54 protein-coding genes and 1 pseudogene (1 of these 55 only partly in view) are annotated in these 55,695 nt (G+C 70.5%); 14 read left to right on the plus strand and 41 right to left on the minus strand.

Going from position 1 to position 55,695, the window contains the following annotated elements; all coding sequences use genetic code 11:
- Window positions 1–125 precede the first annotated feature (125 nt).
- Window positions 126–1,580, minus strand: coding sequence for a hypothetical protein (locus ACIP93_RS34495; RefSeq protein WP_401765677.1), 1,455 nt, complete (start codon window positions 1,578–1,580; stop codon window positions 126–128).
- Between the two features lie 587 nt (window positions 1,581–2,167).
- Between ACIP93_RS34495 and ACIP93_RS34500 the strand changes: the two genes are divergently transcribed.
- Window positions 2,168–3,043 carry a helix-turn-helix domain-containing protein gene (locus ACIP93_RS34500; RefSeq protein ID WP_401765680.1) on the plus strand — a complete coding sequence of 292 codons (876 nt, stop codon included), beginning with the start codon at window positions 2,168–2,170 and terminating at the stop codon, window positions 3,041–3,043.
- Between the two features lie 384 nt (window positions 3,044–3,427).
- On the opposite strand, the gene ACIP93_RS34505 is transcribed toward ACIP93_RS34500, so the two are convergent.
- The 3 genes from ACIP93_RS34505 to ACIP93_RS34515 all read right to left on the minus strand — a co-directional run bounded on the left by ACIP93_RS34505 (window position 3,428) and on the right by ACIP93_RS34515 (window position 6,054).
- Window positions 3,428–4,057, minus strand: a complete 630-nt coding sequence (locus ACIP93_RS34505; protein ID WP_358250774.1) for an HAD-IA family hydrolase — start codon at window positions 4,055–4,057, stop codon at window positions 3,428–3,430.
- 312 nt (window positions 4,058–4,369) lie between these two features.
- Window positions 4,370–5,605 (minus strand): MAB_1171c family putative transporter, encoded by a 1,236-nt coding sequence (locus ACIP93_RS34510; protein ID WP_401765683.1) that lies wholly within the window; start codon window positions 5,603–5,605, stop codon window positions 4,370–4,372.
- Window positions 5,602–6,054 (minus strand): hypothetical protein, encoded by a 453-nt coding sequence (locus tag ACIP93_RS34515; protein WP_401765685.1) that lies wholly within the window; start codon window positions 6,052–6,054, stop codon window positions 5,602–5,604. Before ACIP93_RS34515 ends, ACIP93_RS34510 begins: the two co-directional genes overlap by 4 nt.
- Window positions 6,055–7,043: 989 nt before the next feature.
- On the opposite strand from ACIP93_RS34515, the gene ACIP93_RS34520 reads away from it, so the two are divergent.
- Window positions 7,044–7,529, plus strand: a complete 486-nt coding sequence (locus ACIP93_RS34520) for an XRE family transcriptional regulator (RefSeq protein WP_401765687.1) — start codon at window positions 7,044–7,046, stop codon at window positions 7,527–7,529.
- Between the two features lie 22 nt (window positions 7,530–7,551).
- On the opposite strand, the gene ACIP93_RS34525 is transcribed toward ACIP93_RS34520, so the two are convergent.
- Entirely contained in the window at window positions 7,552–7,995 is a 444-nt protein-coding gene (locus tag ACIP93_RS34525; RefSeq protein WP_401765690.1) for a hypothetical protein, read from the minus strand.
- A gap of 93 nt (window positions 7,996–8,088) precedes the next feature.
- On the opposite strand from ACIP93_RS34525, the gene ACIP93_RS34530 reads away from it, so the two are divergent.
- Window positions 8,089–9,315 (plus strand): MAB_1171c family putative transporter, encoded by a 1,227-nt coding sequence (locus tag ACIP93_RS34530; protein ID WP_401765693.1) that lies wholly within the window; start codon window positions 8,089–8,091, stop codon window positions 9,313–9,315.
- A gap of 125 nt (window positions 9,316–9,440) precedes the next feature.
- The gene (locus ACIP93_RS34535) at window positions 9,441–10,910 is read left to right on the plus strand and encodes an amidase (protein ID WP_401765695.1); all 1,470 of its coding nucleotides are present in this window, start codon (window positions 9,441–9,443) and stop codon (window positions 10,908–10,910) included.
- A gap of 320 nt (window positions 10,911–11,230) precedes the next feature.
- Here ACIP93_RS34535 and ACIP93_RS34540 read toward each other — a convergent pair whose 3' ends face one another.
- From ACIP93_RS34540 to ACIP93_RS34595, 12 genes are all read right to left on the minus strand, one after another.
- Window positions 11,231–12,124 (minus strand): carbon-nitrogen hydrolase family protein, encoded by an 894-nt coding sequence (locus ACIP93_RS34540; RefSeq protein ID WP_401765697.1) that lies wholly within the window; start codon window positions 12,122–12,124, stop codon window positions 11,231–11,233.
- A gap of 3 nt (window positions 12,125–12,127) precedes the next feature.
- The gene (locus ACIP93_RS34545; protein WP_401765699.1) at window positions 12,128–12,493 is read right to left on the minus strand and encodes a MazG-like family protein; all 366 of its coding nucleotides are present in this window, start codon (window positions 12,491–12,493) and stop codon (window positions 12,128–12,130) included.
- Between the two features lie 62 nt (window positions 12,494–12,555).
- On the minus strand, window positions 12,556–13,329 hold the full coding sequence (locus tag ACIP93_RS34550) for a PIG-L deacetylase family protein (protein WP_401765701.1): 774 nt from the start codon (window positions 13,327–13,329) through the stop codon (window positions 12,556–12,558).
- A gap of 75 nt (window positions 13,330–13,404) precedes the next feature.
- Window positions 13,405–14,070 (minus strand): PolC-type DNA polymerase III, encoded by a 666-nt coding sequence (locus ACIP93_RS34555; protein WP_401765704.1) that lies wholly within the window; start codon window positions 14,068–14,070, stop codon window positions 13,405–13,407.
- Window positions 14,058–14,858, minus strand: coding sequence for a class I SAM-dependent methyltransferase (locus tag ACIP93_RS34560; protein WP_401765707.1), 801 nt, complete (start codon window positions 14,856–14,858; stop codon window positions 14,058–14,060). The genes ACIP93_RS34555 and ACIP93_RS34560 overlap by 13 nt, the downstream gene beginning before the upstream one ends.
- Window positions 14,859–15,105: 247 nt before the next feature.
- A complete protein-coding gene (locus tag ACIP93_RS34565; protein ID WP_401765710.1) occupies window positions 15,106–15,471 on the minus strand; it encodes a class I SAM-dependent methyltransferase in 366 nt (121 codons plus the stop codon).
- Window positions 15,468–16,751 (minus strand): MFS transporter, encoded by a 1,284-nt coding sequence (locus ACIP93_RS34570; RefSeq protein WP_401765712.1) that lies wholly within the window; start codon window positions 16,749–16,751, stop codon window positions 15,468–15,470. The genes ACIP93_RS34565 and ACIP93_RS34570 overlap by 4 nt, the downstream gene beginning before the upstream one ends.
- Entirely contained in the window at window positions 16,748–17,224 is a 477-nt protein-coding gene (locus ACIP93_RS34575; RefSeq protein ID WP_401765715.1) for an NUDIX domain-containing protein, read from the minus strand. Before ACIP93_RS34575 ends, ACIP93_RS34570 begins: the two co-directional genes overlap by 4 nt.
- Window positions 17,221–18,105, minus strand: coding sequence for a phosphotransferase (locus tag ACIP93_RS34580; RefSeq protein WP_401765718.1), 885 nt, complete (start codon window positions 18,103–18,105; stop codon window positions 17,221–17,223). Before ACIP93_RS34580 ends, ACIP93_RS34575 begins: the two co-directional genes overlap by 4 nt.
- Window positions 18,106–18,251: 146 nt before the next feature.
- Window positions 18,252–20,141, minus strand: coding sequence for an ATP-binding cassette domain-containing protein (locus ACIP93_RS34585; RefSeq protein WP_401765721.1), 1,890 nt, complete (start codon window positions 20,139–20,141; stop codon window positions 18,252–18,254).
- Window positions 20,142–20,593: 452 nt separating this feature from the next.
- Window positions 20,594–21,766: a methyltransferase domain-containing protein gene (locus ACIP93_RS34590; RefSeq protein WP_401765724.1), complete on the minus strand. Its 1,173-nt coding sequence runs from the start codon at window positions 21,764–21,766 to the stop codon at window positions 20,594–20,596.
- A gap of 15 nt (window positions 21,767–21,781) precedes the next feature.
- Window positions 21,782–22,678 (minus strand): radical SAM protein, encoded by an 897-nt coding sequence (locus ACIP93_RS34595; protein ID WP_401765727.1) that lies wholly within the window; start codon window positions 22,676–22,678, stop codon window positions 21,782–21,784.
- Window positions 22,679–22,899: 221 nt separating this feature from the next.
- Between ACIP93_RS34595 and ACIP93_RS34600 the strand changes: the two genes are divergently transcribed.
- Window positions 22,900–23,277, plus strand: coding sequence for an HIT domain-containing protein (locus ACIP93_RS34600; protein WP_401765729.1), 378 nt, complete (start codon window positions 22,900–22,902; stop codon window positions 23,275–23,277).
- A 7-nt stretch (window positions 23,278–23,284) separates the two neighbouring features.
- Here the strand turns inward: ACIP93_RS34600 and ACIP93_RS34605 are convergent, their stop codons facing one another.
- The 11 genes and pseudogenes from ACIP93_RS34605 to ACIP93_RS34655 form a co-directional block, all read right to left on the minus strand.
- Window positions 23,285–24,367 carry a UDP-N-acetylglucosamine--N-acetylmuramyl-(pentapeptide) pyrophosphoryl-undecaprenol N-acetylglucosamine transferase gene (locus tag ACIP93_RS34605; protein ID WP_401765732.1) on the minus strand — a complete coding sequence of 361 codons (1,083 nt, stop codon included), beginning with the start codon at window positions 24,365–24,367 and terminating at the stop codon, window positions 23,285–23,287.
- An 85-nt stretch (window positions 24,368–24,452) separates the two neighbouring features.
- Window positions 24,453–24,523 (minus strand): annotated as a pseudogene (locus ACIP93_RS34610).
- 199 nt (window positions 24,524–24,722) lie between these two features.
- Window positions 24,723–26,387, minus strand: coding sequence for a proline--tRNA ligase (locus ACIP93_RS34615; protein WP_401765735.1), 1,665 nt, complete (start codon window positions 26,385–26,387; stop codon window positions 24,723–24,725).
- Window positions 26,384–27,499, minus strand: a complete 1,116-nt coding sequence (locus ACIP93_RS34620; RefSeq protein WP_401765738.1) for a glycosyltransferase — start codon at window positions 27,497–27,499, stop codon at window positions 26,384–26,386. Before ACIP93_RS34620 ends, ACIP93_RS34615 begins: the two co-directional genes overlap by 4 nt.
- Window positions 27,496–28,227, minus strand: coding sequence for a WbqC family protein (locus ACIP93_RS34625; RefSeq protein ID WP_401765740.1), 732 nt, complete (start codon window positions 28,225–28,227; stop codon window positions 27,496–27,498). The genes ACIP93_RS34620 and ACIP93_RS34625 overlap by 4 nt, the downstream gene beginning before the upstream one ends.
- Window positions 28,224–28,952 carry a PIG-L deacetylase family protein gene (locus tag ACIP93_RS34630; protein ID WP_401765742.1) on the minus strand — a complete coding sequence of 243 codons (729 nt, stop codon included), beginning with the start codon at window positions 28,950–28,952 and terminating at the stop codon, window positions 28,224–28,226. The genes ACIP93_RS34625 and ACIP93_RS34630 overlap by 4 nt, the downstream gene beginning before the upstream one ends.
- On the minus strand, window positions 28,949–29,476 hold the full coding sequence (gene dcd / locus ACIP93_RS34635) for a dCTP deaminase (protein ID WP_401765744.1): 528 nt from the start codon (window positions 29,474–29,476) through the stop codon (window positions 28,949–28,951). The genes ACIP93_RS34630 and dcd overlap by 4 nt, the downstream gene beginning before the upstream one ends.
- On the minus strand, window positions 29,473–30,033 hold the full coding sequence (locus ACIP93_RS34640; RefSeq protein WP_401765747.1) for a dCTP deaminase domain-containing protein: 561 nt from the start codon (window positions 30,031–30,033) through the stop codon (window positions 29,473–29,475). Before ACIP93_RS34640 ends, dcd begins: the two co-directional genes overlap by 4 nt.
- Window positions 30,030–30,842, minus strand: a complete 813-nt coding sequence (locus ACIP93_RS34645) for a TauD/TfdA family dioxygenase (RefSeq protein ID WP_401765749.1) — start codon at window positions 30,840–30,842, stop codon at window positions 30,030–30,032. The genes ACIP93_RS34640 and ACIP93_RS34645 overlap by 4 nt, the downstream gene beginning before the upstream one ends.
- On the minus strand, window positions 30,839–32,014 hold the full coding sequence (locus ACIP93_RS34650) for a metallophosphoesterase (RefSeq protein ID WP_401765752.1): 1,176 nt from the start codon (window positions 32,012–32,014) through the stop codon (window positions 30,839–30,841). The genes ACIP93_RS34645 and ACIP93_RS34650 overlap by 4 nt, the downstream gene beginning before the upstream one ends.
- Window positions 32,002–32,607, minus strand: a complete 606-nt coding sequence (locus tag ACIP93_RS34655; RefSeq protein ID WP_401765755.1) for an rRNA adenine N-6-methyltransferase family protein — start codon at window positions 32,605–32,607, stop codon at window positions 32,002–32,004. Before ACIP93_RS34655 ends, ACIP93_RS34650 begins: the two co-directional genes overlap by 13 nt.
- Window positions 32,608–33,033: 426 nt before the next feature.
- Between ACIP93_RS34655 and ACIP93_RS34660 the strand changes: the two genes are divergently transcribed.
- From ACIP93_RS34660 to ACIP93_RS34675, 4 genes are all read left to right on the plus strand, one after another.
- A complete protein-coding gene (locus ACIP93_RS34660) occupies window positions 33,034–33,762 on the plus strand; it encodes an SDR family oxidoreductase (protein WP_401765758.1) in 729 nt (242 codons plus the stop codon).
- Between the two features lie 193 nt (window positions 33,763–33,955).
- On the plus strand, window positions 33,956–35,044 hold the full coding sequence (locus ACIP93_RS34665; RefSeq protein ID WP_401765761.1) for a polyprenyl synthetase family protein: 1,089 nt from the start codon (window positions 33,956–33,958) through the stop codon (window positions 35,042–35,044).
- Window positions 35,041–35,730: a polyprenyl diphosphate synthase gene (gene uppS, locus ACIP93_RS34670; RefSeq protein ID WP_401765764.1), complete on the plus strand. Its 690-nt coding sequence runs from the start codon at window positions 35,041–35,043 to the stop codon at window positions 35,728–35,730. The genes ACIP93_RS34665 and uppS overlap by 4 nt, the downstream gene beginning before the upstream one ends.
- Window positions 35,727–36,572 (plus strand): hypothetical protein, encoded by an 846-nt coding sequence (locus ACIP93_RS34675; RefSeq protein ID WP_401765766.1) that lies wholly within the window; start codon window positions 35,727–35,729, stop codon window positions 36,570–36,572. The genes uppS and ACIP93_RS34675 overlap by 4 nt, the downstream gene beginning before the upstream one ends.
- 2 nt (window positions 36,573–36,574) lie before the next feature.
- Here the strand turns inward: ACIP93_RS34675 and ACIP93_RS34680 are convergent, their stop codons facing one another.
- Window positions 36,575–37,354, minus strand: a complete 780-nt coding sequence (locus ACIP93_RS34680) for an isoprenyl transferase (RefSeq protein ID WP_401765768.1) — start codon at window positions 37,352–37,354, stop codon at window positions 36,575–36,577.
- Between the two features lie 80 nt (window positions 37,355–37,434).
- Here ACIP93_RS34680 and ACIP93_RS34685 point away from each other — a divergent pair, with 80 nt between their 5' ends.
- The 4 genes from ACIP93_RS34685 (at window position 37,435) to ACIP93_RS34700 (ending at window position 40,051) form a co-directional block, all read left to right on the plus strand.
- Entirely contained in the window at window positions 37,435–38,130 is a 696-nt protein-coding gene (locus tag ACIP93_RS34685; RefSeq protein ID WP_401765771.1) for a hypothetical protein, read from the plus strand.
- A gap of 23 nt (window positions 38,131–38,153) precedes the next feature.
- Complete coding sequence (locus ACIP93_RS34690) at window positions 38,154–38,720, plus strand: hypothetical protein (protein WP_401765774.1); 567 nt, start codon at window positions 38,154–38,156, stop codon at window positions 38,718–38,720.
- Entirely contained in the window at window positions 38,717–39,391 is a 675-nt protein-coding gene (locus ACIP93_RS34695; RefSeq protein ID WP_401765776.1) for a hypothetical protein, read from the plus strand. The genes ACIP93_RS34690 and ACIP93_RS34695 overlap by 4 nt, the downstream gene beginning before the upstream one ends.
- Before the next feature lie 108 nt (window positions 39,392–39,499).
- A complete protein-coding gene (locus tag ACIP93_RS34700) occupies window positions 39,500–40,051 on the plus strand; it encodes an NUDIX hydrolase (protein WP_401765779.1) in 552 nt (183 codons plus the stop codon).
- On the opposite strand, the gene ACIP93_RS34705 is transcribed toward ACIP93_RS34700, so the two are convergent.
- The 9 genes from ACIP93_RS34705 to ACIP93_RS34745 form a co-directional block, all read right to left on the minus strand.
- A complete protein-coding gene (locus ACIP93_RS34705; RefSeq protein WP_401765781.1) occupies window positions 40,035–41,381 on the minus strand; it encodes a hypothetical protein in 1,347 nt (448 codons plus the stop codon). The two genes, ACIP93_RS34700 and ACIP93_RS34705, sit on opposite strands and share 17 nt — an antisense overlap.
- Window positions 41,382–41,395: 14 nt before the next feature.
- Entirely contained in the window at window positions 41,396–42,235 is an 840-nt protein-coding gene (locus ACIP93_RS34710) for an inositol monophosphatase family protein (protein WP_401765783.1), read from the minus strand.
- Window positions 42,232–43,239 (minus strand): N-acetylglucosamine kinase, encoded by a 1,008-nt coding sequence (locus ACIP93_RS34715; RefSeq protein WP_401765786.1) that lies wholly within the window; start codon window positions 43,237–43,239, stop codon window positions 42,232–42,234. The genes ACIP93_RS34710 and ACIP93_RS34715 overlap by 4 nt, the downstream gene beginning before the upstream one ends.
- The gene (locus ACIP93_RS34720; RefSeq protein ID WP_401765789.1) at window positions 43,236–44,372 is read right to left on the minus strand and encodes a 3-dehydroquinate synthase family protein; all 1,137 of its coding nucleotides are present in this window, start codon (window positions 44,370–44,372) and stop codon (window positions 43,236–43,238) included. Before ACIP93_RS34720 ends, ACIP93_RS34715 begins: the two co-directional genes overlap by 4 nt.
- The gene (locus ACIP93_RS34725) at window positions 44,369–46,252 is read right to left on the minus strand and encodes a transketolase-like TK C-terminal-containing protein (protein WP_401765791.1); all 1,884 of its coding nucleotides are present in this window, start codon (window positions 46,250–46,252) and stop codon (window positions 44,369–44,371) included. Before ACIP93_RS34725 ends, ACIP93_RS34720 begins: the two co-directional genes overlap by 4 nt.
- The gene (locus ACIP93_RS34730; RefSeq protein WP_401765794.1) at window positions 46,252–47,808 is read right to left on the minus strand and encodes an amino acid adenylation domain-containing protein; all 1,557 of its coding nucleotides are present in this window, start codon (window positions 47,806–47,808) and stop codon (window positions 46,252–46,254) included. Before ACIP93_RS34730 ends, ACIP93_RS34725 begins: the two co-directional genes overlap by 1 nt.
- Window positions 47,805–48,812, minus strand: coding sequence for a sugar phosphate nucleotidyltransferase (locus ACIP93_RS34735; protein ID WP_401765797.1), 1,008 nt, complete (start codon window positions 48,810–48,812; stop codon window positions 47,805–47,807). The genes ACIP93_RS34730 and ACIP93_RS34735 overlap by 4 nt, the downstream gene beginning before the upstream one ends.
- A 77-nt stretch (window positions 48,813–48,889) precedes the next feature.
- Window positions 48,890–50,437 (minus strand): condensation domain-containing protein, encoded by a 1,548-nt coding sequence (locus tag ACIP93_RS34740; RefSeq protein WP_401765800.1) that lies wholly within the window; start codon window positions 50,435–50,437, stop codon window positions 48,890–48,892.
- Between the two features lie 185 nt (window positions 50,438–50,622).
- A complete protein-coding gene (locus ACIP93_RS34745) occupies window positions 50,623–51,579 on the minus strand; it encodes an XRE family transcriptional regulator (protein WP_401765802.1) in 957 nt (318 codons plus the stop codon).
- A 1,196-nt stretch (window positions 51,580–52,775) separates the two neighbouring features.
- Between ACIP93_RS34745 and ACIP93_RS34750 the strand changes: the two genes are divergently transcribed.
- Window positions 52,776–53,741 carry a Twin-arginine translocation pathway signal gene (locus tag ACIP93_RS34750; RefSeq protein WP_401765805.1) on the plus strand — a complete coding sequence of 322 codons (966 nt, stop codon included), beginning with the start codon at window positions 52,776–52,778 and terminating at the stop codon, window positions 53,739–53,741.
- 110 nt (window positions 53,742–53,851) lie between these two features.
- On the opposite strand, the gene ACIP93_RS34755 is transcribed toward ACIP93_RS34750, so the two are convergent.
- The 3 genes in view from ACIP93_RS34755 to ACIP93_RS34765 are tightly spaced (at most 24 nt apart) and all read right to left on the minus strand, a layout consistent with a single transcriptional unit that may run on beyond the window.
- Window positions 53,852–54,526, minus strand: a complete 675-nt coding sequence (locus tag ACIP93_RS34755) for a DUF6302 family protein (RefSeq protein ID WP_401765808.1) — start codon at window positions 54,524–54,526, stop codon at window positions 53,852–53,854.
- A complete protein-coding gene (locus ACIP93_RS34760) occupies window positions 54,523–55,419 on the minus strand; it encodes an endonuclease/exonuclease/phosphatase family protein (protein WP_401765810.1) in 897 nt (298 codons plus the stop codon). Before ACIP93_RS34760 ends, ACIP93_RS34755 begins: the two co-directional genes overlap by 4 nt.
- A 24-nt stretch (window positions 55,420–55,443) precedes the next feature.
- Window positions 55,444–55,695 carry the final stretch of an endonuclease/exonuclease/phosphatase family protein gene (locus ACIP93_RS34765; RefSeq protein ID WP_401765812.1) on the minus strand. The gene runs 663 nt beyond the window's last position, so the window shows 252 of its 915 coding nt (coding positions 664–915); its start codon lies beyond the right edge, outside the window; it ends in the stop codon at window positions 55,444–55,446.

The following is a 55,695-nucleotide window of genomic DNA, read 5'->3' on the forward strand; positions in this document are numbered from 1 at the left end:
GTCACGCGGCTTGGGGTGTGGGGGTGTTTGTGGGGGGGGGGGGGCCCCGGGGGGGGGGGGGGGGGGGGCGGGCGGGGGGGGGGGGCCCCCCCCCCCCCGGCCCCCCCCCCCCCCACCGGGGTGGATCAGGCTGCTGTGGCAGCGGGTTCGGCCTCGGCCGTCTGGCGGGCAGCGGCGCTGGCCCGGGCGGCAGCGAGGAACGCAGCCGGGTCGGCTTCCCACTCCGCGAGCGCGGGCAGGAAGTGGGCGACCTCGATGCGGTCCAGCTCGTGGGTGCCGAAGCGGTCGGTCAGCAGCGGGAAGACACGGTCGGGCCAGCCCGCGAGGCCGACGTCCTTGTGACCCAGGAGGATCTTGAAGCGGGCGAAGGCGTCGCTCTTGAGCACCGGGTGCACGACGGGGATACCGTCCGGGCCCACGGCGCGGTCGGTGTCGGCGACGCGGGCCACCGTGTCCATCAGCGGGCCGACGGTGGCGATGACCTTGCTGGCCCACGCGTTGCGGGCGAGGACCGCCTCAGCGCTGATCGGGTCGGTCATCTCGGCGGTGTAGGCGAGTGCGGGCTGGTGGCTGACGACGAAGTCGATCCACGCACGGGCCTCGTGGTGGGAGCGGTCGGACCGGATGGCGCTTCCGTCGGTCTTGCGGTAGACGCCGAGCTGGATACGGTCGGCCATCCCCAGGATCAGTTCGGCGAGGGTGCCGACCACGGCCGGGTCGGTGTCAGGGTCGACGCCCGCCGAAGCGATCATCTGGTGCGCCTGCGCGTACGTCTCCCGGATGGCGGTGGCCAGGTAGGAGCCGTGGTTGAAGCGGCCGTCGGTGTTCCAGTCCTCCCACGGCTTGGCCTCGGCGGCGTGGGCAGCCCGCTGCGTCGGGCGGCCCGGGCGCGCGCTGGCGGCCGGTGCGGTGTTGGAGCCGAAGAACTTCTTCAGCTCGTTGCGTATCTGCTGGCTCACGTCGACGTTGCCGGACGAGGCGTTGGCGGCGGGGATGATCGCTCCGCCGAAGACGGCGTAGCCGTCGGGGGCGAGGCTGCCGTCGCGGTTCTCCCGCAGCGACTCCCACTCCTCGGGGTCGGAGACCAGCTCGTCGGTGAACTCGCCGTTGACCGCGACCACGAGGTTGCGGCAGTTGCGGTTGGTGATCTCCGCGTTCGCCCGGGTCGAGTCGCCGACGATGCCGCGCAGCTCGTGAATGGGTGTGAGCGGGCTGATCATCTCGCCACTGTCGTTCTGCTTGTACCGGCGGGTCGTCTCGATGGCGACGGTGACCGGCAGGTCGTTCTTGAACGCCTCAGCCAGCAGTTCCGCTGCCTTGGAGTCGGCCTGGACCGACCCGTGGAAGTCGTGCTCCAGCCCGACGGACTCGGCGTCGAAGGTCACACGGCCGGTGCGGAAGGGGCCGTCGTCGGTCGCCTTCGTCTTCACCTTGTACGCGCTGACCTTCACACCCACGTGCTCCCGCACGTACACGCTCGGACGGGCGCGGACGGTCTGGCCGTCGGGCCCGGCGGCAGCGCGTGCCTTCTTCTCGTACGCGATGAACGGACGGCCCTTGGCCGGCGGCTCGTACGCCATGGGGTGACTCCCTCTGTAGTGGATCAACGGGCTCAGATTCCGGCCAGACGGGCCGTACAGCGAGCTCTCGCGAAAATCCGTCGGACGGTCGGCAGCGGGCTTGCGGTGCCGCGCGTCCGCGCTGGTCAGAGGAGGTCAGAACGGGGAGAAGTGTGAAGATTCGCGTCAGGGGTCCGGTATCCCGGCCCGCACGGGGCAGCAGCGACTACAGGTGGCCTCTGTGCAGTGCCCGCACTCATCTCGACCGCAGTGCTCAAAGCGACATGAAGCCAATTTCGGTAGGGCGACTGTGAGCGGGGACGTTTTGATGCAACACTCATCCGGATCTCCGTTCGGGGACTACAACCGGATCCGGTCACTCAGGTTCCTAGGCCAGAGCGTGACCGGGTCCGGTAGGCCCGTCCTCTGCAGGACAGGTAGTTCAGGCGTGGACTAGGCACGGCATAAGATCGCCTTGTGAGGCAGAGCTCTCACCACCAGGCCCGATACGGAAACGTACGCTAGATGCGTGGATCGATCAAGCCAGTTGTGGTTAAGGTTCGGGCCATCGTCCCCAGGTTCTAGACCGCCGAGTCGCAGGAGTTCATGTGCCACGTCAGTTCGACGGCAGCCGAGTACGGGTTGTCCGACGGGGCAAAGAGCTCAGCCAGAAGGAGCTGGGCGCGATGGTCGGTGTCAGTGGCCCCACTGTTGCCCGGTGGGAGAGCGGGGAGGAGTTCCCCAAGGGCGACAAGTTCCCCGCGATCGCTGCCGCGCTCGGAGAGGAACTCGACGTTCTCTTCCCCTTCGACGGACCTGTGGACCTGCAGCTCCTTCGCTGCGACGCCGGCCTCAGCGTGGCCCAGGCCGCCGCAGTCATTGACGCCAGCCGTGTACCTATCAGCAATGCGGAGTCCGGCCGGCGGCGGCTACAGGACACCTACGTTGCTCCCCTCGCCCACGCCTACGGCGTAAGCGAGGAGGAACTGCTCGCTGCGCAGGACGTGTCGTTCGGCGTACGCGGTGCCCAGCGGCCGCAAGAGGCGCAGCCGTCCGCGCCTCGCACCGTCGGGGAGAAGATCAACTACCTCCTCGAGCACGGGTATGTAGGCCAAGCACCTCCGTCTGACGAGCAGATCGCTCGGGCCGTCAACGAACACACCGGCGTCGCGAGTGTGACGGCGTCCGACATCGCCGCGCTGCGTTCGGGCACTACGACGGAAGCCTCGGATGTCGTGCGCGCCGGACTGGCTCACGCTCTGCAGGTAGACGCCACCCTCTTCCAGGACGACGCAGAGCTGAGCCCGGCGGCTGGCGAGTTCCTCGAAGCCGTCCGCTTCCTCGGATCGATCCACCGTGGTCAGATTCTCGGCCTGGCGGCCCGCGGCAACCACTCGGGGTTGTCGGCCGGCATGATGGCGAAGATCAACGAGCTCGTGGGAGAGCTGAAGCACAAGCTGCCAGACATCAAGGACGAGGGGTAGCGGGGTAGCACGCGCGGCGGCTGCACGGGCCGCTCGTCGAGGGGCGTCGACGCCGAACATCAGGCTGGGTAGGCCCGGCGGCGTCGCTGGCACGCCCTCGGTGGGACCTCGCCTCGGCGAAGTGCACCAGAGAGTGGCCGATCCGCCCCACCGAGCTTCCCAGCCGCAGACACCTGCCGGCGGGCAGCACACCGCACGGCCCCGAGTCGGGAACGCTTGGATCCGTTCACATGCCGCCGTCGTTCAATGTGCGCGAATGGTCCTGTTCCTGTTTGCAGCAGCCGCACCGGTCCGCAACCCGGCTGGCCCCTGCCTCCTCATCATGAGGAGGCAGGGGCCAGCCGGGTAACGACCGCGCCCTGGAGACCCGGGCGACGTAGAGGACTACGCAGCTGCGGTGAGATCCACGCCGAACAGGTTCGAGAGATCGACGACCGTCTGCTTGGGGTCCTTGTTGTGGACCCCTGCGAAGCCGAGCTGCTCTGCCGCCCGGACGTACCCCTCGGTGTCGTCGACGAAGACGCACTGCTCGGCCGGCAGCTCCATGAGCTTGAGCGTGGCCTCGAAGAGCGCCGCGTCGGGCTTGCGCAGCTGGTGGTGCTCGGAGATGACCACCACGTCGTAGAGCTTGTCGAGGTCGTAGCCGTCGTACAGATCCCAAGGGGCGAGGCCGACCGAGTTGGACAGGATCCCCACCTTGATGCCGGCTCGTCGAGCCGCGGCGGCCGCGTTGATCAGCAGGGGCTCAGGCTCCAGGCCGCCGAAGATGCGTCCCATGAGGTTGTCGGCAGAGACTCCCAGCTTCTTGGCCGCGAACTCGTTCCACTCGGTCTGGCTGACCACTCCACGCTCGAGGTCACTGGTGATCCGGACGCCTTCTTCGTCCTGGTACAGCGCGTTGATGCAGGCCCCCTTGGGAAGCCCTTCGCGCTGCTCGAAGGCGAGCACGACAGGCAGCAGCGGGGTGGTGAGGACGCCTCCGAAGTCGAGGACGAGGCCGGTGCGGTGAGACATGCAGGAACTCCATTACTGGTACTGAGAATTCGGGCGCCATCCGTACTGAACAGCGTCCGGCCCCGGCTGACGCGTGGCGGCGACAGTGCCTGCGCTTCGCATACCAGGGGCGGGTGGTAGCTACGGGGCGGAGTGGACGCCACCCACAGTCTGGCCCACGGTACCAGCAGCCATTCCGGGCACTTGGACGGTGTTGTCCGCGCCGAGTGAATCTGCCGTACAACTCGGGCACATTCGCACTATTCATTCCTCCAATCTCTGACTTTTCAACTGTCAGGCGGGGGTCGAGCTCTTGACCGAAGAGTTATCCACTCAAACTTCCAGCTCTGCGGATTTCTGGAGAAGCTCTTGAGCGCCTACGGGAGAGATCTGGGCGTATATGTTGCTCACCCGAATGAGCCAGGCCGCTTCGCTATTGGTATCTACGAACGGCTTCTCCCGCAGTGGCGCACTCGCGTACTGGCCAGGTTTCGCGGAGGAAGCGGCCCGGAGTGCGGCTGCGATCCAGTAGGCCTCGGCGGCCGGCTCGGGGTCGGAGTGCGATTCGGTCGCGTCCTCCGCCGCCCACAGCAGGCCCTCGGGGGCGTAGTACCTCAGTCTCTCGCAGGCATCGGCGATGTCCTGGGTCCATCGGTCGAGGCGCACGTCATCAGGTACACGCGTGTGGGTCAACTCCGCCAGGCGCGACTTCGGGGGGTAGAGACTGGTCCCCGGGAACGCCTTCACCAGGTCGTACCAGAGCGGGTGAAGGTAGTAGAGAGTCTTCAGCATCTTCCAGCGCGCGGTGGCTGCACTTGTCGTGGGGATGCTCGCGCCTACCGCCACAATCAGGAACAGCAAGTTCATCCACATTGCCGTGAGATCGATTAGCGTCTCCATGACGGAGTCGCTCAGCGGAAAAAGTACCGCCGTCCACACAATGACGATTCGGGCCGCCGTGTGGGCGAGCCCCATCCACATCGAGATTCCCATGAGCCGAAGCCCGATGCGCATACTCGTCGTCTCGGCTTTCCGTGCCCCGCGCGACCATTGGTATCCGCAGACTGCGGTGGTGACGAGTGGGAAGAAGTAGAAGACGGTCATGTACGTTGCGGCGCCCCATTCCCCGGCATGATCGCTGAGGAAGTCGTCGCTTTGTCTGGGGCGGTCCACCACGGTGAAGAACAGGATGGTGAGCAGCGTTACGCCGACGGCGCCTGCTCTGTAGGACGCGCGGGCGATCCAGCGGGAGACCGCGACGTGCCGGGGCACCACCTTCTCGGTGCTCTTGCCGTAGCTGGTCGCAACGTAGGTCAGGGACGCGATGATGGCGGCGGTGCTGGCGAAGTGCCGCATCAGTGCGCTGATGTCGACCACGGGTATGCGGTCCACCGCGAGCATCACGGCCGGCGTGTAGAGCCACAGTGCCACGGCGAATCCGGCGTAGCCGCCCCAGAGGGCTCGGCGGTGGGCGTCCCCGTAGCGGACAGCCGGGAATCGCCACACGGCGATGAGGGTCATCACCCCCGCGGTCAGGTAGCGGAAGGAGTCGAGTGCGGCGTCGCTCATCCTCGGTGGCCGCCTCGACGCGGGGGAGCCACGGGGTGGGACAGCGAGGACTCCAAGAGGCTGACCATGTCGTCGCCGGCGAACTTCATGCGGCGGGCGAGCCGCTTGATCAGAGATGCCGACATCTCGGCCTGCTGCTCCTCGGGACTGTCGTAGTTGACGCGCCCCTGGACGAGGGCCGAGGGGAAGCGTCGCAGGACTTCCTCCTGGATGTGCTCAGGAACGTACCGCTCGATCTCGTCAGGGGTCAGGGTGGACCCGTGGTCCAACCACTCGTGCGCGAGTTCGTGAAGGATGATGTGTTCGGTCTGGTTGCGGCTGGACCGGCGCCGGTAGAGCACGATCGTGAACTCCGGCGTCTTGATCCGGAGCCCGCAGGCCGTGCCCAGACCTCCGTCGGGGTCATCGAAGGGCACCAGTTGGATCCGGCGCTCTAGTACCTGCTCCATGTTCTTCACCAGCGCTTCGACACTGAACGGTGTCGGGACGGGCAGATCGGCGAGCAGCCTCTCGCACTCTTTGATGAGATCGCCTTGCGCGGGATCCCTGCGCCACCGCCGGAGGACCCTAAGCAGGCGCAGGAGCTGTCTGCTGTTCGGCAGCTCGCGGGGCCCGTAGCGTCCCGCGCCTCGCCGAGTGGCTGACCTCCGCCGATCCCACGCCGTCATCGCGTCCGTCCTCCTTGCCCCGCGCCCCGGATGCCGAACGAGCTCCTCCGAGCTCGCTTTCCGGCCGAACCAAAGGCAAACACATGTTCTATTTTTGTGTCGAGTCGCTTGCTGGCACCCTGCTTCTGACGACGGGCGCCTTGCCGTCCCCTTCATCGGGGCGGGGTGGCGGAGAGCGGTGACCCTACGCAGCAAGCGGGTCTGTGCGGAGCCCGCAGCCGGCGCACCTTGCGGTCTGCCTTCTTTCGCGATGCGCCGTGGGCCATGCCTGCCGACCGGCTGGAGCCGTCGTTGCGCGACATTCCGCTACTTCCCCCTTGATCATCGAGACGGGTCTCGAACGCTGCGACGCCATCGCGGCGTCGGCGGGCCGGACAGGCCCTCCCTGAGGCCGGCCCGGCGGGACGCAGACCAATCCGGCGCGCCCTTGTCTGCCGCGGTGGACACCTGCGGCGGTCGTGCCGATGAGCCCCGTCTCCCACCGGCACAGCAACCGCCGCTGACTGGATCGTTGGCACGCGCAAATATGAGCTGTCTCCGACTGGCGGTGGCAGCTCAATTCGCCCTGCAGGATGGAGGGTTGACTACGCAATGCCCATCCACGTCGGCAGGCAGCGCACGAAAGGGCCCTGCGTCACGGTACGCGGCGTAAGACCCCCACAGCGCCAGCCCCTCGATCCATCCCAGTTGATCTGGCCGGTATGAACGTATGCGTATGTCCGTGGCATAGTCAACTGAGATGGATCGCCCTCGAAGTCGAGAAGGACTGCATGACACCCGCGAACCCACGGCCTCAGCCCGAAGAGCCGAGAGCGGCGAATGACCCTTGTGACGCAGGTCTCTCGCTAGCCGACAAGCTGAACCAGCTCTTCGAAGTCGTACATCCGAAGGGCCGTGGCCCTTACACCAATGACGAGGTCGCCGAAGCTCTGAAAGAACAGGGCGGTTCCACGATATCCGGAACCTACCTTTGGCAGCTGCGGACCGGCAGGCGCGATAACCCGACGCGACGTCACTATGAGGCCATCGCGACCTTCTTCAAGGTGCCTCCGGCCTACTTTTTTGACGATGATCTTGCACGCCGATACGGCGAACAGTTGAAGCGTCTACAAAAACTGCAGCAGGCGGGCGTGGAACGCGTCGCCCTGCGCGCCGTCGGTCTCTCACCGAAGAGCATGGACACGCTGATGGCCATGATCGACAGGGTGCGAGAACTTGAGGGGCTGCCCGATGAGCCCGAAGAGACGACTCTCTAGTGTGTCTGACCGGCACCTATCGTCAGCCCGGGAGGATCAGTTGAATCAGGAACAGAGGCGAGCCAGTGAGGGCTTCGTCCGGGGCCTCCACCTCCCGCCCGTCGACAGCATCCGCGACCTGGTGCCCGAGATCGAGTGGCGCACCGGGCGCAAGGTCGAACTTCAGCCTGCCGAGCTCGACTGGTCCGCGCCGTGCGGCATGTGGGTTGCCATGAAGAGCCGGCACCTCGTCTTCTTTGATCCGCGGACTACGTTGGCGCACCAGGACCACATCATCGCTCACGAATTCGCGCACATGCTGAGGCGTCACAAAGGCGGCGTGACCATTGGTGGTGAGACTGTCGGTGGACTTCTTCCGGATCTCGATCCCGATCTGATTCAAATGGTGCTCGGTCGAACTCAGTACGACGAGAAGGATGAGATGGAAGCCGAACTCGACGGCTCCTACCTCCAAGCCCACGTTCACGCATCCCAGTATCGCGTCGTTTCACAGCGCGGAAGTTCGGACGTGGACCGACGAGTTGAGCGCACATTCTTGCGCGGAAGAAAGTAAGGCCGCGTGAAGGACATACTTCACCCCATCTGCCTGATAATCGCAGGCCTGGGGTTTCTCCTCCTGCTCCGGGACCTCAAGAAGAACAGCCGAGATGCCGCTCTCATTCTCCTGAGCCTGGTCTACCTGTCATCTGCCCTGAGCTTTGCCATATCCATCACCCCTATCTGGATACGCATCGACAGCACCCTCGGGGTCACCAACATTGCTGTCCCGCTCGCGCAAAGCTGCGTGATCCTGGTCCTGGTGTTCCAGACCAGCGTGCTGGCTCACTGGGCTCTGCCGGCCCAGGAGGCGCGTCGACGGACGCGGCTCTTCGGGCTCGCCGGTCTCGCGGTCATCGTGGGCATGTTCGTCCTGTTCGCCTTCCTGACGCCAGCCGTCCAGCGAACCTCCGACTTCGCCACCTACTACGTCCACGACCCCGCCTACAAGGCCTACCTCGCGCTCTACATGGCGGCGTACACCGCCGCCGAGATCTACCTCGGGGTCGTCTGCTGGCGGCACGCGCGCCACGCCGGCAACGTCTGGGTCGTCCGCGGCCTGCGGACCATCACCATCGGCGCGGTCGTGATCATGGGCTACTGCGCCATCCGGATCGGGGGAATCCTCGGGGACTCGTTCGGCTTCAGCGTCGCCCGATTCAAGGACATCGCCTGGTTCTGCGGAGATGTCGGCGCCCTGCTCACCTTGATCGGATATTTCCTCCCCACCCTGATGGAACGGGTCGAGGGTGTTCGAAGCTGGACGCGCAGCCATTACGCCTTGTGGCGCCTGGAACCGCTCTGGCGGGCGCTCCATGCAGTCGCGCCCACGATCGCCCTGATGCCCCCTCCGTCACAGTTGCAGGAGCTTGTGCGGTTCCGTTCGGTGAGCTTCTTGCTATACCGACGAGTAACTGAGATTCGCGACGGGATGATCGAACTTCGCCCTTACCTGGACCCGCAAGTTCGAGCCATAGCCGAAACCCGACTTACAGGGCAGGGACTCCAAGATCCCGAACTTGCGGCCGCGGTGACTGCAGAGCAAATCAGCCAGGCCATTTCCAGCCTCACGCATGGCCAGGACTTCCCCGAGCCGGCCGAGTACGCCGACGCCCGGATTTCGATCGCTACGACCGAAGAGGACATGCAGGCCCAACTGCGCATCGCCGCGCATTTCACTCCGCCTGCCGTATCAACTCCAACAGCACAGCACCCGGCACGCTCCGCCAGCCGGGCGGGAGACGAATAGTGATCAGACGCACCTTCCTCACCGGCACCGCAGCAGCCGTGGCTGTGAACGCCTCAGTGGCCAGCGTGGCCCATGCAGGCACTCCGCCCCGCCCCTCAGCCAAGGACAATCGAAGGACCGCCCCCATGACCACCGCTCCCCACCTGCGCCCCGCCCACGAGCAGGTGACAGCCCTCACGAGTCGGAAGATTTCCAGCCGGCAGCTCCTGGAGCTGCAGCTGAAGCACATCGAAGCGACCAACCCGGGGATCAACGCGATCGTCACCCTGGATGTCGAGCGGGCCAGGAAGGAAGCCGACAACGCGGACCGGCACATGGCACGCACGGGCAAACCGCTCGGACCCCTGCACGGTCTTCCCCTCACGGTGAAGGACGCGCTTGAGACCGACGGCATGCGCACCACGTGCGGCAGCCCCGACCTGAAGGACCACATTCCCGACCAGGACGCGGACGCCGTCGCCCGGCTTCGTGAAGCGGGCGCGATCATCATCGGGAAGACCAACACTCCGGCGTACTGCCAGGACATCCAGACCTCCAACGCCCTCTTCGGCACCACCAAGAACCCGCACGCGTCCGGCCGGACCGCAGGCGGTTCCTCCGGCGGCCCCGCAGCCGCCGTCGCCGCAGGTCTCACGAGCGCCGAGGTCGGCAGCGATCTCGCCGGATCGCTGCGGCTCCCTGCGGCCTACTGCGGGGTCTACGCCCTGCGGCCGAGCTATGGGCTGATCTCCGCCCGCGGCCACATCCCCCGGCTGCCGGGTTGGCTCACTTCGAGTGACATGACCACGCTCGGCCCAATCGCGCGTACGCCGGCAGACCTCGCTCTCCTCCTGGACGCCCTCGTCGGACCGTCGCCGGCAGACGCCCCGGCCTGGAGGGTAGAGCTGCCCGGTCCCCGCTTGTCCCGGCTGCGGGACTACCGGGTCGGCATCTGGGCCGACGACGACTACTGCCGCGTCGATGCCGCCACCCGGGACCTGATGGACACCGTCACGGGACTCGTCCGCTCCTCCGGGGCGCAGGTCGACGCCACCACCCGGCCCGTCAGCATGCCGGAGTCCGACCGGGCCTTCACGAACCTGATGTACGCCACGTCGACTGCCACCACCACAGACTCCGTGTTCCAGGGCGAGGTGGACCAGGCGGACAAGCTCGCCCCCGAGGACACGTCACCTGGAGCCTTCTACCTGCGGGCACGCACCCAGCGCCACCGCGACTGGCTGATCGCCAACGAGGCCCGCGAGAAGCTGCGCCAGCGCTGGGCTCAGTACTTCACCCGGCACGACATCCTGATCACGCCGGCCGCACCGACAGCGGCTGTCGAAGACCAGACGTCCATCCCGGTGCAGCAGCGGTCCATCACCGTCGACGGGACGAAGCGCAGCTACTACGACCAGACGACCTGGCTGAACCTGACCAGCCAGGTACGTCTCCCGTCAGCGATCGTCCCCGCCGGGCGCACAACCGACGGACTGCCACTGAGCATTCAGGTCGTCGGACCGTACCTCGCCGACCGCACCGTCCTCGCTGTGGCAGCACATCTGGCACAGCTGCTGCCGAAGCCACTGGGCCCTGCTGCGCTGCGAAAGCGATAGCGCCAAGCACAGGCACCTCAGCCGAGGCCTGGTCCGTACATTCCCCCGTGTGCGCAGGGCGCACACGGCCTCGCCTGAGTGTTGCCGACCGGGGCTACTGCTAGCACAGATGCGGGCGATGCCGCGGCCTCGGTCATCACCACAGGTCCAGTGCTTCCAGGGCCTGCGCGACCGTGGGCAGCGGCGTAGTGGGGATGGTGGTGAGGAGACTGTCGGGGATGGCGGTTTTGGTGTCGAGCTTGATCTGCGCACGGGCATCCGTTGCCGGATGACCACGGAGTCTAGTGAGCAGGGGCAGGGGGTGAGAGGTGGATGGGCTCTCAGAAGGTCGTGCGGATATCGCTGCGCGGGTCCCCGACAACCAGTCGATCCTCGTAGAGCCCGTCCTGCGCCCGGCGGCGCCAAGGCCGGGCGTACCGAAGGGCCACCTCGATGTCCGGATCGGTCGAACCGAGGTCGATGTCCGCGACCGCCAGAGCGGGTTGCCCGTCGGTAGGGCATTGTGCGATCCACCGGCCGCCGGGCGCCACGATCCCGGACGGCACTGTCGCGCTGAATTGCGCCGGCACGGCGTAGCCCACCCAGTAGCAGTACAGCGTCCCGTAGGCCTGGGCGATGCGCGCCCTCGGAGCATCGTCCACCATCACGGAGATCAGGACGCAGTCGACGCCCAGGCGCTCGTACTCGTCGAAGAGTGGTGGGAAGTTCGCCTCGACGCACAGCGCGCAGCCGATCCGGATGCCATCCACCTCAAAGACGACCGGCTCGCGCCCTGGGGTGTACAGGTAGGAGACCTCGGTATGCGACAGGAACCGCTTGTCGTACCTGGCAACCAGCTCGCCACGGTCGGAGACGATGAAGAGGCTGTTGTGGGGCCTGTTCGGCGGCGTGAGCGGGTGGAGCGACCCGAACGCCGTCCACAGTCGTAGTTCCCCAGCCAGCGCGGCGATCGACTCGGCCTCCTCGCGCATGACGTCCCAGGCGGCACGGCTCCAGTCGGCCGGGACCAAGCTTCCGTCCGGTCCGGCCGCCATCACGTGCTTGCTCGGATAGACGATCGCCCCCTCGGGGAACTGCACCAGTTGCGCACCCGCCCCGGCGGCCTCGGTCATCAGGGCCCGGATCTCCTGCCCGGCCGCCCGCAGCGTGCCGTGGTCTGTCGGGTCCTCCGGCACGGTGCTCTGCGCGACAGCCAGCCGCAATGTCTTAGCCATGGCTCACACCTCCTCGATGCGACTGCTCTGGGGGAGGAACTTCGCGGACTTCTGGGCAAGAACGTCGGCCAGGAACGCAGGTGCATCGTCGCCAAGCATCCGATGCAACGTGACCAGGCTGGTGATCGCGGTGTCGGCCACCTCTTCCTGAACGTGTCGCCACGTGTGGCTTTGCCCCTTCCGGGGGTTGGTGCCCCAGGCGCCGACCACGGCCTGCGCGGACTCGCCGACCTCCTCGGTGAGCTTGAGGACCTGCAGCGTCCACTGCTGCTCTGGGGTCATCCCGCGTTCTGAGTCCAGGCCGGTGAAGAGGGCGGCGAGCCGGCCGATCACTTCCCACAGCGGCGGGTTCGACGGGTGTGCTGTCAACGGGCGCTCCTTGAGAGGGGGCGAAGGGGGTGAGTGTCGGTGTTGTCGGACAACGGAGGGAGTCAGGGCGTCAGATTCCGCTGCGGCCCGGGTGCGGGTTTGGTGTCCAGGCGCGTGTACCACTCGGTGGCGAGGATCCGGTGCCGGTCGTCGACGGTGAGGCGGGACAGAAGGGCCGGCAGAGGGCGCCGGCTCTCGACCTGGCTGCGGTGCGCAAGGATCGCGCGCCACTTCGTCTGAGCCCAGGGGCCCACATCGACGGTCGCGGTCACCTGTTCATCGGGGGCGCTGTGGACCGTCTTGCCGACACGTTGGAGAAGGCTGCCAAGTTCGTCGACGCCCGACTCCGGGTGCGTGGCCACGTACAGGCCGCCGGGCTGCCAAGGGGCGCCGGCGTGCGGGTAGAGGTGGTGGAGCCCGGCGGCGTGTACGGCGAGCAGGGTCACGCGGTGGGTGTGGATGTGGTCGGGGTGCCCGGTGAGCTGCCCGTACGCGTCGTGCGTGACGACGATGTCCGGCCGAAGCTCGCGAATGTGTCCCACGAGCACCTCGACCACGTCATCGAGAGTGGCGTCGCACAGACGGGACTTGCCGGGAGCGGAGTGGGGGATCCGGGCGTCGGCGTATCCGAGCATCCGGGGCTTGCCGGCCCCCAGGACCGCGAGCGCGTCCGTGAGCTCGGCGGCTCGGTGGGTGTTGGGGGCCCAGGTGGCCGTGACCACGGCGGTCGCGGCGCCTGCGGCGGCGTGCTGCGCGAGGACGCCGCCAGCCAGGAGGGATTCGTCGTCCGGGTGCGCAAACACCCCCAGCAGTGAAGGCAGGTGTGGGACGTTCATGGTGAAGAGGTCTCCTTACGGGTGTGGTTCCGGGTGGAGTTCGCCGCGCGACGTCCTCCTGGGGCGGTCCGCCGGTTAGAACAGGGAGCCCTGTTCCGCGTCCTGAGCCGGGGGTGGCTGGGTGGGCTGCAATCCGGCGGCCATGTCCAGCTCGAGCAGCGTGCTCCACCGGCCGCCCGCGCACCCGTCGTCTAGGAGTCGGGTCAGCACCTGGGCGGTGACCTCGACATCCGGCATCGCACGGTGCCGTCCGGCGGGCCTGGGGATGCCGTAGTGGCCGAGCAGGCTGTCCAGTCCGTAGGAGCCGAGACCGGGCACGACGGCCTTGGCCAGGCGCAATGTGTCCAGCAGCGGCGTCGCGGCGAGTACGGGACAGTGCTCGGCTTGGCGGGCGATGATTCCGGCTTCTGTGGAGGCGTGATGGGCGACCAGCCGGTACGGCGGCGTAGTCAGGCGCGCGTCGAGCTGCGCCATCACATCGGCAGCGGGGGTCGCAGAGGTGAGCATTCGCTGGGTGATGCCCTTGAGCTGGACATCCCGCGCGGTCACGGGCACGTCGGCAGGCGGTCGCATCAGCTCCTCGAATCGGCCGGTTTCCACCAGTCGGCCATCCAGCGGGCGCAGCGCCAACGTCGCAACCTCGATCGGCTCGGCGGGTCGTCCTTGCGGGGTGAGGCCCTCGAAGTCGATCACCACGAACGTCGTCACGGCGAAGCGAGGATCGTCCGTCAGCGCGGCCACGATGTGGCCTCCCCGGCAACCGTGGTCGGCTTCCGATCGACGGTTCTTCCGTCGTTCTGGGGGACTGGATCGACGTGACTGCCGCGTGCCGGGCTGGGCACCCGCTGCGGGCGCCGGGCTGTGTACAGCCGGTAGGAGACGTGGTTGCCCGGGTTCGGGGAGCCGATCACGGTGACCGCCTCCATGGTGAGGCCGTGCTGGACCAAGAGGTCCTCCCACAGCTGCGCGGTCAGGACCCACATGTCGACGGGGTAGTCGTCGGTGGTGCCGGGCAGCCGCAGGATCTCGGACCGCGGGGCGACCTCGTTCGACGGTCCGGTGCCGCCCGAGTTGGTGTGCAACGCGGAGAAGAGCAGGCGGCCGCCCGGCTTCAGGCCGTTGGCCAGGACGGGCAGCAGTCGGTCGGGGTCCAGGTAGGGGACGGAGCAGACGGAGTAGATCAGGTCGTACGGGTCGGCGTCGCGCAGGTGGGATACGGCGTCGGCGCACACCAGGCGCAGGCCCGGGATGCTGGGGTAGCGGGTGGCGGCGCGCTGGTGCTGGGCGGCGGAGGCGTCGACGGCGGTGACGTCGGTGCCCCGGGCGGCAAGGTGGGCAGCGTGCCGGCCGAGGCCGCTGCCGAGGTCGAGGACGCGCAGCCCGGCCACGTCGCCGAAGACCTCGATGCCGGGGCCGGTGCCAGGGATGCCCCAGTCCCACCGGTCCAGCTCAGGTAGCTCGAGTCCTCGCGCGAGTTGGTGGTTGCCGTAGGTGTTCCAGGTCGCGACGGTGTCCTGCTCGGTGGTCACCGGTCCTCCATCAGATCGCGGGGTGGGGTCAGGGGCGCAGGGCGTAGCAGCGCAGGACGTCGAGGTCGTCGGTGTGGACGGCGGACCAGCGCGTGGTCAGGAGTTCGGCCTGGGCCGGGGTGATGCCGAGGCCCTGCAAGGGGTCGGTGGCGGGGCGGCGTCCGGCAATCTCGGCGACGACCCAGAAGGTCCCGCCCGGGGCGAGGAGGCGGCGGACGCGGTCGAGGAAGGCCGCCTTGCCGTCGATTCACCGGTAGACGAGGCGGCAGGTGATGACCGCAAACGCCGGCTCCGGCAGGGTGCCGAGGTCGTCGGTGGTGAAGTCCATGCACTGCCAGACCGGCACGCGGCCGTGCCCGAACTCCTGGGTGGCGGCGAGCGCGATGGCGCTGGGGGAACAGTCGATGCCGGTCGTGCGGAAGCCGAGTTGGGCGAGGCGCCGGGTGAGCGTGCCGTCGCCGCAGCCGATGTCGAGGGCCGGGCGGTCGCGCCCGGCGCCGAGATGCTTCTCGAGCAGCCGGTTCTCGGTGTCGTCGGGCTGCCGGTAGCGGCGGCCCTGGGACCAGAGCGGTTCCCAGTAGGTCGCGGCCGCGGTGGACACGGTGGTGGTCATGAAGGGGCTCCTTCGCGGGCGGGTGGCACGGCCGTACGGGCGGGGATCGTCCGAAGGGCGCGGATGGGGGAGGCCAGCAGCAGGACGATGGGTACGACCTGGAGGAGCGCGCCGATGGCGAGGGTGGCCCGAACGTCGAGGAGGAGGACCAAGCCGCCAGCGGTGGCGGCGGCGAGCGGGCGGGCACCGGCAGTGAGCGTGGTGCTCGCGGACTGCATCCGGCCCTGGAAGTCGGGGTCGCACAAGGCTTGGCGCAGGGACCGCTGGCTGGTCCCCGACGCCGTCGCCCAGAACAGCTGCACCGCCAGCGTGGCGGCCAGGACGATCTGCCACCGCAGGCTGGGCCCGGCGCACAGCAGGGGCATCTGGGCGAGGGGGCTGACCGCGAAGCCCACGATGATCGTGGGCCCGATGCCGATCCGGGCGGCGATCCTCGGCGCGAGCAGCGCACCGGCCACACCGCCGGCGCCCCCGACGCCCATGATCACCCCGAACACGGGCGGTGAAGCTCCGAGCCGGTCCAGGAGGTAGTACGCCCAGTAGGTGTTCATGACCGCCAGGCCAAAGGAGAGGGTCGAGAGGGCGGCGATCACGGTGCGGATCGTGGGCTGCCGGGCCACGTAGCGCACGCCGTCGGCGATGTCCCGTGCCAGACTCGTACGGGTGCGCGGCGCGGTGGCGGCCTCGGGGATGCGCATGCGCGAGATGAGGACTGCGGAGACGACGAAGGACAGGGCGTCGGCAAGGACGGAGCGGGCGGGACCGACGGCGCCGACTAGGACGGCACCGGCGTTCGTGCCGGCACTGTCGGCTACCGAGGACGCGGCGCCGAGCTTCGCGTTGGCGTCGTGGAGCTGGTCCGGATCGACGAGGGCCGGCAGGAGGCTGATCGCAGCGGCGTCGCGCAGCACCTTGGCCGCACCGAGCACGACCGCGACCGCGCACAGCTGCCAGATGGTGAGCGCGCCGACGAGGGCGGCGGCCGGGATGGTCACCAGCGCGCCGGCCGCCGCCAGGTCCGAGGCGATCATCTGGGGTCGTTTGGGGTGCCGGTCGGACAGGGCCCCGGCCCACAGCGTGACCGCGCTCGGAAGCTGTCCAAGGAACGCGAGCGCGGCGACCTCGGTGGTGGATGCGCGCAGCTCCACCACGGCCAGCGCGGGCAGGGCGACGGTGCTCACCGCCGACCCGGACAGGGTCACGGCTTCGCTGCTGAGCAGGAATCGGAAGGCGGGTCTCGACCACGCGGTGGCCTTCGTGGCCCGGGCGGCGACCGTCATTGTGACTCACCCCCGTCGGTCAGCTCCGGGGCGGCGACGTTGGCGTACCGGACTCCGGCAGCGAAGTGGCGCAGGACCTCGTGGGTGAAGGGGTGGCAGTCGGCGGGTGGGCTGGCGGGATTGGCCCAGACCAGCTCGCTGTGGGTGCCCGGCTCCCGGTTGTATGGCTCGCCCTCCCACTCCCGGGCCAGGAACACCACGCCGGTGACCCGTTCCCCGTCCGCGGCGTGCAGGTGGACGAGCTGACAGAACTCGAGCCGGGCCGGGGTGATGAGGATGCCGGTCTCCTCGGCGAGTTCGCGTGCGGCGCCCTCGTCGAAGAACTCGCCGGCTTCGAGCCGGCCGCCGACGAGGGTGAGCAGCCCGGGGGAGTGCCACGACCGCGGCTGGTGCCGGACAGTGAGAACCCGGCCGCCGGCTGGACGTTGAAGCAGGACCATGACGTGCGTGATGCTGCGGTGGACGTCGCTCACGGTCGGTCCTCCTTCATGAGCCGGTCCAGGGTTCGCCGGCCTCGGGCGGTGACCTCGGGATGGTCGTTGTCCGGGCCCCAGGCCAGGCAGTTGACCGCGTCTAGCGCGGTCAGGCAGCGCAGCGCGTGTTGTTCGGCGCCGGTGAGCTCTCGCCCGTACGCCTGGAGGAATGCCTGCTCGCGGTCGGGGTGGTCGAGCCACTCGGTGACGGCGAGGATGACGAGGTCCTGCACGCGGGCGGCCGGGCGGGTGCGCTCGAAGTCGACGAGCGCGAGCCTCTGCGTAGACCACAGCCAGTTCCTCGGCTGGTTGTCGCCGTGGATGTAGCCAAGCGGCACCGGTCCGACGCGGCGGAGCTGGGCCGCGTAGTCGCGGACCAGTTGCTGCTCGTCCCCGGTGAGCCGGTCCCCGGCGCGGCCCAGGTACTTCTCCGCACCGTCGGCCGCGGCCACCAACGACGCCGCGGCTTCCGTCCGGTCGTGGGCGTCGAGTGCACCGGCGTCGTGGAGGCGGGCGCACAGCATGCCGGCCTGCGCATGCACGGCCCGCCACGCGGCGGCGGTCAGGCTCAGGCCTGGGGCTGGAGTCCCGGGGGCCACGGTGAGCAGCAAGGCCAGGTCGTCGGCGCTGCTGTCGAGGAGATGGGGCGCCCGGTTGTGCCCGAGCGCGGGAACGACGCTCCGGTAGGCCCTGGTCTCACGGGTGAAGAACTTCACCGAGGGCGAGACCTTCACGTACCAGCGGGCCCCGCCCTCGCCGGTCAGCTCCCACACCCGAGAGCGGTGCCAGTCGTGCGAGGCGTCGCGTACGGCGACGACCGGCCCGGTTCGCTGCTCGGCCCAACGTTGCGCGGCGGTGGGTAGGGGTTTCGTCTTCCTCACGCCGTGCACCTCGCGCTCGGGCGCGAAGCGTACGAGGAGTGGGCGAAGGCGGCGGCAACGGCGAGGGATGGTGGCACGGGTCCTCCTTGGCGGGGGCCCGCCTCGTCTCGCCCCGCCGGCGCGGGGTGGGACGAGGGCGAGGCGGATCAGCGGTCCTGCGACAGTTCCAGGAGTTCGGCGAAGGTCCCGCCGGCGTGGACAAGGTCGTCGTACCGGCCCTGTTCGGTGATCCGGCCGTCCTCCATCACGATGATGTGGTCGGCGATCTTGGTGTTCTCCAGACGGTGCGTGACCACGATCGTGATGCGGTCCGCGGCGATGTCCTTGATCTGCTCGAACATCTGGTGCTCGCCACGCGGGTCCATCTGGGAGGTGGGCTCGTCCAGGATCAGCAGCCCCGGGCGCCGGTACAGGGCCCTCGAACACGCCACGCGCTGCCACAGTCCGCCGGAGAGCTCCGAGCCTCCGAAGACGTCCCGGGCCAGAAGAGTGTCCAGACCCGCGGGGAGATCCTCCACGGCCTCGCGCAGACCGACCGCGTCGACGGCCTCCCACACGGGGGCGTCGTCGTGGGTGCGGGGCTGGCCGAGGGTGACGTTCTCCCGGACCCGCAGGGGCCACTGTGCGAAGATCTGCGGCACCAGGCCGGTGTCCGCCCACACCGTGGCGGGGTCCACCTCAGCCAGGTCAGTGCCGTTCCAGGTGACCTTGCCTTTGTCGGGCAGGTAGATCCCGGTCAGCAGCCGGGTGAGCGTGGACTTCCCCGAGCCGTTCGCGCCGACGATCGCGAGGATCTGGCCGCGCTGCAGCGTAAGGGAGACGCCGTCCACGGCGGGCTTCTCCTTGCCGGGGTACTGGTAGACGACCTCGTCGAGCCGGATCTCCTCCGTCGGCGCAGTGTGCACGTGGGAACCGCGCTTGGGGGCGCGGGCGGCGGCGTCGTCGAGAAATGCCTGCATGTCGCTGAGGTACAGGCTGGTGTGGAAGACCGCGGCGCCGTTGATGACCACCTGGGACAGTGCGGAAAGCGTGGTCTGCACGGCGATGACCGCCGTCGCCGCGACCGCGAGTTCGATTCGCCCGGACACCGCCAGCCAGGCCAGCGCGCCCCAGGTCGCGACGAGGAAGACGCCGCCGGCCAGTGCAGAGAACAGGGAGATCCGCAGGGTACGCGGGGCTGCGGCTAGGGTGCGGCGGTCGCACCGGTCGGACAGGGCTCGGTACCAGTAGACGAGGTAGTCGGTCATCGAGTTGGCGCGGACCTCGTCGCCGTACTTCGACTCAGTCGCCCACCAGCGCATCATGCCGCGCACGTTGCGGTCGGCGATGTTGGCGTAGTGGATCTCGTAGTCGACCCGGGCGGTCAACACGGCACCGACACCGGCCGGCAGCACCGCGAGCAGGAGCGGCGGCAGCATCCACGGGTTGAGCACCGACAGAACCCCGCCCGCGGTGACCATCCGGATCAGCGCGGACAGGAACCGCTGGGCGTCAGTGACCATGACGTGTGTGCGGATCACCCCCATCTCGGCAGCCTCGTGCCGGTCCGAGAAGCCGTCCTCGGCGTATGCGGAGGCCTCGACCCGGCACACCGCCTCGACCAGGGCGGTGTCCGTCTCCGTGGTCAACCGCGGAGTGATCCGCCGCTCGGCGTACGTGGCGGCCGCCCCCGCCACGCGTGCCAGTGCGGCGCCGAGCGCCACTACGACCAGAGCCGGCAGTGCGCCGCGCAACCGCTCGGCAGCAGTGCCGTCCCCCAGGACTGGTTCCATGGCGCGAGCGGTGGCGGCCAGCAATACGGCGCCCGCTACGCCGGCGATTACCTGGCAGCCGAGGAGAAGCTGCACGGCCCGCCGGTCGGTTCGCCATGACAGACGTCCGATTCGGCCCAGGACGGCAGGGATCTGCGCGCACATGCGCCGGAAGGAGACCTCGGCGAGCGGGTTAACGGAGTACTGCCCGCTGTACGTGATCTCTGCCGGCGGGGGCGGAGGAGGCGCTGAGTTCTGCTGCTCGTTCGTTGCGGCCGAGGTCAACGTGGTCCCCCTAGACGGTCGTCCGGCGTGGTCGTGAGGCTCAACGACCACGCCGGGCATATCGAACTGGTGTATTTGAGTCGCTTCGGATTTCCCGACATAGAGCGGGTGCGAGCGCATGGAGAATGCATGCATCCAGCCCCCGCAACAGGTCTGTGCAGTAGAGCGGTTGGCCGAATCGCCGACGGTGGCATCCTCTGGGACAGATCGCTGTTGCGCGGCACCCGACAGCAGTGCGGCCGTGGGGCGTCGAGGTGACGCGCCACAGCCAGCGACGTACTACTGCTGAAGCGGGATGAGCTGCCGGAGCCAGGTGTCGCCCGTCGTCGAGGTGAGCAAGCCACCGAGGGCGAAGGCCACGGCAGCGGACAGGCCTTCGCGGACGGGGGTGACCGCTCGCCTAGACGGAGTACGGCATGGCGGTCGCCAGGCTCGAACCGGCTGGCAAGCTCTCACCCGACCGTGGCCGTCCATCCCTTCCGCGAGAGGGTGACCATCCCGTTGGCGGTGATGGTCACCGCAGCGCCCCGGACGGGGAGCTCTCCGTCTACGACGAGCCAGGTGCGAATGCGGTCCAGCTCGTCCCACAGGCGGGTCGGGCCACCCTGGTGCACGGTCGGCAGCTCGTGGCGCGTTGACGCCGTCGCCCGGGCCCAGGAGCCGTCCTGGTGCAGCATGTACACGGTGCGGCTGCCGTTGTCCGCCGTGTGCTGACGGTGCTCGATGCCGGGCAGCAGGAGTTCGAGGGTGGACCGCAGGTCCCAGGTGTCCGGCACGTACGTCAGTGGGTAGCGGCCCGTGCTGGTCTCGCCTTCGGCGTGCCGGGCGTGCTGCCATCCGGGCGCGTCGTCCGTGAGGATGGCGTCGTAGTCCTCGCCGTGGCGTGCACTCATGAAGCCGGCCGACTCGGGCGCGACGTACCCGGTCGCTCCGCCGTCGCTGTTCTTGTCCGCGACGATGATCAGTCCGGTCCGGGCGAGGGTGGTCACCAGCCGTCCGCCGGGGGCGAGTGCCTCCAGCCACGGGGCGGGTACGGCGGGCACCGACACAGTGGAGATGATCCGGTCGTAGCTGCCGTCGGGAAGCGCCTTGGTCAGGTCGCAGACCTCAAGCCGCGGGTGGTGGCCGACGTCGGCGAGGCGCTGTCGGGCTGCCGAGACGAGGTAGGGGTCGACGTCGACGCTTGTGATCTGGTCGTCGCCGAGCCGGGCGCAGGCCAGGGCGGTTCCGTAGCCGCTTCCGGTGGTCACCAGCACGCGGGAGGTGTCGGTGATGCATCCGGAGCGGTACATCAGCAGCACCAGTGAGGGCAGCGTGGAAGACGACGTTTGGTACCTGTCGGACCTGCGGACAAGGGACTGGCCCGGGTCGGCGTGGTCGGCGTGATGGTGGCCGACCCGGGTGACGAGCGTGCTGTCGCTGTAGGCAGTCCGCAGCCACTGCTCGGGGTCAGCGGCACCGTCCCGCAGCACCCAGACAGGCTTGCCGTCGTGCGCGGTGTCCCGGGCCCACCAGCGCTGTACGAACCGGTGGCGCTGCGTGGTGGCAACCGGTGCGTACCACCGGGACTCCGGTCGGACGGCAGTGCTGGCGGCGAGCCGGCGTGCTGCTGATTCCCAGTCCATCGAGGTTCTCCCCGTTCAGTCCGCGGTGGTCGGAGTGAGGCCGGAGGCGGGGTCGCAGGTGCCGCCGCCCTTGCAGCTGTCGTCGTTGGGCCCGCAGTCGGGGCCGCAGGGGTCGTGCCGGCTGGCAGGAATGCTCGCGGCGACCTGCCGCCAGGACGAGGAGGCGAACACCCCCTGCAGCGTATTGCCCTGGACGTGGCCTGCGGGCAGGAATCGGCCCAGGACGCACGGGGTGACCGTCCCGTCCGACAGGACCGCGGCGATGCCGTTGGCGCACCGGCCGCACAGCGCGGAGGTGGACGGCAGGGCCGTGCCCTTGGCGGCGTTGCCGACGGCGCGGACACGGTCGGTGTGGATGTCCGTGATGCCGAGGCTCTGGAGGTCCGCGCGGGCCTCGGCGACGCGCTGTCCCTCCAGGACGTCGACGATCCCGACCCGGACGTGGATGCCGCGGCGGTGCGCCTCGGCGATGTTCGCTCGGGTGGCGGCGTGGGATCCGGTGCGGCCGGTGACCCGGTCGTGGCCGTCATCTGTGTCCGCGTAGTAGGAGGTGGCGAGGCTGACGCCGGGCCGCGTGAAGTGCTTCCAGTGCGCGGCGCGCACGTGGTAGAGGTTCGAGTAGACGAGCACCTCGAGCCCGCTCGACAGGGCGTGTTCGACGAGCTCGGCGAAGTCGGGGTGCAGCGTGGGCTCGCCGCCGATCAGCTGGATCCGCTCCGTGCCGAGGGCTGCGGCTTCGCTGATGATCCGCTTCCACTCGTCGGTGGTCATGGATCCGTGCCCCTGCGTCGGGCCGGCCTCGGCGTAGCAGTGCGATCGGCAGGTCAACTGGCAGCGCCGGGTGATCTCCAGTTCGAGGAGCCCAGGCGCGGTCGGCGGCTTCGCCACCGTGGGTTCGAGCGTGACGGTCATGAACGTGGTCCCTTCTCGACGGTCCAGGATCGGTTCGTGCCTCCCGTGCGGGAGAGTTCCGCGGAGCGCTGCGCATGCTCGACGAACACCCGTTCGTAGAGCCGGTGTTGAGCTGATTCGGCTGTCGGTTGGCTGATCGCTACGCTGGCGTCGGCGCCTGCCTGGCGAACACGCGCGGCGGGCGCTCGTCCGACATTCCTGCCCAACGAAGGTGCGCACCTGTGACCAGTACCGAGACCGTCTCCGACTTCTACTGCCACCAGGCGCTCACCGGCGCGGTCCCCATCGAGAAGGTGGCGGAGACTGATCGGGTGCTGGCCTTCCACCACACCAACCCGTCGTACCCAGTGCACATCGTGGTGATCCCCAAGGAGCACGTCCCCTCGCTCACCGACCTCGGGAACTCTGACGAGAGCCTTCTGCACGAGGTTGTCGCGGTGGTGCGGGAGGTGGCCGCCGGAGTGGAGAAGGAGTACGGATCGTGCTCGGTGAACACGAACCTGGGGCTGTACCAGGAGTCCAAGCACATGCACTGGCACCTCACCTACCGGGGTGAGAGCGAGGCGGAGATCCGCAACATGTACGGCAACCACGACTGACCTCCCGCTACCTGTGTCGGCCGGCCGCCCGCAGGACGAGGTCGGCGACGCGTTCGGCCGCGGCTTCCGGGCGCGGCCGGGCGCCCTGTCCGCCGCGGGGGGCAGCGGACAGGGCGGCGCAGGCATGGACGAGGGCGCCGGGGTCGTCAGTCAGCTGCTCGTCGGCGACGACGCGGCAGCGCTGCGGGTGCTGGGCGGCGTAGGCGCGCGCGTTGTCGAGCTGGTCCCCGCGGCTGACGGAGGCGGGCAGCGGTACCAGGACGGCGGGCAGCTCCAGGGCGGCGAGTTCGGCGAGGGTGGTGGCCCCGGCCCGGCCGATGACGAGGTTGGCCAGGGCCAGGGCGTGCGGCATGTCGTCGTGGAGGTACTCCAGCTGCCAGTACCCGGCCCGCCCGGTGAGCTGAGGTTCGAGGTTGCCCGTGCCGACGACATGCAGGACGCTGTACCGCTCGCACAGGACGTCGAGTTGGGCGCGGATGGCGGTGTTGATGCGCTGCGATCCGCTGCTTCCGCAGAAGATCAGCAGCACCGGCTTGTCGGCGGGGACGCCGAGGCGCTCGCGCAGCGCTTCGGGCTTGGCGTCGGCAAGGTCCGCGCGCAGCGGCAGCCCGGTCACCTGAGTCTTGTTGCGCATCCAGCGGGGCGTGGGGCCGGAAGCCGGGACGCTCAGGCAGATGGTGGTGGCTACGCGCCCCAGAATCTTGTTCGCCAGGCCAAGGGAGTGGTCGCTCTCGTGGATGACGACGGGGACGCGGGCGAGGGCGGCGCCGATGCCGACAGGCACGGAGACGTACGAGCCCTTGGAGAACAGGGCGTCGGGCCGTTCGCGCCGCAGCGCCGTGAAGGCGGCGAGGATGCCCCGGGCGACGGTGAAGGGCATCAGCAGGTTGCCGGCGGAGCGGTGGCGGCGCAGCCCGGCCGAGGGGACGTGGCGGAAGGGGATTCCGGCGCGCTGGGCGTAGTCGTGCTCGATCGTGTTCTCGCGTCCGAGGTAGACCAGTTCAGCACCACGGTCGCGGAGCTGGCCTGCGACAGCGAGGGCCGGAACGACGTGGCCGGCGCTGGCGCCGCCCGTGATGGCAATTTTCATCTGCACCATTCTGTGATCGTGGCGGTCCCGGCGACGCGTCGAATTCGGTAATGCTTTGACGCATTGTGTTCGGTTTCTCGTTGAGTCGGGTCGGCTGGATTCGAACCAGCTCCTCGGTCACGCTTTGACCGTGCTCCGCCCTTGAGCTACGACCCGTTCGCTTCGGCGATGTTCCTCAAGCTAGAGGCCCCTGGATAGGTCGTCAACCGGGTCGAGAGATTCCAGCCAGAGCTTTTCCGGGCTGATCATCTGGATTTCTTGTGCGGATTTCCATATTTCGGCAGCGCTAATAGCGTCGCCTGTTTTCGCGGACTGCGGCGACGCTATTCGCTGTCTTCTGTGGGTGGATGTGCTGCTATCGGGCGGAGGTGATCTGGTGGATCTGGCTGGATTCGGCGGTGGTGGTGCGGCCGGTCCAGCGGTCGAGGAGTTCGAGCTCGTCCGCCGGGCGGTGGGGGGAGAGGACGACGGTGTGGGGGAGACCGAGGAGGCGGGCGTAGCGCAGCTTGTCTCCGGTCGGCAGCGGCCGGTCGTCGACGAGGACGCTCAGGCCCTGGGTGTGCAGCTGCTGGGTGAGCTTGTCGCCTCGTTCGCGCATCTCGGGCTGGTCGGCGCGCAGGACGGTGAGGTGGATGTCGGCGGGCCCGGTGCCGGGCTTCCATCGCAGGCCGTGGTGGTCACGGTGGAGTTCGGCGGAGGTCTGCAGGCAGCGGGTGATGCCGATTCCGGAGCAGGCCATCCACGGCGTGGCCGGCTGGCCGCTGGCGTCGGTGAAGGTGAGGTTCATGGGCTGGGAGTACTGGGTGCCCAGCTCGAAGACGTGGGCGACTTCGACGGCCTTGGTCTCGCGGTAGCGGCCTTCGCGGCAGCGGGCGCAGCGGCTGCGGTCGGTGGCGTGATGGAGGTCGTCGCCGTGCGGGGACAGGTCGGGCAGGCCGGATGTTCCACTCCACTGGACGTTCGTGCGCAGTCCGTCGCGACCGTCGGAGATCGAGAACCGCTCGAGGTCGGCTGCGGATTGGTCGTAGAGCGGCAGGACGGTGTCCGCGGTGGCGGCGTCCCACGGGGTGAGCGTGCCGGCCTTCTTGCCGAGGAGCGGGGGGAGGGCGTCCTCGTCGAGGAGGCGGACGTGGACGGCTCCGGTGGCGGCGGCGACCTTACGGAGGCTGACCTGGAGGTCGGCGCGGATGGAGACGGTTGCCGCGCGGCTCGTGCCGTCGGGGAGGGTGAGCGCGAGGGCGATGACGTTGACGATGGGATCCCGGGGGGACGGCGGGGGTTGGGAGGCGATGACGGCGCCGTCGCCCCGGTTGCCGCAGTGGTCGCAGACGACGATCGTGCTCTGACCGGTGTCGGACAGCACCAGGTGCTCGGTGCTGGGGCCGGAGGAGATGCTGCCGCCGTCGGCGGATGCCTGGAAGACGCCGCTCAGACCCATGCCCGTCAGGGCGGCGGTGACGGAGGCGTTGAGGAATCCGACCGATTCGAGCATCCCTTCTCGGGAGGCGTCGAAGGTGTAGGCGTCGGCCATCACGAACTCGCGTCCGCGCATCAGCCCGCCCCGCGGGGCGATCTCGTCGCGGAACTTCCTCGTGCTGAGCGAGAGACGGACCGGCAGGTCACGGAAGGACTGCAGATGCTCGCGGATGACGGAGGTCGCGATCTCCTCCGAGGTGGGCGCGAGGCACATCTCCTCCCCTCCGGCGGAGGTGACGGTCAGCAGGGCGCCTTCCGCGCGGTAGGCGTCCCACCGGCCGGTCTCCTGCCACAGCTCCCGGCTCTGCAGCGTCGGCGCGGAGAAGGTGAGGGCGCCGCGCTCCTCGAACGCGCGCCGGGCGATGGCCGTCAGGCGATCGTGCACGCGCAGGCCCAGCGGCAGGAGGGTGTGCACCCCTGTGGCTCCGGTGCGGGCGACCAGGCCCAGGTCGCGCAGCAGATCGATGGTGGTGGCGGTCGCTTCACCGGTCCGGGGGCGTACCGGCGGCCACAGTCGGCTCGCGTACAGCGGCGTCTCGGTCACCGAAGACCCTCCAGAACGGACCGTGACATCGCGGCCAGACCATCGGCTGTGCCCGCGATGTCGTGTCGGCGCGCGTTGGCGATCGCGTCGGTGCGCAGGGTCTGCCGCCGAGCCGGGTCGGCGGCCAGGTCGTCGATCAGGGCCGCCAGCGCGGCGGCGTCACCGGGCGGGTAGCTCAGTGCGCCGGGGCCGAGGATGTCCTTCAGGCCCGGGAGGTCTCCGTACAGGACGGGCACACCGTGGGCCTGGGCCTCGACGGCGACCAGTCCGTACGCCTCCAACTGGCGGGTGGTGAACAGCTTGAGGTCGAAGTCCGGGAGGCGGGACCACAGCTCGTCTCGCGGGAGGAACGCCTCGAACCGCACATGGTCGCCAAGGTCGAGTTCGGCGGCCCGATGCTGGAGGGCCGCGAGTTCGCTGCCGCTTCCGATGACGGTGAGCTGGTGCGGTTCTGCGGTCAGGGCGAGGGCTTCGATCGCGGTCCGGGTGGACTTGTTGGCGTCCAGGCGGCCGGCGTGCACCAGCCGCAGTCGCCGGCCCCCACCGGGGCGTGCGAGGGGGGCTTCGGGCAGCGGGATGCCCCACGGCACCACGTTCACGCGTCCGGTGTAGCGGCCGTCGGTGAGCCGGTCGACCTCCGCGGCCATCGCCAGGGTGGGGACAACGATGCGTTGGCTGGCGGCGGCGATCTCCCGAAGGGCGCTGAGCGCCTGGTCGTTTTCGGCGGCGGCGATGACGTCGGTGCCGTGGGCTACCGAGATGATCGGGATCCGCCGGCGTTCGTCCCCGGCCGCCCGGGCGAAGGCGAGGGACAGGCCGAAGCCCAGGTGCTGGGCGTGGATGAGATCGGGGCGGTGTGCGTCGAGGAGGTCGGCGACCTCCTCCGTCAGGCGGGTGGTGTAGGCCTCGAAGGCGGGGCCGTAGGGCTGCTTCGTGGCGCCGAGCAGGACGGTGTCGGTGAAGCCGTGCTTCCAGGTGCCGCTGCCGGGAAGGCCCACGAAGACCGTGCGGAAGCCGTCGAGGCGGGAGTAGACGTCGCTGCACCAGATGGTGGAGCCGCAGAACGGCTCCAGGGGCAGGTCGATGCCGGTGAGGATCAGAGGGCGGGTCACGCGGCGGCTCCCTTCTGGGCGTGGGGGAGGTAGGTGTCGAGGGAGGTGCGGAGCAGGGCGGCGGTGCCGGCCCAGCCCAGGGCGCAGACGGCGTCGATCACGGACATCCGGGGGAGGAAGCCCTGCCGCGGCCACGCCTGGCGGTAGAGAGGGTGCCGGTCGGAGAACTCGTTCCAGATCACCTCGACGCCGTGGGCGTCGAGGGCGGTGGTGTCGAGGTACTGCCGGGTGCCGGAGCCCGCCCAGAGCACTGTCTCCCGGGCGTGGGAGCAGATGGCCGCCAGCCGCTCGGTCCTGTCCTCGCAGTCGATCTTCATCTCGGAGGTGAGCATGATCCGGGCCTTGGCGCCGAGGGCCGTGGCGATCTGGTTGATGAGGTCGATGTTGAGGTCGACCAGCCACGCGTGGCCGGCGCCCAGGACGGGGCGCAGGACGTGCAGGGCCTCGTCGACGTAGGGGCTGCGGGCGTAGGCCAGGCGGATCTGGCGGAGCAGTACATCCGGGTCGAAGGCGGGCGCGATGCGGATGTCGCGGATGAGCGGGCCCGCCGAGCGGGTCACGGGCACGGTGATCAGCTGAGGGCCGCCGGCGGTCTTGATCGTGTTGCGGTTCTGGTAGCCGCCGTCGGTGTACTGGACGGAGTCGTACAGGGCGACGGTGTCGCAGCCGATGAGGGCCTCGCAGAAACCGAGCCACGGAGCGAACGGCGGTTGCTCGATGTAGATCACGAGCGGGGCTCCTTTCCTGCGGGGGTGAAGGTGAGGGTGAGCACGCTCGTCTCGAAGGTCTCGAAGACCCGGCCGTCGGTCGCCGCGGTGGGCCGCAGCCGCCAAGCGGCCTGCGCGGCCTGGTGCCGGGTGTACTCCTCGCCCAGGTACCAGCGGCCGGCCTGGCTCTGGTGGGCCTTGAGGGCGAGGACCTTGTCGTCGAGGAAGGAGGTGATGTCGACCAGCACGGTGGGGGTGAAGCCGGAGCGGGGAGCGTGGGGTTCGCCGTGCAGCACGGTGTGGCAGGACGGGACGCGGGTGGCCGCGTTCGCGGCGGCCGTGCCGACGGCGAGGTGGTCCTGGTGATCGTTGGCCGCCCGCAGGCTGTGCGTGATGAGTACCGTGCACCGCCGGGCGGCGAGTTCGCGTTCCACGGCGGAGATCAGGTCTCGGTCCGGCGCCAGGGCGCCGTCGGGCAGGCCGAGGAACACGGTGTCGACGCCGGTCCCGGCCCAGGCCGCACGGACTTCGGCGGCCCGGTCGTCCTCATCGAGCCGGCGGCCGGCGTCTGCGTCGGCCACGGAGACGCCGTTGGCCCCATGGGTGACGACCACGACGGTGGCCGCCGCGCCGGCGAGCCGGGCCTGGCGCAGGGTTCCGTAGCAGAGCAGCTCTGCGTCGTCCGGGTGGGCGATCACAGCGACGACGTGCTCGCTGGGCCCGGCCAGCCGCTGGGCGGCGGTCACCGGTCCGCCTCGAAGTCCCGGTGGATCTGCGACGGGCGGGGACCGTCGGAGCCCTGGTACTTGCCGTCGTACAGCGTGATCTCGCCCTCGGGGGTCCAGAAGGTCACCTGGCCGATCAGCATCCCGGGGTAGACGCGGACGGGCTGGACGGCGTGCAGCTGGAGGGTGAGCTGTCCGTACGAGCCGATGTCGATCAGGTCGGCCGTGACGTGCACGAACAGGCCGAGCCGGGCGACGGACGACTTCGCGCGGATGATCGGGGCGTAGTGGTCGCTGCCGATCCGCTCGACGGTGGATCCCAGGTAGATGCGGTCCGGCAGGAGAACCATGCCGTCGTCCGGCAAGGGGTGCTCCTCGAACGGGTTCTCCCGCGCGCAGTCGAGGACGTCGTCGGTGTACCAGCCGATCCGCTCGCTGAGGTGGAAGTCGTAGGAGTTCGGCTGGAGCAGGGTGGGGTCGAAGGGGTCGATGCGGATGCCGCCGTCGTTGACGCGCTTTCCGATCTGCGGGCCGGTGAGGATCACGCGGCCACCTCCTGCCCGGTCAGCGCCGCGTGCGCGACCGCACCGGGCAAGGAGTTCGGGGCCCAAGGCGCCGGGTCGCTGATCCGGCCGTAGTGCCCCTGGTAGGGCATCCGGTCACCGGTGGGGCGCCAGAAGGACACCTGCCCGATTCGCATGCCGGGGTAGACCCTGAGGGGCTGGACGACGGTGATCTCCAGGGTCCAGCAGTGCTCGGCACCGAGCTGCCCGAGGTCGGCGGAGATCTGCAGGAAGCAGCCGAGCCGGCCGACCGAGGAGCGCCCGATCAGGCTGGACACTCGCTCGTTGCTGCCGATGCGCTCCACGGTGTTCCCGAGGTAGACCACCCCGGGCCGCAGGACGTAGCCCTCCGGCGGGAGGACGAGGGTGGTCGTCTCGGGCTCGCGGCGGGGGTCGGCCGGGGAGCTGGTGAGCGCCTTCAGGGTGTGGCCGAGGCGGTAGTTGTAGCTGTTGGGGTTCAGCAGCTCGGGGTCGAAGGGGTCGATGGTGATATCGCCGGCCTCGACGGCCTCGCGGATGGCGGTCTTGGTGAGGATCACAGGGCACCCCCGAGCGGCGCGGCGCCGACGTACGTCTGCTTCAGCAGCCGCCGCACGTCCGCGGACAGGTCCCCCTGGCCCTCACCGAGCGGCATCCGGCCGTGGGCGTAGCGGTGCTGGTCGAAGACGAGCAGCTGCCCGGGCTGCAGGCGGCACGTCGTGCGCGCCGCGTACACGGCGTCGACGAACCGACCGAACGCGGTGGCCACCGGTACGGGGTCGTCGTCCTCGGTGAGTTCGCCGCGCTCCAGGTGCGGCTGCATCTTGGCGGTGAACCGGACCGGCGTCGTGCCGTCGAGCCGGTCGGGCAGCACGGCGAAGGTCTTCAGGCTCTCGCCGACGCCGTGGACGTCCCGGTCGGCGAAGTACGAGAAGACGGAGCGGCCCAGAAGCCGGCGGTCGTCCTCGCCCAGGGCGTCGGCGGCCTGCCACAGGTCGGCCAGTGCGGAGGCTCCTCCTCCACGGGGGTCCTGCCGCACGCAGTACAGCGCGATGTAGCGGGGGAGGCCGTCGCGGTCGACGAGGTCGACGTGGAGGCGGTTCTCCCCGACGCCGTGCGTACGGCCGGGGTCGGCGTCCTCGCGGACGGACAGGTCGCTCCAGCAGCCGTCGCCGGGGTAGACGGTCAGGATGGGGCCGAGGCTGGAGAGCAGGCTGAGGCTGAGCTCGAGGTTCCGCTCGTGCTCGGCGCCGGCGAAGGTGACCAGGGCGCGGCCGGCGCCGGGGCCGGTGAGGGCCTCGGCGAAGTGGCGCGGGGCGGACGGGCCGTGAGTCAGGTCGCGGCCGTCCAAGGTCAGCAGGTTGGTCATCGGGACTCCTGAGCGAGGTCGATGAGGAGGTCGTGCAGGGAGCACGGCGGGTCGAGGGGGCGGAAGGCCACGGCAAGGCGCCCGGCCAGGTAGCGGGTCGTGGCGATGCTGTGCGGGCCGGCGGGCGTCGTAGCGGACGCGGTGACGTCCTCGCCCAGTTCTCGGGCTCGGAGGATCAGGTCCTCGACCTGGTGGCCGGCGTCGAGGATGACCAGTTCGCTGTCGAACGGTGCGCAGCGGAAGAGATCTCGTCGGGTCACGGTGCCCGGCAGTCCGCCGCGCAGGGTGTACGTGTTGAGCAGGAAACTGCCGGTGCCGGCTGCGGCGAGGCCCCGGCCGACGAGCCTGCGGGCCACGCTGTCCCGGTCGGGCAGGGGTTCGTGCAGGGCAGCGAGCCGTTCCGCGCCCCAGGCGGAGAAGCCGGCGAGGTCCTCGTCCAGACGGTCGTCGAAGTCCCGCGCGCCGTCTGCGTTCAGGTGCTGGCTGATGCTCTCCAACCCGTTCCCGCCGATCCGCAGGCGAAGCAGCCCCTTGCCGGAGGCGGGCGGCTTCGCCACGTGACGCGATCCGTCTGCCCAGTGCGACCACGGGGAGTGGCAGTGGGCGGCGATCACCGTGTCGAGCGGCCAGCCGGCTTCCTGGTCGGCGACGTCGTCGAGGAAGCCGCTGTGGCTCACTCCGATGACGATCTCGGCACCCTCGCGGCGCAGCGCTTCCGCTTCGGCGGCGATCAGGTCCGCAGTGGGAGGGCGGAAGTCGAAGCCATCACGCTCCTCCTTCGGGATCGCCTCGAAGGCCTGTGCACCGAGATAGCCCACGATCCCCACCACGCGGGTGCTGCCCCGGAGCGTCAACCCGCTGACCCACCTGCCCCGAAAGGCGGCGGGCGGGCGCAGGTTGGCGCACACGACCGGCGGGAAGCCGAGCGGATCGGTCAGGCGCATCAGATCGGCCAGGTCGTGGTTGCCGGGCACGACGACGTCGTACAGCTCCGCCAGGAGCCGCTGCTCGACCCTTCCTTCGGAGAAGGCGTAGAACGCGCTGCCGGAGAAGAAGTCGCCCGCGTCGATCACCAGGGCGCCGTCCGCCTTCGCGCGGCGGACAGCGCCCAGTGTGGCCCGGCCGTCGGGGAGGGCGGAGTGGAAGCAGCCGGTGGCGATCAGCTCCTGCACGGCAGGACCTTCTCGATGGTCACCACACGCAGGACCGTCGAGGCCTCCGGCCAGAAGTCGGACCGGGAGATCCCGTCCACTTCCTCGACCTCCAGCTGATGGCCGGTCTCGGACGCCAGGCGGTCGGCGGCGGCGCACGGCAGGACCACGAGACCGCGGGTCACGGCGGGGAAGCTGAGCACGTGCTTGGTCAGGGCCACCGACAGCTCCGGGTCGAAGGGCATGATCGACACCAGAACGCCGCGCTCGCCGACGCCGTGCTCCAGGTCGACGTGGCGGACGTCCCCGATGGTGAGCCGGGCCCTGCTGCCGAACTCGGCCAGTTGGCCCGTCAGCTGCTGCCGGAGACGTTCGTCCTTCTCGATGGCCCAGAGGCGGTAGCCGGCCAGCGCGATCGTCCTGGACAGCGTGCCCAGCCCCGCGCCCACCTCGATCACGTGAGCATCGGCGGGGATGTCTATGGCGCCCAGGAGGCGGCGGGCGGCTTCCGACGAGCGGAGGAAGTGCTGACCCAGTTCCGTGCGCGTCAGGAAGCCGCGCGCGGCGATCTCGTCGGCCTCCACGACCGGCGGGAGGGTCGATGTCTGCTGCATCTGCGGAGTCCCTTCAGGATGCTCCAGGCGGCGCCGACGTAGGTACCGCAAGGGGCGAAAGAAGCCCTCAACCGCCAGCACGGAGAGAGCGTGGCGGGAACCGGGGTGCGGGACAGTCGATCCGAGGCGGCCGTTGCGCCGCTAGGTCCTCACGCGTTGCGGTATCCGCGCAACGGCCGTGCGCTGTCGCGACGAGGGTCTGCTGACAGCCGTCTCGCCGACAGAAGTCGACTGGAACCCCGAGAAGTTGGGCTCTCTCGGGACCGGCCTCGCGTTCGTTGCCTGCTCCGAGGTGGCTGCTCGGGCACCTCGTACGGCGTCGTGACCTCGACGGTGTTGCGCCTGTACCGCAACACCGCCCGGTGCAGACGGAGGGTGTGGCCAGACCGTAGGGTGCGGCTCTGCGCGTCGGAGAAGGGGGAGTAGGTGAGCCGTCTGGCGGGCGTATCCGTCCTGATCACCGGGGCCACGAGCGGGATCGGCCGCGCGGCGGCACTTGAGCTTTCCGCGCTCGGGGCCCAAGTCGCCTTGATGGCCAGGAGCAGGGCAGCGCTGCGGGCCACCGGCCTTGCCGTGGCCGAGCGAGGGGGCATCGCCATCGAGATCGTCGGAGACGTCACCGACCCGGCCTCCGCTCGCGACGCGGTCGAGCACGCTGCCGCCGAGTTCGGCAGCCTGGACATCCTGGTGAACTCGGCCGGCACCGCTGCCCTGGGCCCGTTCGCCGACGGGGCCGCCTATCAGTGGCAGGCCATGGTCGAGACGAACCTCCTCGGCTCCCTCTACACCGCTGGAGCGGCCGTCGAACACCTCAAAGCAGCCGCTGCCGGGCCGCGCCGAACCGCAGACCTGATCACGATCGGGTCCGTCGCGAGGCACGCGGCCAAGGCGGGAACGGCGGTGTACGCAGCCACGAAGAGCGCCGTCGCCTCCTGGAGCGAGGGCCTGCGACAGGAACTGGAACCGCACGGAGTGAGGGTGGCCGTCATCGAGCCCGGTCTCGTCGACACCGCGCTGACCGCCGGCCTGCTGCGCGGGGACCGTGCGGCGCTCACCGCGCAGGATGTCGCCGACGCCATCTCCTACATGGTCACCCGGCCCCCGCACCTTGCCGTCACCCAGGCAGTTCTCCGGCCGATGGGCAAGCGCCGCTGAACCCTCCGGGGGCACCCTCGGCTGTTGCGCGACAACCGCGACACCGCCACCTCTACCGGCGCAACACCCGGCCGGGATGCACTGGCCGTGGCCGCAGGGCGCATATGCCTGCACGGCCACATTCCGTCCTGATCAGCGGTTCCACCGAGTACGGAATCGCCGGCTGGTGTGCACAGAAGGGCTCTTCCCGCACATGAACGCCACTGTGGTCACCCACGAGATGGGGCGCCGCATCTCCGGTCACCGCGACCGGTTCCAGGCTCTGTTCGAGGCCTACTTCCGCTCGCTGCGCAGTCGTTGGGATGCGCCGCAGCTCAGCCGTTTCGCTCCCGAGGCCTTGGACCGCGTCGAGGAACTGGCGCTACGCGGAGGCAAACGGCAGCGCGTCGCCTTCGTGCACGAGGCGATGAACCTGGTGCCCGGCACGGGTCGTCAGGATGCGGTCGACACGGCCGCGCTGAGCATCGAGCTGCTCCAGGCCCACCTCCTCATCCACGACGACATCATCGACGACGCCCCCACGCGCCGCGGCGGCCCGTCCACCTACTACGCCTACCGCGACGCGATCCCGGACCGGCCCCAGCACGCTCTCGGGCTCGCCATGCTCGCGGGCGACCTCGCCCTGACGCTGTCCCTTCAGGTGATCGCCGACGCCGCCCTTCCCGCGTGGATGGCCCAGTCCATGACGCAACTGCAGCTCGAGGCGGCCACCTCCACGTTCCTCGGTCAGATCTTCGACCTTGAGCGCGACTTCCTCGGCGTTCCGGACGAGGACCTGCTGCATTCCGTCTGCGACTACAAGGCCGCCCGATCCTCCGCGCTCGCCCCGCTCCAGCTCGGTCTGCTCGCAGCGGAGCAGGATCCCCGCGAGCACGACGAGAGCCTTCGCCGCTACGCCTGGGCCTTCGGCGTCTCGGGGCAGATGCGGGACGACTACCTGAGCCTGTTCGGCGACGAGATGGTCACCGGGAAGCCGGCCACCGCTGATGTCCGCGACGGCCGGGTCACCTACCCGATCCGCATGGTGCTGCTGGCCGCCTCGCCCAGCGAACGGAAGGTGCTGGAGTCGGTCCTGGGCCGGCCGAATGCCTCGGAGACGGATGTGGACAACGTTCGGCAGATCATCCGCGACCACCGCGTCGACCGGGCGCTGCTGACCGCCATGCGCCGCTACGCCGACCTCGCCGGCCGGGAAGCGGCCACCTGGGCCGGCTGGGGCGAGGCCGAATCCGTGGCGTTTTTCCGGGACGTCCCCGTCTGGGGCATCGAGCGTCTGCTGTGAGTACCGTCCCGAGCCACGTCGGCATCGTCCTCGACGGCAACCGGCGATGGGCGCGGCGGCACAGGCTGTCGCCCTCCGACGGTCACCGGATCGGCTTCGGCAAGATTCCGCAACTCCTGTCCTGGTGCGAGGAGGCGGGCATCTCCTTCGTGACCCTGTGGATGCTCTCCACCGACAACCTGCGCCGCGACAGGGAGGAGGTGGACGCCCTGATGGAGATCATCACGGCCGCGGCGCTCCAGCTGGCGTGGTCGCAGCGGTGGCGCATCCATCATCTGGGTGACGCCGAGCTCCTTCCTCCGCATGTCGCGGCCGCCGTGCGACACGCTGAGACGACCACTGCCGAGGTGTCGAACAGGCTGACCGTGAACCTGGCCATCGCCTACGGAGGCCGCAGCGAGATCACCGGCGGCATCCGCCGCCTGCTCGCAGACTGGGCCGGCGAGGGGATCTCGCCGGGTGAGGCGGCCAAACGGATCACGCCAGAAGACCTCCACCAGCTCATCAGCCGCGGCCAGCCGGACCCCGAGCTCCTCATACGGACCTCCGGTGAACAACGAGGCAGCGGATTCCTGCTCTGGACCGCCGCCAACGCGCGGCTGTGGTTCACCCGCACCCACTGGCCGGACTTCAGCCGGGACGACCTGGCCCGGGCCCTGGCCGAACACCGGAAGGCATACCTATGACCCCTGGATCCGCCATCTCGTTCCTGGGCGTGGACGGCTCGGGCAAGTCCACCATCGCCCGGGCCCTGCGCGAGGAACTGGCAGCGGCCGGCACGAAGGTGCGCATCCTGTCGCGACGCGACTACCTGCGTGACCAGCCCCAAGGGCACGTCGCCGACGTCAACCGGGCGCTCTACGACGCGGGGCTGCGCTCGCTGTACTCCTTCGCCCTCACCGACGAGGGACAGGCGCTCGGAGAGCTGCTCCCCGGCCCGTCGGGAGACCTCCGCGACAGCGCGTTGGAGCAGAAGCTGAACGCGGCCCGCATCAGCGCCAACGACCCGCAGGCCATCACCGCCGCCGCCCTGAGCGAGATCGCCGGCAGCCTCGTCTACTACACCAGCGTCGTCCGGCCCGAGCTGGACCGCGGCACCGCGGTGATCGAGGAGACCCACCCGCTGAAGATGGTCACCAAGCTGTGCCTGATCGCCTCCCAGATCGCGTCCGACGAACGCCACGGGCGCGCAGCCGTCACCGCGCTCCGGTCGGCCACCATGGTCCTGGCCCCCGACCCCTTCCGGGACGTGCCGGTTCTCGTGCGGTGCGACCCGCAGCGGGCGTACGACCGGCTCATCACCGCGCGCGGCGGCCTGGGCGTGCTGGAGCACCATGGGCTAGCCGGCCGCGGCACCGGCCGGGAGGCGTACATGGACCTGATGGTCCGGGTCCAGGAAGCCTTCGAGGACGTGGCGCAGAGCTGGCGGTGCGTCGTGGTCGACAGCGACGACGAGGACCAGGACCGCTCAGTGAAGCGCGCGATCGAGACGATCCTCGCCGATCCGCGCACCGCGCATCTGGCCTGATGTCAACGGCCGTACCGGCGCTCGCGGGCCGCATACGACCGCAGGGCGCGCAGCAGGTCGATCTGCCGGAAGGCGGGCCACAGCACCTCAACGAAGTGGACCTCGGCGTAGGTGGACTGCCACAGCAGGAAGCCGGACAGCCGCTGCTCACCGGAGGTGCGGATGATGAAGTCGGTCGTGTCGCGCCCGGCCGAGGAGTACAGGTGCTCGGAGATGTGCTCGATGTCGAACTTCTCCACCAGCTCCATCGGGTCTCCGCCCGCGGCGGTGTGCTTTTCGAACGCTGTCTTGACCGCGTCCACGATCTCCCGGCGGCCGCCGTAGCCGACGGCGACATCGACGCGCATCCCGCCCCGGCCGGTGGTCTGCGCGGCAGCGGCCTTCAGCTTCTGCGCGCTGTCCCCGGGCAGCAGGTCCAGGGCTCCGATGATCTCGATCTCCCACGGACCTGGGACCGCGCAGATGTTCTGGACGGTCTCCTCGATGACCTCGAGCAGGGGGCCGAGCTGCTCGGCGGGCCGGTTGAGGTTGTCGTCAGAGAGCATCCACAGGGTCACGTGCTCGAGGTCGGCTTCGACGCACCAGCGCAGGAAGTCGCTGACCTTGGCTCCGCCCATGCGGTAGCCCTCACGCGGGTCGGAGTGCCCCTGTCCGCGGGCCCAGCGGCGGTTGCCGTCGAGCATGATCCCGACGTGCGCGGGCCGGGGCGCGCCCTTCAGCTTGCCGGCCAGGCGCCTGACGTACACCTTCTCCAACGCCGACCGGACGGCCCTGAGCGTCACGCCGCTCCCCTTCGCTGTTCACCCGCACTGCCAGATCAGCGTCACCGTATCGCCATCCTCACCGGCCCGAAGCAGGTTCGATGCTGACAACCACAATTCTCGCCACCGCGCTCGACGCGATCGACTGGAACCGGCCGCGCGCCTGCGCGAAGGCCAGCGAGGAGGTCCTGGGCGCCCTGGCCGAGGACCGTGCCCTGCTGACCGAGCTGGTGTGCTCCCTCCAGGACGACCCCGCCCGGCGGCGGAGGTGCGAGACCAACCCGCTGGTCGACCGGCTCGTCCTGGCCGAGGATGCCACCGGGGCCGACCGGTGGCAGCTGCGTCTGCACGCGTTCCCCAAGGGTGAGCTGGAACTGATCCCCCACGACCACAAGTACCCCTTCGCCGTCCGCGTCCTCCACGGCGGCTACCTCCACACGTGGAACCGGCGCACCGGCCAGACCCAGACAGGGCCGTTCACCTCCGCCGACCTCGCGGCCGGCACCGTGACCGTCGAAGGGCCGGGCAGCGGATACCTCCTCTTGCACTCCCTGGTCCACCAGACGGCCGTCCTCCCGGGCTCGGTCACCTTCTTCCTGCGCGGCCCGGCGCGCCAGAGCCGGTGGCACTCGGCAACCGACCTGCACGACCTGCACCAGGACGAGCAGGGACGCCCGGTCCGTGACGACACCCGCTACCGGCGCTCCATACCCATGTCCCCCGCCCAGCTCCAGAACCGCGTCGCGGATCTGGCACGCCTCGGCGTCATCACCACAGAAAGGCCCGCCCGCACGTGACCCGCCTTGCCCTGCTTGCGCCTGTGACCGCGCTGCTCGACCAGAGCAGCGCTCCCTCCGACGTCCCGGACAGCCCCGACATCCTCCACGGCGGCTGGCTGCCGTACGCGGCCCGCCAGGCCCTCACCCTGATCACCGGCGCGGGCGCCGCCAACGCCGCGGGCTCGTTCACCGGGAACGGCCACGCCCACCTCCTCCTGCACCACGAGGACGACGTGGCCCTCTACCTCCGGACCCACGCCGACGGCACGCCCGCTCCCGCCGAGGCGGCCGAGAAGACCGTCACCCTCACCCTGGCCGGCACCCACTATCTGGAGTGCTTCCGCCATCGCGGCGACGCCGAGGCCGATCACCCCTGGTACCTGCGCACCTTCCAGCCCGAGAGCACCTACGCCTGCCACCCGGGGACCCTGCGTACGACGGAGACCAGTCCGGACGGAGTCCAGCTGGTCGTCGCCCGCGCCCCTCTGGCGCCGCAAGGGCCGTCTCTCGACCCCGATGCCTACCTGCAGAGGCTCACGGCCGCCCAGGCCCTGATCACGCCCGCGCTGACCGGGCGCCAGGCGGCCACGGAGGTGAGCGCGCGATGACGACCGCCGCCCCGAGCTGGCTCGACGCCCTGCCGGCCATCGACGACACGGACCTGCGGGCCAGCCACCGCGTCCGTAGCGAGATCCTCGAACGCCTCGGCGCCGACCAGACGCTGCTGACCCGCCTCGTCCACGAGATCGAGCACGACCCGCACCGCCTGGCCGAGAGCGAGATCCACCCGCTGATCAACCGGCTCGTCCTCTATCAGGACGACGCCCGCGGGCTGCAGATCCGCCTGCACATGTCGCCCGGCAGCCGCGAGTTGGTGCCGCACGACCACAAGTACTCCTTCACGGTGAAGATCCTCAAGGGCGCCTACATCCACGTGTGGCGGCGCCGCACCGGCACCAGCGAAGGAGAGTTCACCGCCGCCGACATCGAACCGGGCGTCATCACGATCGAGCGCCCCGGCTCGGCGTACACCCTCGGGCACCCGATGATCCACCAGACGGTCATGCTGCCCGGGACGGTCACCCTGTTCATCCGGGGGCCGCGCGCCAAGGGCCGGTCCCATGCCGCGCTGGACATGCTGCCCGCCGCCGACGACTGGCCGGAGGCCTCGCAGGCGGGCAAGCCCAAGCACGCGCGCGGGCAGCGCCCGGTCACGATGGACGAGTACCGCGCCATGCGGCAGCAGCTCGTCGACCAGGGCGTCATCACGGCGGCCTGAGCCTGGGCGCAGTCCAGGCCGGGGGGTGTTGCGGAGCCTGCGCAACACCCCCGGCCTCCTTCTTCGCCCACAACAACGTCACTCTTCGAGCCGAATAGGATACGTATCGTGACTGAGCGAGATGCATTGGAATGGGACCTGGTCGGCGAACGGCCGGAGCCGGCCGGCTTCCTGAAGATCGGATGCCGCACCTACCGCTACCCCGACGGCCGCGAGGGCGACTGGGACATCCTCAACGGCCCGCGGACCGTGGCGCTGGTGGCGCTCACGGACGACGGCCGCGGCGTGCTGGTGCGCCAGTTCCGCCCCGGCCCGGGCAAGGTCCTCAAGGAGCTGCCCGGCGGCCTGGTCGGGCCGGACGAGCGCGTCGAGGACGCCGCGGCCCGCGAACTGCTGGAGGAGACCGGCTTCGAGGCCCAGTCGCTCACCGTCGTCATGCAGACCTACCTGGCCTCGTACGCCACCCACGTCCGCTACGCGGTCCTCGCCCAGGGCTGCCGCAAGGTCGCCGAGCCCCGGCCCGACGGCGACGAGTTCGTGGAGCCGCTCACGGTGCCGCTGGAGGAGTACGTGGCCCATGTCCTGGGCGGTCAGCTGACCGACGCGGACATGGGCCTGGCCGGGCTGGTGGCCGCCGGCCTGCTCAAGCAGACAGTTTGAACGCCGGCCCGCCGAGTGTCCGGGTGAGCAGCTCGGCCGTCTCGGCGGGGGCTTCGATGTAGAGGCGGGTGCCCGGTTCGGTGCCGGAGGCGCGCACGGCGATGTGGCCGTGCGCGCCGTCGTCGTAGTGGGCGACCTCACCGGCGATGTCGGCGCGCCAGGTGGGCAGCAGCCCGGGAAGAGCGCGCAGCACGTCGGTGAGCGGGGAAGGCGTGGTGTGGACGAGCTGGGTGTGCGGGTGGGCCTGGCGGACGTCCTGGATCGCGTCGTCCAGGTCCTCCAGGGAGGCGAAGGTACGCAGGAGGATGGTCAAGGCGGTGAGGGCGTCCCGCTCGAAGTAGCCGTCCGGGCCGGTGACGTGGACGAGCGCGCCATTGGGCTCCAGCGCCAGTGCCGGGACGGGCTGTTCGCGCCATGCCCCCACGAGGTGCTTGAAGCCGACGCTGGTCTCGGTGACTTTCAGGCCGGGCTGCGCCCGCCTCGCAGCGCGCAGCGCCATGCGCGGGGCGACCTGGGTGGTGATCAGCCGTCGCACCGGCAGACCCGCGTACAGCAGCGCGGCGGCCTGTTCGGCGCTGGGGATGTAGCCGGAGCGATGGGTGAACAGTACGAGCCGGTCCCCGTCGCCGTCGGTCATCGCCAGCAGGGCCCGCTCGCGGTGGGCGAGTTGGTCCAGGAGGGCGCGGCCGGTGTGTTCGGCGTGGACGCGGGGGACGGGGTCGGGGCTCTGCCCGGCGAAGAACGGCAGCGGACGCCCGCGCAGGACCCGGACGCCGGTCAGGCGCCCCGCGAGGACGCCGACCGCGCCGTGGGCGGCGTCGAGGAGGACGTCACCGTCGAAGGTTCCGGCGGCCGTGCTGAGCGGGTCGCCGACGGCACCGACGTAGGGGCTGAGGACATCGGTGCGCTGGTGGTGGCGCACCTCCAGCAGGCCCGGGTCGAGGGCGGCGCCTGCCGGGGGCTGGGGCCAGGGGATGCCGTGCCCGGAGCGGTCGCGGACCTTGATGCCGATGTATCCGGGCGGGTTGTGGCTGGCGGTGACGACGACGGCCGCGGTCAGGTCGGACCGGCGGTGCACGAGGCTTCCGAACGCGGGTGTGGGCCCGGGTGCCGAAGCGAGGTAGGTCGTCAGCCCGTGGTGGGCGAGCAGGTCGGCGGCGAGGTGTGCGACTTCGCGGGCGCCGGCCCGGGCGTCGTGCCCGATGAGGACGTGCTCGCCCAGGACGCCCTGGGCGGCGCAGTGGTCGAGGGCGGCGAGGAGCTGCGGTTCGGCCCAGTCCGGGCCGGGACGGCCGCGCCAGCCGTCGGTGGTGGTGGCGAGGGAGCGCATCGAAGAAGGTCCTTCTACAGGTGGGGAGCGGCCGGTGGGCGCAGCAGCGCCGACAGGTCCGCGTCGGGCGGTTGGAGCGAGGCGAGCCAGCCGTCGAGCCGGGCAGGCCGGGTCCGGGCGAGGTCGCTCCCGGCGGTGTCGTGGACGGTTCCGCCGGCCGCGGCGACGGCGAGGGCTGCGGCCGGGTAGTCCCACGGTGCGGCGCCGCTGCCGGGCCGGGGCAGGTAGACGGCGGCCGGGGCGCGGCCGAGAGCGACGAAGGTGATCTTCACGCTGGCGGTGGCGACGGGGTGCGCGGACCAGCCGGTGCCGGGCAACCGGGCTTGGACGGCGGCCGCGTGGCCGGGGCTGGTCAGGACGGTTCGGGGGCCGTGGTGAGGCAGCCGGGTCACGTCGCCGGTGACGTGGAGGAGGCCGGGCGCCGCGCTGATGCGGATGTCGTGGGCGGGAAGGTCGATGACGCCTTCGGCCGGGATGCCGTCGCGGATCAGGCAGACGGCGATCGCGTAGTCGCTACTGCCGGCGAGGAACGGCGCGGTGCCGTCCAGCGGATCCACGAGCAGGCACTCGTCCGGCAGTTGGGGGATCTCGGCCAGGCCCTCCTCGGCGATCACCGGGATTCCCGGGAACGCGCGGGAGAGCTCGGTGGTGAGGCGGTCTTGCAGGGTGATGTCGAGGTCGGTGACGACTTCGCGGCCGCCGTGAACACTCGCCTTGCCCCGCGCGGGGGCCGGTGCCGCGCGGAAGCGGGCGACGTCCTGACGGCAGGTGTCGAGGGCCGGCCGCAGCGCGCGCCCGAGTTCCAGGTCCGCGCCTGCCCTTGGCTCGGACGGACGGGCACGCCGCGCGGTCACGGCCGGCTCCCTGGGATGGGGTCGGCGTGCACGGGCATGGCCCGGCCCAGGGCCGCGATCGCCGCCGGGTCCCGCCACAGGCCGAGCAGGTGCAGCAGGCCGGGCCCCGGGACCGCGGCCACCCGGGGAGCGACACCGACCCCGAACTGTGCGCGGGCCCGGCTGAGGAACCGCTCGCGCAGGATGTCGGAGTGGAGCAGGGAACCGGACAGCACGAGGGCGGGCGGCGTCGCTGCGGCCAGTCCGACGGCTCGGCAGACCGCCTCGGCTCCTTCGGCCAGCTCCCGGGCAGTGTCGTCGAGCAGCCCGCCGGCCACCGGATCGCCGGCGCGGGCCGCATCGAGCACGAACGGCGCGAACGAGGCGACGTACGGCTTGCGGGCGGCGTCGCCGTGTACGGCGTGGAAGAGGGCCTCGCCGAGGGAGGTGTCCGCGCCGGGGCCCGGCGGGCACCATCGGCGGGCGGCGTCGACGAGTGCGGTGGCGGGGCTGCGGCCGTCCTGGGCCCGGACGACGGCCCGCAGGGCGCGGGCCGCCAGGTCGTGACCGCCTCCTTCGTCGGACAGCAGCCACTCCAGTCCTGAGGCTCGCGCCCAGCGGTCGCCGTTGCGGGCGGCGAACCCGGTGCCCGTGCCGCAGAGCACCACGCACAGGGGGCCGTCGCCGTCGAGCAGCAGCGGCACGATGTCGTTGGTGACCAGCACCGGGACGGGCGGGTAGCCGGCGGTGGCAAGCGCCCGCCGGATCAGGGCGGCGAACTCGTCGGCGCAGACGCGAGTGGAAGCGGCGCCGTGGGCGGCGACGACTCCCCGCAACGATCCGGTGCGGGGGAGCGCGCGGACCAGGCCGGCCAGGGTGTCGTGTGCCTGGTCGTGGCCCACGGAGCGGGGGTTGGTCGAGGGCCCCTCCCGCTCGGCGGCGACGCAGTCGAAGGTGGCCAGGGCGGCCCAGGTGCGGCTCCCGCCACCCTCGATCAGCAGCCAGTACGGATCAGGGTCGCTCACGGGCGGGCCGCCAGTTCGGACACGGCCTTGTCGTAGGAGGCGCGGTCGATGTCGTCGGTCATGGTGCAGTGGCCGGGTGTGCGGGGCAGGACGAGGTGGAGCGGTCCTCCGCGGACGCGGCGAACCGTGTCCATCCCCTCCCAGGTGCGCTCCCGCATCGTTTCCGGCAGGGCGGCGGGAAGCTGGTAGGCGTCGAGGAGACTGAGTATCCGGTCCCGTTCGCCCAGGGTGGTGACGCCGGTCAGGTGCGCGTGCGCGGCCGCGGCCGCCATGCCGACGGCGACGGCTTCGCCGTGCAGGACCCGGTAGCCGGTGGCGGCCTCGTAAGGGTGCCCGATGCAGTGTCCGAGGTTCAGCAGCCGCCTCAAGTCGCCCTGCTCGAAAGGATCGTCGGCCAGGAGGCGGAGCTTGGCGGCGATGGCAGCGCGGACGATCTCGGTCAGCTCCTGGCCGGTCGGCAGTTGATCGGGGTGCTTCTCCAGGACGTGGAACAGGCCGTCCGTGTCGTCGATGAGCGCCACCTTGATGACCTCGGCCAGGCCGTTGCGGACGTGCCGCTCGGGCAGTGTGCCGGTCAGCAGAGGGTCGACGAAGACGGCCGCGGGGTGGTGGAAAGCTCCGAGGAGGTTCTTCGCGCCGTTGTCGTCGAGTCCGCCCTTGCCGCCGATCGCCGCGTCGACCTGGGCGAGGACCGTGGTGGGCAGCAGTGCGTAGGGGATGCCGCGCATGTACCCGGCGGCGGCGGTGGTGGCCAGATCGCACACCATGCCGCCGCCTACCGCCAGCAGCAGGGTGCGGCGGGAGGCACGGTGGTGGTGCAGGGCGCGGACCAGGGCGCGCAGCCCACGTGGGGACTTGCTCGCCTCGCCGGCCGGGACCGGTACCACCTGGAAGGGCCGGCTGGTGGACAGGACGGCGGCGGTGAGGGCGCCGAGGTGGTGCTCGGCGGCGCCGGTGTCGACGGCGATCACCACGTCGGGGCTGTCGAGCCGGTCCAGGACGTCGGTGAGAAGGCCGGTCAGGCGGGTGAGCAGACCGTCGTCGACGTGGACGGCGTAGTTGTCGATCCGGTGTGCCCTGACCAGGATCGGGCCCTGGTCGAGGAAGGACAGACCGAGGTGCGAGGAGGTCATGCCAGCTCCTTGAGGATGCGGTCGACGAGCGCGTCCGTGGTCAGTCCGGCCGTCTCGTACAAGGCGGTCTGCGGCCACCCGGCGACGCCATAGGTGTCGACGCCGATGGCCAAAGCGCCGTCGCCCAGAAGGGAGCCGAGGACGCTGCTGGGCGCGTTGTGGATGCTGACGGCCCGCACCCCGGGCGGAAGGAACTGGGCGCGCTGGTCGGCCGTGAGGCGGGAGAAGCGGCTGGTGCTGAAGACCTCGACCACCCGGACGGTGTGGCCGTGGGCGTGCAGCTGCTCGGCACTCTCCAGGGCCCGCTCGCGCAGCGCGCCGGCCGTCACCAGGACGAGGTCAGGGGTGTCGGCGTCGGCGAGCGTCCAGGCGCCGGCGTTGGTCGGGCGGGTGGCGAGTTCGGTGAGGCTGTGGCGGACGGGCACGGCCTCGTGCGGCAGCCGCAGGTAGGCGGGGCGCCCGGAGGTGAGGGCTTCGGCCGCCAGGAGCTTGGCCGTGTTGATGTCACCGGCCTCGAGCAGCTCCAGGCCGGGAATGGCGGCGAGCGCCGTCAGGCAGCCGTCGGACTGCACCATGGGGCCGAGCGGGTCGCCGAGGCCTCCGGAGGTTCCCACCAGCAGCACGGGCAGTTGGGGGAAGGCGATCGACTCGCGGATCTGGTCGAGCATCCGCCAGTAGAAGCCCTCCATGGAGAACAGCACCGGCCACAGTCCGGCGCTCGCCGCGCCGGCGGCCAGGGAGGCCGCGTCCTGCTCGGCGATGGCGCACTGCAGCACGTCCGCGCCGGGGGTGCCCCACGTCCAGGACCCGACCTGCTCCATCCGCGCGAGGAGGCCGGAGTTGCGGATGGCGTCGGGGGCCATCCACAGCAGGGGCAGCCCGGCGAGCTCCTGGGCTAGGTCCCCGCCGAGAGCCTTCTTCGCTACGACCTCGGCGCCCTCGGGGTGCCCGGCGAGCTGCCCGAGAAGCTCGGCGCGAGAGGGCCGGACCGGCGCGGTCACGGCCGGGCGGATACCGGACGAGACGCGGGCCCGGGCGGCGTGGGGGTGGTGGCGGTCGATGACGGCCAGGGCCGCCTCGATCAGCGCACCGGTGTCCCAGTCGGGCAGGTGCTGCTCCTCGACCTCCGCGGACAGGGTGTTGGAGCCCTCGACCTCGGCGGCCAGGCCCCGGCCCTTGATGGTGTTGAGGATGATCGCGGTCGGCCGGTCCGTCTCGGCGCGCAGCTCCTGGGCGATGGCGCCGATGTCGTGTCCGTCCAGGCTCACCGCGCGCCAGCCGAAGGCGGCGAACTTCTCGGCCCACTGCGTGCGGTCGAGCTTGATGACGCTGCCGGAGCCGTTCGCGTCGACGAGCGCCACCAGGTTCTTCAGGCCGAGGCGGGCCGCGGTCATCGCCGCCTCCCACACCTGGCCCTCGGTGCACTCGCCGTCCCCGAGCACGACGAAGGTCCGGGTGCCGAGGCCGTCGCGCCGGTCGGCGAGCGCGGTACCGACCCCGAAGGACAGGCCCTGGCCGAGCGCGCCGGTGCTCATCTCCATGCCCGGCACGCTCCCGCGGACCGGCATGCGGGGCACCGGGTGGCCGACCTGACCGAAGCCGGTCGCCTCCTGCCACGTCATCTGGGGCATCGCGCCGAGCATCCACAGCGCGGCGTACCAGCCGGCGGCGGCGTGGCCCTTGGAGTAGATGAGCCGGTCGCGGACCGGGCCCGGCGCGGCGAGGGTGGTGGCGCCGGAGAAGTAGAGGGCGGTGATCGCCTCGACCGCGGAGGAGGCTCCACCCGGGTGCTTGTTGGCGGCGAAGACGAAGGCGCGCAGGCCCTGCGCGACGGTCGTCAGGTCCTGCGGGGCCGACTGGGACTGGGGTGAGGTACGCATCAGGAGGTGTCCTTGGGATGGGAGGCCGCGGGCGTGATGCCGTGCGGCGCGGATGGTGAGGCGGTGGTGAGGCGGGGGCGGTCGAGCTTGCCGCTGGCCAAGGTGCGCGGCAGCGCGTCCACGGCCAGCAGTCGGGAGGGGACGGCGGCCGCCGGGAGATGGTTGAGGAGGGCCGCGCGCAGGCCGGCGGGAATCCGGTCGTAGCCGGCGGCGAGCACCAGGTGCGCGGTCAGGCGCGGCGGCGAGCCGTCGACGCCGGGTTCGGCTGTGACGGCGGCCTGGTCGATGCCGGGCTGGGCTTCGAGGGCCGCTTCGACGCCGTGGAGGTGGAACCGGACGCCGTGGATCTTGATCTGGTCGTCGCTGCGGCCGTGGAAGTGGAACAGGCCGTGCTCGTCGACGCTGCCGAGATCGCCGGTGCGGTAAGTGACCTCGCCGTCAGGTCCGAAGGTGAACCGGGCGGCCGTGAGGGCTTCTTCACCGAGGTAGCCGCTGGTGCCGTAGCTGGTACGGATGACGATCTCGCCCACCGTGCCCGCGGGGGCGCGGACGCCTTGCGGGTCTACGATCCATGCTTCGCTGCCGGGGATCGGGCGGCCCAGCGGCTGGATGCCGGGCACCGGATGGTCGACCGGGTGCCAGCAGCGGATGAGGGTGGTCTCGGTCGGCCCGTACTGGTTGACGATCACGCCCCGGTAGTCGAGGTGGGCCCGCCACCGGCGGATGAGCGTGTCGGTGAGCGGCTCGCCGCTGAACAGCACAGCCCTCAGCCGCGGCAGACGTATCCCCTCGGGCGCGAAGTGCAGCCAGGCGCGGGCGACGGTCGGCACCGTGTGCACCAGCGTGGAGCCGGCATCGGCGAGCCACGCCAGGACGTCGCCGGGCGACAGGAGCCCTGGCGGGGGCAGGCACAGACGGGCCCCGGCCGTGAGCGGAAGGAGCACCTCTCTCAGGGACACGTCGAAGCCGACCCCGGCCAGGTGCGGGACCCGGTCGTCCGGCGTGACGCGCAGGGTGGCGGCGAGCCACGGCAGGAACGCGGCAAGGCTTCGGTGACGGCCCAAGATCGCCTTGGGCTCCCCGGTGCTGCCCGAGGTGAAGAACACGTACCCCGCCTCCGTCGGCCCCGGGGGCGGCACCGGGCCCAGGGCCGGGCGGGAAGCGCACGGTCCCCCGGAGACGGACAGCACCGGGACACCGGGATGGGCGCGGGCGTCGACGTCCCCGGCGCGCAGATCCCATCCGGCTCCACCGCGGGCGAGCATGCCGGTACGGGCGGCCGGGGAGAGCGCGGGGTCGAGGGGGAGCAGGATGCAGCGGTTCGCCAGCACCGCCACCCACGCGGCGGCCAGGGGCAGACCCCGGTGCGCGGTGACCGCGACGACCTGCCCGGGGCCCACCCCAGCAGCCCGGAGTTCGCCGGCGACACCGGCCACGGCGTGCTCCAGATCCCGGTAGGTCCACCGGCGCGCCCCCTGCTCCACGGCGACGGCGTCCGGCGTGCGGGCGCACCAGGACAGGACCTGCGCGGCGACGGAGGCACTCGGGCCCGTCATCGTTCAGCCGCCAGCCGCAGCAGCACGTCGCGCGCCCGGCCCGGGTCGCCGACGATCTCCTCGGTGACCCGGCAGCCGGCGTCGACACGAGCGCCCGGAAGTACGAGGGCACCGTCGACGTGAGCTCCCGCGCCGATGCGGGCGTGCGGGCCGATCACGGCCGGGCCCGTGAGACGGGCATCCGCGGCGATCAGGGCGCCTTCACCGATCAGGACCTCCCCACCAACGTGAGCGCTCGGGTCGATCCGAGCTCCGGCGCCGGGAGTTGACGCCACCTCCAGCGGGGACGCCCCGGCGACAGCCTCCTGGTTGCCGGTGAGGAGCTTGGCCGGGGTGCCGATGTCCCGGAGGTAGATCTCGCCCGCGTCGAACAGGCCCAGGGGCAGACCGGCCGCCGGCAGGGCGGGCAGGGTCTGGCTTGAGAAGTCGGTGAAGCCGTGCGCGGGTATCCGATCGAGGGCGTCCGGTCCGACCATCCACGCTCCGGTCGATCCCAGCAGGCGGCCGGTGCTGCCCGGTTTGAACCGGTAGGCGGTGGCGGTGCCCGGCTGGGCGGGATCGGGCACGAGCACGTCTCCGGCCCACTGAGCCCCGTCCCGCGCGACGGCGGCCACGGTCACCGCTGCGCCTACCGCGTGGTGGTGACCGATGAGGCGGGCGAGGTCGACCGAGGAGACGATGTCGGCGGGCACCACGAGCACCGGTCCGCCGTCGAAGAAGGCGGCCTGCTGGCGCAGGCATCCTCCGGTTCCCGCCGCGGCCGCCTCGGGCAGCCACCGCACCGGCGTTCCAGCCGTGGTGCTGGTGCCGATGATCCGCCGGTAGAGCGTCATGTCAGCCACGGGGACGATCACCCCGGTCTCTTCGACGCCGGCGCGGTCCAGGTGGTCAAGTACCCACGAGAGGACCGGCCGGTTCGCCACCGGGGCCAGTGGCTTGGGCAGCGTGGGCGTGAGCGGCCGTAGGCGGCTGCCCTGTCCGCCGGCCAGTACGAGAGCTTTCATCGGTGCGTCCTTCCCCCAGCGCCCGCGCGCGACGGTGCGCTCCAGGACAGGCGGCCCGCGTTCAGCGGACCGGTGGACTAGTGGGTCGTGAGCGCGATGTGCTGATCCGGGTCCGCCGCGAACGCGCGCTGCGCCTGGTCGAACTCGCCGAGCAGCTCGGCCACCACATCCCGGCCGAGTACGTCGGTGCGGTAGGTCACCGCTCCGGCCAAGGCGCCGCCGACCCGGGTGAGGCCGACACTCAGGTGACGCCGTGCACTGGCGTCGCCGGTCACGGGCACGGCGCGCAGCCGCTTTCCGCCCAGGGACGGCAACTGAGCGAGCCCGGGGACGGTGTTGAGCGAGAACTTCACGTTCGCCATGTCCGGTCGGCCCAGGTCGAAGAGGGTTTTCTCCAGGTGGAGCTCGCGATGCTCGTCGGCCGCACGCCAGGACTGCTTGACCTGGTCGACCAGGTCCGCCACCGTCCCGGCCGACAGACGGGTACGGGTGAAGCGGCCATTGACGAAGAAGCCGACGACGTCCTGCGTGCCGGCCGCGGTCCGGCTGGCGGTGGCGCTGGCGACCAGGACGTCGTCGATGCCGGTCCAGCGGCCGACGGCGAGCTTGAACAGGGTGAGGAGTACCTCGAACAGCGAGGCCCCGGCCGCCCGGGCCCGGTTTTCGAGTGCGGCAACCCGTGCGTCGGGAATCTGGACTGGCAGCCGCGCGGCGGGGCCTGCGGGCCCGGCGCCGCCCCGGGCTCCCGGCAGGCGCATCCCGTCGGCGGGGAAGCCGTCAGCCGTCCCCCGCCAGAAATCCAGGTGCCGGGCGTAGACCTCTCCGATGAGGCGGGTGCGCTGCCAGCGGGCGTAGTCGGAGTACGCAAGCTCCGGTGCTCCCTCGGCGTCCGGCGAGGTGTACAGGGCGGACAGATCCTGAAGCAGCAGGCCCCAGGACCAGGGGTCCATCACCATCTGATGGGCCGCGAGTACGAGTCGAGAACCATCCGCGCCCCGCACCAGCCCGGCGCGGACCAGGGCGTCACCGAGGGCGATCGTGGCGGACGCCCAGCGGTCCGTCTCCTGCGCGACCTCGCCCTGGCGGGTGGCGACGATCGTCTCCAGGGACAGTGGCGCGGTGGAGACGTCCTGGACGCGCTCGGCGCCGTGGTGGGCGAGACGGGTGGCGAGTACGGGATGGCGGCCCGGCAGCCGCTCCCACGCAGCCTGAAGACGGCCGGCGTCCACCGAAGGATCCAGCGCGACCGCGTAGGCCACCTGGTACCGATGACTCCCCCCGATGTGACCGATGACGTCCAAGAGCCCCTCCTGCTGGAAAGACAGGGGATGGTGCCCCTGCCTCGGCTGCGGCACCAGTGCGCCGATGCCCACCGCCTCGGCCTGCAGAAGGGACCGAACCGCATCCACCAGCCGCGGGTGGCGGTAGAGCCACCCCGCCGGAACGGTCCGGCCGGTCGCCCGGGTGACGGCGCTGGCCACGGCGAGCGCGGTAAGCGAATCACCCCCGGCCTCGAAGAAGTCCTCGTCCGTCTCCACGATGCGACCAAGGGCCGTCTCCCAGATGGGACGCAGCACGCCGGCGAGGCGGTGCTCGTCCAGCGGTGGCGTCACAGGCGGGGCCATAGCCGCTCCTCCCCTTCGTCACGGAAGACCGCGTGGCTGTACGGGAGTCAGGTGCCCGTACAGCCACGCAGGGCCGGGTTCGTCCGGCGATGCGAGTTGACCGCACATCCCCGTAGCGCCACCAGAGGCGTCGGCGTTGCGGTACAGGCGCAACACCGACGCCCGGCGCGCAGCAGCAACGTGGCCTACTCCTTCGCCAAGCCGTTCAGAAGTTGCTGCAGCTCAAGAAGGCCCTCGACGGTCGGGTACCGCAGCGCAAGCCGATAGTGAACGTGCTCGGCCCGAATCCGGACCGACTGGACGATCCGACCTTCGGCCAGCGCTGCTGTGGCGGCACCGATGGCCGCCTGCGGGTCCCCGAGGGACGTATGGGCAAGGGCGAGGTCAAGACGCGCGATCGCCAGCCGCGTCGGCGCCTGATACGGAAGGGGCATGTCTTCGTACCGCTCGATCGCCTCAAGGGCCGACTCCAGCGCCCCTTCGTGCCGGCCCAGCCACACCAGGGAGGACGCACCGTAGGAGGTAACCACAGCCGCGTCCACGCCGAAGAGCCCCGCGCGGTGCGGCTGCAGCCGGTCGCTCTCACGCTTCACGCGACGCATGACCTCCTCGAACTGCCCGGCCTGGCCGAGTTTGGCGTACACACGGGCCAGCTGAGCCCGCAGCCGGAGGGCCACCCTGCTCCCCGGCGGCGCGACGGCCAGCCCCCGGGTCGCCGCGGCAAGCGCATCCACTTCGCGGCCGGAGTAGAGAGCGTCGGTGCAGCGAACGTCCTCGGCCCACGCACCGATCTCCAGGTCGCCGGACTGAAGTCCCTGCTCCCACGCGTCGTCGCAGTACGCGTCGACGAAACCGCGGTCGCCCAGATCGTGCGCGAGCCACGCGAGGATGACAGAGAGCATCCCGGCGTGATGGGACAGCTCCCGTCCTTCGCGCAGGGTGTGACGTCTCTGCGTCAGGAGCGATGCGGCGCGGTCCCGGTGCCGAGTGACCTTCTTCCACAACTCCATCGGCGGGTGGGCTGAGTAGGTCGCGGAGAACTGGGCCACGGACAGCTCCAGGTCCTCGATGTCCCCAGCCCGCAACTCGCTGATCCGGGAAGAGAGGGTGTAGGACCGTACGGCCTCGAGACTGGTCCCCATGCCCAGGAGGCCGTGGGGCGAGGCCACTGCTGGAGCGGGAGCGTCTTCGGGCAAGGCCGACCGAAGCCCCAGGTCCGCAGGCGTCAGAGGCCGGTCGAGCCGGAGGTATCCGGTGAACAACTCCGCCAAGAGTTCCGGCACCGGATCCTTGGGCTGCTCACCGTCTGAAACCCAGTGCGCTACTCGCGCACGCCCTGTCGCGATCTGGTGGTGGCCTCGCCGGCGGGCGAGATCCGTGAGGTCTTTGGCGATCTTCCCGTACGAGCGACCAGAGGCCTCGATGGCGCTCTGCAGCTGAGGGTTCGGCTTCTTCTCCCGAACCCGGCGCCTGGGCCCCCTTGAGGCCCCTCCCGACGGGACGGCAGGTTCGCCTCCACGGCTGCCGGTCGGCGCCAAGGACGTCGATTCGCGGGCAGTGCCACCAGCCATGATCTTCTCCGGTGAGTACGAGAGGAACTGCGTCCGCAGATCCGAACAACGGTCGTGGTGTCGAGAAGGGCGAGCGCGAAGGCGCGGGGCGACCACAGAGCGGCCCTGGACACCCCGGCACTGGGTTGAGGTGGCGGCAGGCCAGGGCGCTGGGCCGGAGGTTCAGAGCGCGGCGGTGGCTGTCTTCCACCATGCGCTGTTGCCTGACTGCCCGTCATTGCCGATGGTGTGTAGGAACATTGAGGCATCTGCGCAATGTCCGTCTGAGGTCCCTTCCGGCTTGGACGGCTCAGCGGTACGGCGGAGTGACGGAGGGCCGGACAGTGGGCAGAGTCACCCGAAGTCGTCGCGCGGAGATTCAGCGGGAGGCATCTCGAATCCGCGCTCAATGCCAGCGTGAGGGACACGGCCAGGAGCGGATCGTCACCACCCTCCGCACGGCCCTGCCGGAACTCACGGCCCTGGAGGCGTGGCGCCTCGCGCTGGGGTGGTCGCGGCCCCAGGCGATCCGCGAGGTCGCCGCCGTTTATCGGGCGGACGGCCTGCTCCCGCCGAGACTCACGCCCGCCATGCTGTGCCGGTACGAGCACGGCCAGGAGGAGCCCGGAGACGAATACCGTCTGATGATCTCCCGCGCGTACGGGGCCCGTCCCGATCAGCTCGCTCTGGAGACACGCTGCCTGTGGTGCAGCACCTGCACGTCCCCGCTGCCGCTCCACTACGGTCAGTTCCAGCGTGAGGAGACGAACTCCAGTCGAAAGGGAGCTATGACCACTGCCAGTGGGCTGCCTGCCATCCGCGAATCCGTGCAGTGGGCCGTCCAGGAGGCACCGGACGGCTCGCCCGCCCTTGTTGCCCTGGCCGAGGCTGCCGTGGAGCACTACGCCCTCAACTACAGCAAACACCCGCCGGCGATCTTGCTGGAGGAGGTCCGCGAGACCCGAAATCTGCTCTCCACCGCGGTGGCGGGAGCGGACCGCGAGACCGCACGGGGTCTTCGGCGACAGGTCGGCTGGCTGTCGGCGCTTCTCGGCAACCTGGCTTACCACCTGGACGACCGAGCCGGGTCCCGAACGCATCTCACGTTGGCCGGCGCGCTCGGCGAGTCCACCCGCGAGCCAGCGCTCACCGCCTGGGCCAGCGGCGCGCTGGCCATGGTCGCGACTGCGCGCCAGGACTGGGAGCACGCCCGGGGACACGCCGAGTACGGACTCCAGCACGCGCCCGAAGGGCTGCGGCGCGCGCAGCTCCTGGGATGGGCTCTGCTCCCAGCGCTTGCCGCCACAGGCCGGACTGCTGAAGCAGACGATGTCGTCGACGAGAGCGACGAGATCATGCGCACGGGCGTCGAACTGCCCGGTCGTTTCGGATACGACCGCGCGGAGCACCGACTCCACGTGGCCGAGGCTTACCTGACCCTTGAACGTTACGACCGGGCCGCCGCTGTCGCCCTGGAATCCATTGGCGCCGCGCCCGCCGAGACGCCGGGGTGGGTGGCTGCCACCCTCGTCCTGGCGCTCGCGGAGGCCCGCGACGCCCCGGATCAGGCAGCCAACCGAGCGCTGGGCGTACTCGACCTGATCCCTCCACCACGGCTCCGCGCAACCGCCCGCGACCGTCTGACACGGCTGGGACGACTGCTCGATACCTCGGCGGACAGCTCGGCCGTCGAGCTGGCAGAACGCTTGCGCACCCTCCCAGCTCCGATCCGCGCGGACGGAACAGCAGCGTAGCCGCGCACCACCGAACTTCCCGGCGGGGAAAGCGGCTTGGGTGGGTCCGGCGACCGCGGCCGCGGCGGTAAGAGGGGCGGGGGGCGGGGCTGGGACGGATGGGTTCGTGGTCATCGCTTGTCCTGTGAGTCGTGATACACGACGAGAGATGAGGAGATCTCGCTGAGCAGCGGCCAGGTGTCGCGGGCCGCTGCCACCAGCAGGGTGATCACAACGCCCATCAAGATCACGGCCAGACAGCCGCCCATGTCGCGGAGTGTCGACAGCAGCGGATCTTGCTGCCAGGTCCGCTCGTCGGCCTGGACCGGCTCGCTCGTCGCTGGTCCCGGCTGCTGGTCGAGGGTGGAGATGCGGCGGAGGAAGGCGTCGATGGCGGACGGCGCGTACCCGAAGTGCCAGCCGCGCTCGACATCGTCCATGGGCTCGCGCAGTCCCCAGTTGACGGTGTGGCAGGTGTCGGGGTGGACCGACAGACCGAGTCGGACGTGCGGGAATCCAGGCCGGCCCCGCAGGGCCGCCCAGACGCGCACGGCGTCGGCCACGGTGCCCACCGGCAGGTAGCCGCCGTGGCGGCTACCGCCGACGGGCACCGCAAGGAGTACGGCGCCGTCCACCTTCACACCAACCGCGCAGTCGAGAAGGTCCGGGTCGGCAAGGCGCTCCCGGTACCAGGCGAGGTCCTCAGCGCACTCCTCGGGCGAGGGGTGGCACAGCGGCGCGGCGATGTGCGCGAGTGGGAATCGGGACTTACCGAGTGCGGGCCATACCTCCTGGTCATCGCTCACGCCGCCCGGGTGATCGGGTGGTTGAGGATGTCGGTGAGGGTGTCCCGGTCCAGGCGGACCACGACCGTGTGGTGGTCGGACAAGCCGGTCATGTCGACGACCTCGACCTCGCGGACGGCGGGCAGGAGCTCCGGGCTGGCGTAGATCCGGTCGATGCGCGCGTCCGGCCCGTGGGTGTCGCAGGCATCGACCGTCGGCGCGACCGCGGCGGCGACGCCCATGGTGGTGGCGAGGTGACGGGCGACGTCGTGGAGGCCGGCGGTGCGCAGGGTGTCGTCCGGCCGGTCGTCCATCCGGCGCACACCGTCCGGCCCGATGTAGGAGCGGTGCGCCCGGTGGGGCTCGTCTCGGATCTCCTCCAGGACAGGCAGACCCGGATCCCCGGGGGCCCCGGGCACCGGGTAGCTGTTGTTGTCGCCGCCGAGGAGCGCCGGGTAGTGGACGCGTCGGCTGTCGACTTTGACCCACCTGTCGTTCCACTGGGTCAGCCGCTCGGCTTCCGCCAGACGGGTGGTGGTGGAGCCGTAGTTGAGGTGGTAGGAGCCCACGATCAGCGGGACCGCGCCGGGGGCCGTACCGGCGAGCTGCAGGCTGCGCACGGTCGGCGGGAGCACCCACATTGGGCCCGTCTTCGGGAACTCGCCGACCGGGGTGAAGAGGTCCGGGTCGTGGTAGAGGGCGGTGCAGCACTCCGGGCCGATCAGTCCGGCCATGCCGAGCACGGCTTCGGCCGCGTCCGCGAGCTCGTTGCCGTTGTCCTTCGCGTTCCACACCTCCTGCCGAAGGAGCAGATGCAGGTCGAGCGACGCGAGCCGGTCGTGCATCCGCTGCCACAGTGCGCGGTCGCCGCCGCCGTTGTTCTCGAAGTTGCAGATCGCCGCGTTGATGAGCACGGATTCTCTCCAGAGGTAGAGGCGTCAGCGGGTGGGGGCGAGGACTCGGCGGAGGGCCTCGAGGTCGAATCGCGCGAGGAGCAGGGCGTGGTCGGAGACCGCCCGGACGTCGTCGGTCGCCAGGACCTCGAAGGCGGTCAGGGCCGGCGCGAGGTCGGGGGTGCAGTACATGCGGTCGATGCGCTGGGCGGGTCCCTGGTCGGCGCGCTTCAGGCTCGCCGTCGCCGCGAGCGCTCCGGGCTGGCCCAGGGCCGTGGCGGCGTGCAGTCCGAGATC

Source organism: Streptomyces sp. NPDC088745, from assembly GCF_044751045.1.
Taxonomy (GTDB): Bacteria; Actinomycetota; Actinomycetes; order Streptomycetales; family Streptomycetaceae; genus Streptomyces; species Streptomyces cremeus.

What these genes read in the sequence shown, in the direction of transcription:
- ACIP93_RS34495 (WP_401765677.1), bottom strand. Translation starts at nt 1,580, where the DNA reads ATGGCGTACGAGCCGCCGGCCAAGGGCCGTCCGTTCATCGCGTACGAG.
- ACIP93_RS34505 (WP_358250774.1), bottom strand. Translation starts at nt 4,057, where the DNA reads ATGTCTCACCGCACCGGCCTCGTCCTCGACTTCGGAGGCGTCCTCACC.
- ACIP93_RS34510 (WP_401765683.1), bottom strand. Translation starts at nt 5,605, where the DNA reads ATGAGCGACGCCGCACTCGACTCCTTCCGCTACCTGACCGCGGGGGTG.
- ACIP93_RS34515 (WP_401765685.1), bottom strand. Translation starts at nt 6,054, where the DNA reads ATGGAGCAGGTACTAGAGCGCCGGATCCAACTGGTGCCCTTCGATGAC.
- ACIP93_RS34520 (WP_401765687.1), top strand. Translation starts at nt 7,044, where the DNA reads ATGACACCCGCGAACCCACGGCCTCAGCCCGAAGAGCCGAGAGCGGCG.
- ACIP93_RS34535 (WP_401765695.1), top strand. Translation starts at nt 9,441, where the DNA reads ATGACCACCGCTCCCCACCTGCGCCCCGCCCACGAGCAGGTGACAGCC.
- ACIP93_RS34540 (WP_401765697.1), bottom strand. Translation starts at nt 12,124, where the DNA reads ATGGCTAAGACATTGCGGCTGGCTGTCGCGCAGAGCACCGTGCCGGAG.
- ACIP93_RS34550 (WP_401765701.1), bottom strand. Translation starts at nt 13,329, where the DNA reads ATGAACGTCCCACACCTGCCTTCACTGCTGGGGGTGTTTGCGCACCCG.
- ACIP93_RS34565 (WP_401765710.1), bottom strand. Translation starts at nt 15,471, where the DNA reads ATGACCACCACCGTGTCCACCGCGGCCGCGACCTACTGGGAACCGCTC.
- ACIP93_RS34570 (WP_401765712.1), bottom strand. Translation starts at nt 16,751, where the DNA reads ATGACGGTCGCCGCCCGGGCCACGAAGGCCACCGCGTGGTCGAGACCC.
- ACIP93_RS34590 (WP_401765724.1), bottom strand. Translation starts at nt 21,766, where the DNA reads ATGGACTGGGAATCAGCAGCACGCCGGCTCGCCGCCAGCACTGCCGTC.
- ACIP93_RS34595 (WP_401765727.1), bottom strand. Translation starts at nt 22,678, where the DNA reads ATGACCGTCACGCTCGAACCCACGGTGGCGAAGCCGCCGACCGCGCCT.
- ACIP93_RS34605 (WP_401765732.1), bottom strand. Translation starts at nt 24,367, where the DNA reads ATGAAAATTGCCATCACGGGCGGCGCCAGCGCCGGCCACGTCGTTCCG.
- ACIP93_RS34645 (WP_401765749.1), bottom strand. Translation starts at nt 30,842, where the DNA reads ATGACCAACCTGCTGACCTTGGACGGCCGCGACCTGACTCACGGCCCG.
- ACIP93_RS34655 (WP_401765755.1), bottom strand. Translation starts at nt 32,607, where the DNA reads ATGCAGCAGACATCGACCCTCCCGCCGGTCGTGGAGGCCGACGAGATC.
- ACIP93_RS34665 (WP_401765761.1), top strand. Translation starts at nt 33,956, where the DNA reads ATGAACGCCACTGTGGTCACCCACGAGATGGGGCGCCGCATCTCCGGT.
- ACIP93_RS34675 (WP_401765766.1), top strand. Translation starts at nt 35,727, where the DNA reads ATGACCCCTGGATCCGCCATCTCGTTCCTGGGCGTGGACGGCTCGGGC.
- ACIP93_RS34685 (WP_401765771.1), top strand. Translation starts at nt 37,435, where the DNA reads ATGCTGACAACCACAATTCTCGCCACCGCGCTCGACGCGATCGACTGG.
- ACIP93_RS34695 (WP_401765776.1), top strand. Translation starts at nt 38,717, where the DNA reads ATGACGACCGCCGCCCCGAGCTGGCTCGACGCCCTGCCGGCCATCGAC.
- ACIP93_RS34705 (WP_401765781.1), bottom strand. Translation starts at nt 41,381, where the DNA reads ATGCGCTCCCTCGCCACCACCACCGACGGCTGGCGCGGCCGTCCCGGC.
- ACIP93_RS34720 (WP_401765789.1), bottom strand. Translation starts at nt 44,372, where the DNA reads ATGACCTCCTCGCACCTCGGTCTGTCCTTCCTCGACCAGGGCCCGATC.
- ACIP93_RS34725 (WP_401765791.1), bottom strand. Translation starts at nt 46,252, where the DNA reads ATGCGTACCTCACCCCAGTCCCAGTCGGCCCCGCAGGACCTGACGACC.
- ACIP93_RS34730 (WP_401765794.1), bottom strand. Translation starts at nt 47,808, where the DNA reads ATGACGGGCCCGAGTGCCTCCGTCGCCGCGCAGGTCCTGTCCTGGTGC.
- ACIP93_RS34735 (WP_401765797.1), bottom strand. Translation starts at nt 48,812, where the DNA reads ATGAAAGCTCTCGTACTGGCCGGCGGACAGGGCAGCCGCCTACGGCCG.
- ACIP93_RS34740 (WP_401765800.1), bottom strand. Translation starts at nt 50,437, where the DNA reads ATGGCCCCGCCTGTGACGCCACCGCTGGACGAGCACCGCCTCGCCGGC.
- ACIP93_RS34745 (WP_401765802.1), bottom strand. Translation starts at nt 51,579, where the DNA reads ATGGGGACCAGTCTCGAGGCCGTACGGTCCTACACCCTCTCTTCCCGG.
- ACIP93_RS34750 (WP_401765805.1), top strand. Translation starts at nt 52,776, where the DNA reads ATGACCACTGCCAGTGGGCTGCCTGCCATCCGCGAATCCGTGCAGTGG.